General features: G+C 72.3%; 48 protein-coding genes and 2 pseudogenes. 35 read left to right on the top strand and 15 right to left on the bottom strand.

All coding sequences use genetic code 11. The features are described 5' to 3' along the window. The first annotated feature begins 54 nt into the window (after positions 1-54). Genes ACIP67_RS27155 through ACIP67_RS27145 form a run of 3 tightly spaced genes read left to right on the top strand, consistent with a single transcriptional unit; the run spans position 55 to position 2,638 of the window. Positions 55-1,260 carry a thiolase family protein gene (locus ACIP67_RS27155; RefSeq protein WP_401695434.1) on the top strand — a complete coding sequence of 402 codons (1,206 nt, stop codon included), beginning with the start codon at positions 55-57 and terminating at the stop codon, positions 1,258-1,260. Beyond that, the gene (locus ACIP67_RS27150) at positions 1,257-1,925 is read left to right on the top strand and encodes a 3-oxoacid CoA-transferase subunit A (RefSeq protein ID WP_401695433.1); all 669 of its coding nucleotides are present in this window, start codon (positions 1,257-1,259) and stop codon (positions 1,923-1,925) included. Before ACIP67_RS27155 ends, ACIP67_RS27150 begins: the two co-directional genes overlap by 4 nt. Further along, the gene (locus tag ACIP67_RS27145; protein WP_401695432.1) at positions 1,922-2,638 is read left to right on the top strand and encodes a 3-oxoacid CoA-transferase subunit B; all 717 of its coding nucleotides are present in this window, start codon (positions 1,922-1,924) and stop codon (positions 2,636-2,638) included. Before ACIP67_RS27150 ends, ACIP67_RS27145 begins: the two co-directional genes overlap by 4 nt. Positions 2,639-2,683: 45 nt before the next feature. On the opposite strand, the gene ACIP67_RS27140 is transcribed toward ACIP67_RS27145, so the two are convergent. The 3 genes from ACIP67_RS27140 to ACIP67_RS27130 all read right to left on the bottom strand — a co-directional run bounded on the left by ACIP67_RS27140 (position 2,684) and on the right by ACIP67_RS27130 (position 5,934). Next, positions 2,684-3,661 (bottom strand): phosphotransferase family protein, encoded by a 978-nt coding sequence (locus ACIP67_RS27140; RefSeq protein ID WP_401695431.1) that lies wholly within the window; start codon positions 3,659-3,661, stop codon positions 2,684-2,686. A 302-nt stretch (positions 3,662-3,963) separates the two neighbouring features. Next, complete coding sequence (locus tag ACIP67_RS27135; RefSeq protein WP_401695430.1) at positions 3,964-4,659, bottom strand: GntR family transcriptional regulator; 696 nt, start codon at positions 4,657-4,659, stop codon at positions 3,964-3,966. Between the two features lie 114 nt (positions 4,660-4,773). Beyond that, the gene (locus ACIP67_RS27130; protein ID WP_401695428.1) at positions 4,774-5,934 is read right to left on the bottom strand and encodes a lactonase family protein; all 1,161 of its coding nucleotides are present in this window, start codon (positions 5,932-5,934) and stop codon (positions 4,774-4,776) included. Positions 5,935-6,789: 855 nt separating this feature from the next. Here ACIP67_RS27130 and ACIP67_RS27125 point away from each other — a divergent pair. The 15 genes from ACIP67_RS27125 to ACIP67_RS27055 all read left to right on the top strand — a co-directional run bounded on the left by ACIP67_RS27125 (position 6,790) and on the right by ACIP67_RS27055 (position 23,358). After that, the gene (locus ACIP67_RS27125) at positions 6,790-7,584 is read left to right on the top strand and encodes an ABC transporter ATP-binding protein (RefSeq protein WP_401695426.1); all 795 of its coding nucleotides are present in this window, start codon (positions 6,790-6,792) and stop codon (positions 7,582-7,584) included. A 199-nt stretch (positions 7,585-7,783) separates the two neighbouring features. Next, a complete protein-coding gene (locus tag ACIP67_RS27120) occupies positions 7,784-8,494 on the top strand; it encodes an SRPBCC domain-containing protein (protein ID WP_401695425.1) in 711 nt (236 codons plus the stop codon). Further along, entirely contained in the window at positions 8,491-9,351 is an 861-nt protein-coding gene (locus ACIP67_RS27115) for an HpcH/HpaI aldolase/citrate lyase family protein (RefSeq protein ID WP_401695424.1), read from the top strand. The genes ACIP67_RS27120 and ACIP67_RS27115 overlap by 4 nt, the downstream gene beginning before the upstream one ends. 63 nt (positions 9,352-9,414) lie before the next feature. Then, positions 9,415-10,485, top strand: coding sequence for an amidohydrolase family protein (locus ACIP67_RS27110; protein WP_401695423.1), 1,071 nt, complete (start codon positions 9,415-9,417; stop codon positions 10,483-10,485). Beyond that, complete coding sequence (locus tag ACIP67_RS27105; protein ID WP_401695421.1) at positions 10,482-12,137, top strand: thiamine pyrophosphate-binding protein; 1,656 nt, start codon at positions 10,482-10,484, stop codon at positions 12,135-12,137. The genes ACIP67_RS27110 and ACIP67_RS27105 overlap by 4 nt, the downstream gene beginning before the upstream one ends. Positions 12,138-12,142: 5 nt before the next feature. Next, positions 12,143-13,054 carry a hypothetical protein gene (locus tag ACIP67_RS27100; RefSeq protein ID WP_401695420.1) on the top strand — a complete coding sequence of 304 codons (912 nt, stop codon included), beginning with the start codon at positions 12,143-12,145 and terminating at the stop codon, positions 13,052-13,054. Positions 13,055-13,122: 68 nt separating this feature from the next. Further along, positions 13,123-14,301 carry a DUF3500 domain-containing protein gene (locus ACIP67_RS27095; protein ID WP_401695419.1) on the top strand — a complete coding sequence of 393 codons (1,179 nt, stop codon included), beginning with the start codon at positions 13,123-13,125 and terminating at the stop codon, positions 14,299-14,301. Between the two features lie 56 nt (positions 14,302-14,357). Continuing rightward, entirely contained in the window at positions 14,358-15,236 is an 879-nt protein-coding gene (locus ACIP67_RS27090) for a hypothetical protein (protein ID WP_401695418.1), read from the top strand. A 53-nt stretch (positions 15,237-15,289) separates the two neighbouring features. Next, complete coding sequence (locus tag ACIP67_RS27085; protein WP_401695417.1) at positions 15,290-16,270, top strand: 4,5-dihydroxyphthalate decarboxylase; 981 nt, start codon at positions 15,290-15,292, stop codon at positions 16,268-16,270. A 44-nt stretch (positions 16,271-16,314) separates the two neighbouring features. Continuing rightward, the gene (locus ACIP67_RS27080; protein ID WP_401695416.1) at positions 16,315-17,169 is read left to right on the top strand and encodes an amidohydrolase family protein; all 855 of its coding nucleotides are present in this window, start codon (positions 16,315-16,317) and stop codon (positions 17,167-17,169) included. A 102-nt stretch (positions 17,170-17,271) separates the two neighbouring features. Further along, positions 17,272-17,973 carry a GntR family transcriptional regulator gene (locus tag ACIP67_RS27075; protein WP_401695415.1) on the top strand — a complete coding sequence of 234 codons (702 nt, stop codon included), beginning with the start codon at positions 17,272-17,274 and terminating at the stop codon, positions 17,971-17,973. Between the two features lie 125 nt (positions 17,974-18,098). Next, a complete protein-coding gene (locus ACIP67_RS27070; protein WP_401695414.1) occupies positions 18,099-19,691 on the top strand; it encodes a carboxylesterase/lipase family protein in 1,593 nt (530 codons plus the stop codon). Positions 19,692-19,704: 13 nt separating this feature from the next. After that, entirely contained in the window at positions 19,705-20,799 is a 1,095-nt protein-coding gene (locus ACIP67_RS27065; RefSeq protein WP_401695413.1) for an ABC transporter substrate-binding protein, read from the top strand. A 43-nt stretch (positions 20,800-20,842) separates the two neighbouring features. Continuing rightward, the gene (locus tag ACIP67_RS27060; RefSeq protein ID WP_401695412.1) at positions 20,843-21,706 is read left to right on the top strand and encodes an ABC transporter permease; all 864 of its coding nucleotides are present in this window, start codon (positions 20,843-20,845) and stop codon (positions 21,704-21,706) included. Positions 21,707-21,927: 221 nt separating this feature from the next. Then, positions 21,928-23,358, top strand: a complete 1,431-nt coding sequence (locus tag ACIP67_RS27055; protein ID WP_401695411.1) for an MFS transporter — start codon at positions 21,928-21,930, stop codon at positions 23,356-23,358. A gap of 209 nt (positions 23,359-23,567) precedes the next feature. On the opposite strand, the gene ACIP67_RS27050 is transcribed toward ACIP67_RS27055, so the two are convergent. The 3 genes from ACIP67_RS27050 to ACIP67_RS27040 all read right to left on the bottom strand — a co-directional run bounded on the left by ACIP67_RS27050 (position 23,568) and on the right by ACIP67_RS27040 (position 27,839). After that, positions 23,568-24,956, bottom strand: coding sequence for a HupE/UreJ family protein (locus ACIP67_RS27050; protein WP_401695410.1), 1,389 nt, complete (start codon positions 24,954-24,956; stop codon positions 23,568-23,570). After that, positions 24,956-26,014, bottom strand: coding sequence for a DUF3500 domain-containing protein (locus ACIP67_RS27045; RefSeq protein ID WP_401695409.1), 1,059 nt, complete (start codon positions 26,012-26,014; stop codon positions 24,956-24,958). Before ACIP67_RS27045 ends, ACIP67_RS27050 begins: the two co-directional genes overlap by 1 nt. 409 nt (positions 26,015-26,423) lie before the next feature. Further along, on the bottom strand, positions 26,424-27,839 hold the full coding sequence (locus tag ACIP67_RS27040) for a hypothetical protein (RefSeq protein WP_401695408.1): 1,416 nt from the start codon (positions 27,837-27,839) through the stop codon (positions 26,424-26,426). A gap of 395 nt (positions 27,840-28,234) precedes the next feature. On the opposite strand from ACIP67_RS27040, the gene ACIP67_RS27035 reads away from it, so the two are divergent. Continuing rightward, positions 28,235-29,632, top strand: coding sequence for a hypothetical protein (locus tag ACIP67_RS27035; protein ID WP_401695407.1), 1,398 nt, complete (start codon positions 28,235-28,237; stop codon positions 29,630-29,632). Between the two features lie 174 nt (positions 29,633-29,806). Here the strand turns inward: ACIP67_RS27035 and ACIP67_RS27030 are convergent, their stop codons facing one another. After that, positions 29,807-30,739, bottom strand: coding sequence for a LacI family DNA-binding transcriptional regulator (locus ACIP67_RS27030; RefSeq protein ID WP_401695406.1), 933 nt, complete (start codon positions 30,737-30,739; stop codon positions 29,807-29,809). A 303-nt stretch (positions 30,740-31,042) separates the two neighbouring features. On the opposite strand from ACIP67_RS27030, the gene ACIP67_RS27025 reads away from it, so the two are divergent. Then, positions 31,043-32,065, top strand: coding sequence for an Lrp/AsnC family transcriptional regulator (locus ACIP67_RS27025; RefSeq protein WP_401695405.1), 1,023 nt, complete (start codon positions 31,043-31,045; stop codon positions 32,063-32,065). A gap of 234 nt (positions 32,066-32,299) precedes the next feature. On the opposite strand, the gene ACIP67_RS27020 is transcribed toward ACIP67_RS27025, so the two are convergent. Next, positions 32,300-32,716 carry a Fur family transcriptional regulator gene (locus ACIP67_RS27020; protein WP_401695403.1) on the bottom strand — a complete coding sequence of 139 codons (417 nt, stop codon included), beginning with the start codon at positions 32,714-32,716 and terminating at the stop codon, positions 32,300-32,302. Positions 32,717-32,892: 176 nt separating this feature from the next. On the opposite strand from ACIP67_RS27020, the gene ACIP67_RS27015 reads away from it, so the two are divergent. Beyond that, complete coding sequence (locus ACIP67_RS27015) at positions 32,893-34,344, top strand: catalase (RefSeq protein WP_401695402.1); 1,452 nt, start codon at positions 32,893-32,895, stop codon at positions 34,342-34,344. 103 nt (positions 34,345-34,447) lie between these two features. On the opposite strand, the gene ACIP67_RS27010 is transcribed toward ACIP67_RS27015, so the two are convergent. Further along, positions 34,448-36,226 carry a glycoside hydrolase family 3 protein gene (locus ACIP67_RS27010; protein ID WP_401695401.1) on the bottom strand — a complete coding sequence of 593 codons (1,779 nt, stop codon included), beginning with the start codon at positions 36,224-36,226 and terminating at the stop codon, positions 34,448-34,450. Between the two features lie 12 nt (positions 36,227-36,238). Beyond that, positions 36,239-37,528 (bottom strand): MFS transporter, encoded by a 1,290-nt coding sequence (locus ACIP67_RS27005; RefSeq protein WP_401695400.1) that lies wholly within the window; start codon positions 37,526-37,528, stop codon positions 36,239-36,241. Positions 37,529-37,677: 149 nt separating this feature from the next. On the opposite strand from ACIP67_RS27005, the gene ACIP67_RS27000 reads away from it, so the two are divergent. The 3 genes and pseudogenes from ACIP67_RS27000 to ACIP67_RS26990 all read left to right on the top strand — a co-directional run. Continuing rightward, positions 37,678-38,337: a TetR/AcrR family transcriptional regulator gene (locus ACIP67_RS27000; RefSeq protein WP_401695399.1), complete on the top strand. Its 660-nt coding sequence runs from the start codon at positions 37,678-37,680 to the stop codon at positions 38,335-38,337. Positions 38,338-38,454: 117 nt separating this feature from the next. Then, the gene (locus tag ACIP67_RS26995) at positions 38,455-39,273 is read left to right on the top strand and encodes an SAM-dependent methyltransferase (RefSeq protein ID WP_401695398.1); all 819 of its coding nucleotides are present in this window, start codon (positions 38,455-38,457) and stop codon (positions 39,271-39,273) included. Positions 39,274-39,462: 189 nt separating this feature from the next. Beyond that, a pseudogene (locus ACIP67_RS26990) lies at positions 39,463-39,669 on the top strand (FAD-dependent monooxygenase); the annotation flags it as partial. Between the two features lie 53 nt (positions 39,670-39,722). On the opposite strand, the gene ACIP67_RS26985 reads toward ACIP67_RS26990, so the two are convergent. From ACIP67_RS26985 to ACIP67_RS26975, 3 genes are all read right to left on the bottom strand, one after another. Further along, positions 39,723-41,321 carry a polyamine aminopropyltransferase gene (locus ACIP67_RS26985; RefSeq protein ID WP_401695397.1) on the bottom strand — a complete coding sequence of 533 codons (1,599 nt, stop codon included), beginning with the start codon at positions 41,319-41,321 and terminating at the stop codon, positions 39,723-39,725. Between the two features lie 8 nt (positions 41,322-41,329). Beyond that, positions 41,330-41,767, bottom strand: a complete 438-nt coding sequence (locus tag ACIP67_RS26980; RefSeq protein ID WP_401695396.1) for a DUF350 domain-containing protein — start codon at positions 41,765-41,767, stop codon at positions 41,330-41,332. A gap of 79 nt (positions 41,768-41,846) precedes the next feature. Further along, positions 41,847-42,251: a DUF4247 domain-containing protein gene (locus ACIP67_RS26975; RefSeq protein WP_401695395.1), complete on the bottom strand. Its 405-nt coding sequence runs from the start codon at positions 42,249-42,251 to the stop codon at positions 41,847-41,849. Between the two features lie 511 nt (positions 42,252-42,762). Between ACIP67_RS26975 and ACIP67_RS26970 the strand changes: the two genes are divergently transcribed. Further along, positions 42,763-43,206 (top strand): flavin reductase family protein, encoded by a 444-nt coding sequence (locus ACIP67_RS26970; protein WP_401695466.1) that lies wholly within the window; start codon positions 42,763-42,765, stop codon positions 43,204-43,206. Here the strand turns inward: ACIP67_RS26970 and ACIP67_RS26965 are convergent. Together ACIP67_RS26965 and ACIP67_RS26960 are read right to left on the bottom strand one after the other, a co-directional pair. Beyond that, complete coding sequence (locus tag ACIP67_RS26965) at positions 43,191-43,847, bottom strand: DUF6629 family protein (protein WP_401695394.1); 657 nt, start codon at positions 43,845-43,847, stop codon at positions 43,191-43,193. The genes ACIP67_RS26970 and ACIP67_RS26965 overlap by 16 nt on opposite strands. A gap of 155 nt (positions 43,848-44,002) precedes the next feature. Next, positions 44,003-45,562, bottom strand: coding sequence for a hypothetical protein (locus tag ACIP67_RS26960; RefSeq protein WP_401695392.1), 1,560 nt, complete (start codon positions 45,560-45,562; stop codon positions 44,003-44,005). Between the two features lie 266 nt (positions 45,563-45,828). On the opposite strand from ACIP67_RS26960, the gene ACIP67_RS26955 reads away from it, so the two are divergent. The 10 genes and pseudogenes from ACIP67_RS26955 to ACIP67_RS26910 all read left to right on the top strand — a co-directional run bounded on the left by ACIP67_RS26955 (position 45,829) and on the right by ACIP67_RS26910 (position 57,496). After that, positions 45,829-47,085: an ATP-grasp domain-containing protein gene (locus ACIP67_RS26955; RefSeq protein ID WP_401695390.1), complete on the top strand. Its 1,257-nt coding sequence runs from the start codon at positions 45,829-45,831 to the stop codon at positions 47,083-47,085. Next, positions 47,082-48,086, top strand: coding sequence for a Rossmann-like domain-containing protein (locus ACIP67_RS26950; protein ID WP_401695389.1), 1,005 nt, complete (start codon positions 47,082-47,084; stop codon positions 48,084-48,086). The genes ACIP67_RS26955 and ACIP67_RS26950 overlap by 4 nt, the downstream gene beginning before the upstream one ends. Next, on the top strand, positions 48,083-49,171 hold the full coding sequence (locus ACIP67_RS26945) for a PLP-dependent cysteine synthase family protein (RefSeq protein WP_401695386.1): 1,089 nt from the start codon (positions 48,083-48,085) through the stop codon (positions 49,169-49,171). The genes ACIP67_RS26950 and ACIP67_RS26945 overlap by 4 nt, the downstream gene beginning before the upstream one ends. Then, positions 49,168-50,220 (top strand): dipeptide epimerase, encoded by a 1,053-nt coding sequence (locus tag ACIP67_RS26940; RefSeq protein WP_401695384.1) that lies wholly within the window; start codon positions 49,168-49,170, stop codon positions 50,218-50,220. Before ACIP67_RS26945 ends, ACIP67_RS26940 begins: the two co-directional genes overlap by 4 nt. Next, positions 50,204-51,469: an MFS transporter gene (locus ACIP67_RS26935; RefSeq protein ID WP_401695381.1), complete on the top strand. Its 1,266-nt coding sequence runs from the start codon at positions 50,204-50,206 to the stop codon at positions 51,467-51,469. Before ACIP67_RS26940 ends, ACIP67_RS26935 begins: the two co-directional genes overlap by 17 nt. Before the next feature lie 320 nt (positions 51,470-51,789). Next, positions 51,790-52,548, top strand: a complete 759-nt coding sequence (locus tag ACIP67_RS26930) for a class I SAM-dependent DNA methyltransferase (protein WP_401695465.1) — start codon at positions 51,790-51,792, stop codon at positions 52,546-52,548. A gap of 58 nt (positions 52,549-52,606) precedes the next feature. Next, positions 52,607-54,175, top strand: a complete 1,569-nt coding sequence (locus ACIP67_RS26925; RefSeq protein ID WP_401695378.1) for an ABC transporter substrate-binding protein — start codon at positions 52,607-52,609, stop codon at positions 54,173-54,175. A gap of 2 nt (positions 54,176-54,177) precedes the next feature. Then, a complete protein-coding gene (locus tag ACIP67_RS26920) occupies positions 54,178-55,131 on the top strand; it encodes an ABC transporter permease (RefSeq protein ID WP_401695464.1) in 954 nt (317 codons plus the stop codon). Positions 55,132-55,424: 293 nt separating this feature from the next. Beyond that, positions 55,425-55,841: pseudogene (locus ACIP67_RS26915) on the top strand (ABC transporter permease subunit); the annotation flags it as partial. Further along, complete coding sequence (locus tag ACIP67_RS26910) at positions 55,772-57,496, top strand: ABC transporter ATP-binding protein (protein ID WP_401695463.1); 1,725 nt, start codon at positions 55,772-55,774, stop codon at positions 57,494-57,496. The pseudogene ACIP67_RS26915 and the gene ACIP67_RS26910, both read left to right, overlap by 70 nt. Positions 57,497-57,671 lie beyond the last annotated feature (175 nt).

Below are 57,671 nucleotides of genomic sequence, written 5' to 3'. Positions count from 1 at the left end.
TGGAGTCACATTAGGTCTTGGACATGATGAAGGGGGCGACCCTACCGTGACGACGTGACCGACAGTTACGTATACGCAGCGGCAAGAACGCCCTTCGGACGGTTCTCCGGCGCCCTCGCCGGAACACGCCCCGACGACCTCGCGGCACGCGCGGTCAACGGGGTCCTGGCCAAGGTGCCGGCGCTCGACCCGGGCGAGATCGACGACGTCGTGTGGGGCAACGCCAACGGCGCGGGCGAGGACAACCGCAACGTCGGCAGGATGGCCGTGCTGCTGGCCGGCCTGCCCACCTCCGTTCCCGCCACGACCGTCAACCGGCTGTGCGGCTCCTCCCTGGACGCGGCGATCATCGCCTCGCGCGCCGTCGAGAGCGGTGACGCCGACATCGTGCTGACCGGCGGTGTGGAGTCGATGACCCGGGCGCCCTGGGTGCTGCCCAAGCCGAACCGCGCCTTCCCCGCCGGCGATGTGACCGCCGTGTCCACCACGCTGGGATGGCGGCTGGTCAACGAGCGCATGCCGGAGGCGTGGACGGTCTCCCTGGGTGAGGCCAACGAGCAGCTGGCCGACCGGTTCGCCATCCCCCGCCGACGGCAGGACGAGTTCGCCGCCCGGTCCCACCAGCTCGCCGACGCCGCCTGGACCGCCGGCTTCTACGACGATCTCGTGGTGCCGGTCGCGGTGGACGACAAGGGCGCGACCCTCACCCGGGACGAGGGAGTCCGGCCCGGCTCCACCCCCGACAAGCTCGCCGTGCTCAAGCCGGTGTTCCGCACCGACGGGGTGATCACCGCGGGCAACGCCTCACCGCTCAGCGACGGCGCGTCGGCCGTACTGCTCGGCTCGCGGGCCGCCGCGGCGCGCATCGGCGCCGATCCGCTGGCCCGCGTCGCGGGGCGCGGAGTGTTCGCACTGGACCCGCAGATGTTCGGATTCGCGCCGGTGGAGGCGGCGAACCGGGCCCTGAAGAGCGCGGGCGTCACCTGGTCCGACGTCGGTGCGGTCGAGCTCAACGAGGCGTTCGCCGTGCAGGCACTGGCCTGCGCGGACGCCTGGGACATCGACCCCGGGATCGTCAACACCAAGGGCGGTGCCATCGCGCTCGGTCACCCGCTGGGCGCCTCCGGCGGCAGGCTCCTCGGCACGCTGGCCCACCGGCTCACGGAGTCCGGCGGGCGGTGGGGCGTCGCGGCCATCTGCATCGGAGTGGGCCAGGCGCTCGCCGTGGTCCTGGAGAACGTCACGGGGACGAGCCGATGACCACACAGCTGTGCGCCCACGCCGACGAGGCGGTGGCCGGGATCGAGGACGGCTCGACGGTGCTCGTCGGCGGCTTCGGCATGGCCGGCATGCCGGTCGACCTGATCGACGCGCTCATCCGCCAGGGCGCCGGGGACCTGACCGTGGTGTCCAACAACGCCGGCAACGGCGACACCGGGCTCGCCGCGCTGCTGGCCGAGGGACGGGTCCGCAAAGTGATCTGCTCCTTCCCCCGCCAGGCCGACTCCCACGTCTTCGACGGCCTGTACCGGGCCGGCCGGATCGAGCTGGAGGTCGTGCCCCAGGGCAACCTCGCCGAACGGATCCGGGCGGCCGGGGCCGGCATCGGCGCCTTCTACTGCCCCACCGGGGTCGGAACCCTGCTGGCCGAGGGCAAGGAGACCCGGGTCATCGACGGCCGCACCTACGTCCTGGAGTACCCGATCAGGGGCGACGTGGCGCTGATCGGCGCCCACCGGGCCGACCGCATGGGCAACCTCGTCTACCGCAAGACCGCCCGCAACTTCGGGCCGGTCATGGCCACCGCCGCGGCCACCGTGATCGCACAGGTCCGCGAGATCGTCGAGACCGGCACGATCGATCCCGAAACCGTGGTGACGCCGAGCATCTACGTCGACCGTGTCGTGCAGGAGGCAACCGCATGAACCCCGACCGACCCTCCGCGAGTACCGCGCACACCCCGCTGGACAACCACGGCATCGCCGCCCTCATAGCCCGGGACATCCCGCCCGGCGCCTTCGTCAACCTCGGCATCGGCCGGCCCACACTCGTCGCCGACCATCTGCCGGCCGACTCCGGCGTGGTGCTCCACACCGAGAACGGCATGCTCAACATGGGACCCGCGGCCCAGGGCGACGAGATCGACCCCGATCTCACCAACGCCGGCAAGATCCCCGTGACCGAGCCGCCCGGGGCGGCGTACTTCCACCACGCCGACTCCTTCGCCATGATGCGCGGCGGCCACCTGGACATCTGCGTGCTGGGAGCCTTCCAGGTCTCCGCGGCCGGCGACCTCGCCAACTGGCACACCGGCGCACCCGACGCCATCCCCGCCGTCGGCGGAGCCATGGACCTGGCGATCGGCGCCAAGAACGTCTTCGTCATGATGACGCTGTTCACCAAGACCGGCGCGCCCAAGCTGGTGCCCCGGTGCACCTACCCGCTGACCGGGCCGGGCTGCGTCGACCGCGTCTACACCGATCTCGCCGTCTTCGACATCACCCCGCGGGGCGTCACGGTGCGGGAGACCTTCGGCACCACCGTCGACGACCTGGCAGGCCGCCTGGACCTGCCCCTCCTGCCTGCTACGACCGACGCGGACACTCCGCTGACCGGCAGCGCTCCGGCAGGCCGCTGACCGGGTACGAGACAGCGACCGCCGACCGCCGACTGCTCGCCCCGCTCAGGCGGACTTCTGGCGCAGGAGCCGCAGTTGCCCGGTGAGCTGGTCCGTGGCCCAGCGGTACATCGGTGCGTACTCGACGGGGTCGTACGCGCGCACCGCCTCCTCGGTGACGAGGATGAGTCCGAGGTACACGTTGTACAGGGTCAGCCGTGTGCGTTCCCGGTCGGTGAGCGCTCGCCCGAGGAACCCGTCGAGCACGCCGGGTACCGCGTCGGGTTCGCGGAACATCAGAAGGGACACCAGCTCCGCGAGGGGGTCGGCGTACAGTGCCCGCTCCCCGTCGATGATCCCTTCGATGGCCAGGTCGTCGTCGACGAAGACGTTGCCGTCCCAGAGGTCGAAGTGCACGAGCGCCGGGCGAGTGACGTCGTCCAGCAACGGTGCGTGGCGGCGGACCAGCGCGGCGATGTCGTCCGCGGCCATGGGCAGCGGCCGGTCGTGTTCGACCGCGTCGGCCAGGATGTCCTCGACGAGGGTGAGGAACGAGGTGCGCCAGCTGGGGGAACGGGTGTGGCCGTCGCGGCGCGGGTAGCCGAACAGTTCACCGGTGACGGTGGTGATCCTGGCGCCGATCCGGCCGAGGTCACGGCGGATCCGGTACAGCTGCTCCGGGGTGAGCCGCGGAGCCAGGGCATGGAGGCTGGTGCCGTTCAGCCGGTCGAGCAGGAGGTAGCCGGCGTCGAGGTCGGCGTAGCGGAGGGCGGGCAGCGGTACGCCCGCCGCCGCGGCCCGCCGGAAGAACTCGTGCTCGGTGCGCATGAGGTCGGCCTCGCACCGCAGCAGCTTCAGATCCGGGGCCGGCGCGGCTTTGAGGACGAGCCGGGTGCCGTCGGCGAGATCGACGCCGTGGACGGCGTTGAAGAACCCGTCGGTGAACTCGTGCAGCGACGTGATCCGCGCCGTGGGACCGAGGGCGGCGGTGATCACCCGTTGGATCTCGGACCGGTCCAGGTCCCGCTTGGTCGCACTGTCCACCCGCAGATCATGGCAAGCGTTTTCCGGCAGGACAAGGCATGCTGCACCGGAGTCCACGGAGCATTTCTCGGCGCAGGCCCTGTCCTTCACGTCGACGCGGGGATGGGTGACGCCGCATCGCCCGGCCGTGGTGGCGCGGCTCGGCGATGCGGTGGGGTGGTCAGCGCGAGGCCTCCGCGACGACCGAGGTCACGAGGCGCTGACTCATCGCGGCAAGGAGGCTGCGGCGGCCGCCTGTCGGGCGTTCGACGAGCATGCCGCCGTCCGCCTTCACTCTCCTCCCGCGGGCTGCGGTCCCCCGCTCACTCGGCGACACCCTGCGTCGATCGCAGCAGCAGAGCTCTGCGGGCTGAGCCGACGTGGTGGCGCATCGCGGCGACGGCCGCGTCGGGGTTGCGGGTGAGCACCGCCAGGAAGATGGCCTGGTGTTCCTCGAGCGATCCGGTCCGCGGATGCGGCGCGGTGAGGTCGCGATACTGCCTCATGACGAGGGGGTAGAGCAGCGTGTCGTAGGCACGGGCCAGAGTCTGCTGGTGAGCGGCGCGCTTGACCTGCTGGTGGAAGGTCCGGTTGCCCTGGGAGTATCCCGCTTGGTCGCCGCTCGCCTGGCAGTCCGCCATGAACTGCACCGTACGGCGCAGCGCCTCGACCTCCTCCTCGGTCGCGCGTTCGGCGGCTTTGCCGGCCAGGGCGGATTCGAGCGTTTCCCGCGCCTCCAGGATGTCCAGAGCCTCCTCGACCGTGAAGTTCCGCGTACGGACACCCCGGTTGACCTCGCTGGTGACGTACCCCTCCTGCGTCAACTGCACCAGTACGGCCCGCATGGTGCTGCGTGAGACGCCGAACCTCTGGGTCAAGTCCGCTTCGGTGAGGCGGGTGCCCGGTGCGAAGGTTCCCGACTGCAGCAGTGAGCGCAGGCCGTCATAGGCCTGACTGTGCCGCGTCGTCGACGGGCTCTTGTCAGAGACGCCCGTGTCGTCGTGGTGCTTCGGGTTCACGTGATCACCTGTGGCTCGGGAGGGATGTCTTCCGCCTACCGAGCAGTATGGCTGGCAACCGCAGGGGAGTCTCCTCGCGGCTGCCGTCGCCCCGTCCCGGCGGTCGTCCGTCCGTCACGAAGGACCGGTGCCGGGCCCGTCCTCCCGTGTGCGGAAAGCGATGCTGTCGGGGTAGGGCACGGCGACGGAAGCACCCGTGTCCGTGAGGTGCCCGGACGCCCGGTCGACCGCGAAGAGGTTCACGCTCCCGCTCGCCTCGTTCGCGACGAAAAGCCACCGTCCGCCGGGGTGCAGGGCGAAACTCCATGGCGTGACGCCGGCGCAGGGGACGCGCTGGACTTCGGTGAGCAGACCGGTCGCGGGGTCCGTGGCGAAGACGACCAGGGCGTTCTCGCCGCGGTTGGACGTGTACACGTGCCGGCCGTCGCGGCTGACGGCCAGCTCGGCGGCGCTCGTGGCTCCTGTGTGGTCGGGGGAGTTGGTCGGCAGGACCTGCCGGGCTGTCAACGTGCCCCGGGTCGCGTCCCACCGCAGCACCTGGATGTCCGCGGTGAGTTCGTTCAGCAGGTAGAGGGTCCGGCCGTCCGGATGGAAGGCCAGCCGCCGCGGGCCCGAGCCCGCTGCGGTCGCGTAGGAACCCGGCCCGTCGGGTGCGCCGGCCGACATGCGGTGCGTGGCCCGGTCGTAGGCGTAGACGAACACGCGGTCCGCGCCGAAGTCCGCGACCAACGCGTACCTGCCGCTCGGGTCGACGACCACGTGGTGGGGGTGCGGACCCAGCTGGCGTGGAGAAGGGCCGGACCCGACGTCCTGGACGACCGAGGCCACCCCCCGCAGGCGGCCGTCCGGGTCCACCGGGACGGTCACCGCGGAGCCGGCCGCGAAGTCGGCGACCAGCAAGGTGTCCGCTTCCCCGGTCAATCCGATGTACGACAGGCCGCCGCTGCCCGTCGGGACGGTCTCGGTCACGACGTCGTCGAGTTGCCGCAGCGCTCCGGAGGCATCGTCGATCCGGAAGACGCGTACATGTCCGCCCTGCTCACCGCCGGCGACGTAGAGGACCGGGCGTGTGGGATGTGCGGCGACCCAGTTCGAGCTGACCTGGGCCACGGACCCCAGGGGGGTCAGGGTCCCGTGCTCGGGGTCGAACCTCACCGCGTACACCTGGCCCTGTCCCCAGGTGCCGATGTAGAGCAGGTCTCCCCGCCGGCCGGATGCGGCCGAGGCCGGAGTACCGGAGAGCAGGGGCGCGGCCGCCCCGAGCGACACCGTCATGGCTGCCAGCACGGTTCTCCGGGAGGGCTGTGGGGACGGGCTGCCGACCGGGGCCGTATGCGGGTGGGGCTGGGGGAGATCGTTCATCGAAGGACGCCCTTCTCATGAGCGGGGTGTCGGCGTTCCAGCCCTCGGCCGTGCCGGCGACGGTCCGCCGGGCCGGGGCGCCCGGGGGCGTACGAGTCGAGGGCGGTGAACACGCCGTTGAGGGTGCGCGTCATGGCCACGCGCACAAGGAGACCGTGGGTTGTCCGACAAGATGTGCCGGGAACATAACCCGCGAGATGCGCCTCGGCAAGGAGTTAGGCAGAAAAGCTCGCAGAAGCAGGGTGGAGTCCGGTGTCTCCGTGGGCACATTGTCCAGCAATCTGCTGTACGGGCGTCCCGTACGTCGACACTGCCGTCGCCCTCCGACGCCGCGGCCCGGACGCCGCGGCCACCTCACCCCGCGGGATCGACGAGTCGTGGGGCGCATCGGCCGGCTGAGGGTGGGGATGCGGCTTCGGGCCATCCGCGGCGCGGGCCGCGCGGCGAGGCGTGAACCCATGTTGTCCAACAATGACGAGGTGGGGAGAGGGGGCGTCCGCGAGGACAGGATGTTTTTCCGCAGCATTCTTGTCCGTCGGAGTCGGCGGTGTTACGTTCCCATTACCGCTTGTCGGACAATCTCGGAGTCGCACGGTGTCGCCGAGGCTGTCTCACCGGAAGGTTCCAGCCGACCCCGGCTGCTCTTCGCAGGGCATCAGTCACCCCGCCGTCAGCAGTTCACGCACCGTCACACACCAACGCCACCACCGGCACGAGCGCACGGCTCCCACCTCGTCTCTTCGCGGTGAGGGAGCCGAGGAGACAGCTATGTCGACCAGTCAGCGCACCTTTCACTCGGAGGCACTCCGTCTCGACGACGTCACCCTGCGGTTCCCCGGCACTCATCAGCCGGCGATCGAAGGCGTGTCGTTCAAGGTCGATCGCGGCAAGGTCGTCGCCGTGATCGGGCCCAGCGGGTGCGGGAAGAGCACCATCCTCAACCTGGCCGCCGGACTGCTCACTCCCACCCGGGGCGAGGTCCACTACGCCGGCGAGCGCGTCACCGGCGTCAACTCCGATGCCGCGTACGTGACGCAGCATTCGCACCTGCTGCCCTGGCTGAGCGTCAAGGCCAACATCGGCCTGGCGCTGAAGTTCCGCAAGGTCGCCAAGGACGAACGAGAAGAACGCGTCGCGCACTGGGTCGACCTCGTCGGGCTGGCCGGCTTCGAGAACCACTTCCCCCGGGAGCTGTCCGGCGGCATGCAGAAGCGCTGTGCGATCGCGCGTGCGCTGATCTACAACCCGTCCATCGTGTTGATGGACGAGCCGTTCGGGCCGTTGGACGCCATCACCCGGCTCGAACTCCAGCAGGAACTGCTCAACATCTGGCGGGAACAGAACGGGACCCTCATCTTCGTCACGCACGATCTCAACGAGGCCATCTACCTGGCCGACGAGGTCATCGTGATGTCGAAGGGCCCCGGTACGGTCCGCCGTATCATTCCCGTCCCCTTCGAACGCCCACGTCAGATCGGTTCGCTCGTCGAATCGCCCGAGTTCTCCGAGCTGTACAACGACCTCTGGGGTCTCTTCGCCGCCGAGCGGAAGTCCGCCGCGTAACGCGGCCGGGCCGCGCTCCGCCGCGTGACGCGGCCGAGCCGCCCGCCACGGAGGCGCCCGCCCGTCGTTCACGTCGGCCCACCGGTCCGGCACCCGCGGTCATCCGCCCACACCCCGAAGCCGCCATGCCGCCATGCCGTCATGCCTTCCTTCAGGTTTCCCGTGACGTCATGCCCCCCGCCGAGTAAGGTTCACGATTTTGATATCGATCAAGGAAGAGATCGCCGTACCGAGCCCTCCCGCACGCGTCTGGGAGGTCATCTCGGACCCCTCAGCCGTCGTTTCCTGCATCGGCGGCGCAGAGCTCGGAGCGTCGCACGACGACGGGTCCTTCGACGGAACCCTGGCTGTCAGATTCGGCGGTCTCCGGGTCAGGTTCGCCGCCCGGGTCGCCCTGGACCTGGACGAAACCACACGTGAGGGCCGTCTGACCGCCCGGGGCGCGGACGGGCAGGGCGCCACCCGCTTCAGCGCCGGCGCCACCTTCCGGGTCGCCGAGGGGCAGACCCCCGGCAGCTCACGGGTCTTCTGCGACGGCGAGATCAAACTCAACGGCAAGCTCGCCAAGTTGATCGAGTCGGGTGCGGGGATGGTGGTCTCCCGGATGACGAGGGAGTTCACCGACGAACTGGTCGCGCTGTGCGCGGCACCCGCCGAGCCCCTCACGGCAGCCGCCACCGGACCGCTCCCCTCGGCGACCACCGAGGCGCTCCCCTCGGCGTCCACCGGGCCGCGCACAGCGGCGCCCGCCGGTGCGCGCCCGGCCGCGTCCCGCCCGACCGGCCTGCTCGCCCGCCTGCGCGCCTGGTGGACCGGGCGGCGCGCCAGGCGCCGAGGAGGGGCGCCGCAGACGGCGGCCCGCCCGGTGAACACGTCCGGTGACGCTCTCGGCCAAGGAGGTCGGCGATGACAACGACCAGGTTCAACAAGGTGATCGGCGCCCTGGCCGCGGGACAGCACGTCTTCGCGACCTTCTCGGCGGCCGATCCGGCGTCCGCGACCGAGCTGAGCACCTCGGACTACGACGCGGTGGTGTTCGAGATGGAGCACAAGCCCTGGGACATCAACGCCCTGAAGGACAGCTTCCAGTATCTGCTGAGCCGACGTCAGATCTTCGAGGCGGACAGCCTCGCGCCGGCCGTCACCCCGCTGGTGCGCATCCCCGCCAACGGAGCGGAGAAGGCCCAGTGGCACGCCAAGCAGGCCTTGGACCTGGGCGCGTTCGGCATCATCTGGCCGCACATCGCCACGGTGGAGGAGGCCCGCAACGCCGTCGCCGCCTGCCGCTACCCCCGGCTGCCCGACGCTCCGCTCCACGAGCCCGCCGGCCTGCGCGGGGACGGCCCGCACGCGGCGACGCGCTACTGGGGCATCTCCAACATCGAGTACTACTCCAGGGCCGACGTGTGGCCGCTCGCCCCGGACGGGGAGATCCTCGTCGGCCTCATGATCGAGGACCAGCTCGGCATCAAGAACCTGCCGGACATCCTCGACCAGGTGCCGGGGATCGGGCTGATCCTCGTCGGCGAGGGCGACATGAGCCAGGAACTGGGAGTCCCCCGCCAGTACGAGCACCCGCGGGTCCTGGAGTCCAAGCGCCGCATCCTCGACATCTGCGGTGAGCGCGGGGTCGCCGTGGGCCACCCCCACGTCACGGCCGGCAACGTCAAGCAGGTGATCGACGACGGATACCGGTTCCTGATGTCGGCCCCGGTGCGCACCTATCCCGGCCTGGACAGGGCCCGCGAACTGACCGGCCGCGACTGACGGCGCACAGCCGACCCGGGCGCACCCCACGCCACCATCGCTACGCAAGTCTCGGAGCAATTCATGATCATCGACTGCCATGGTCACTTCACCACGGCGCCTCCCGCGCTGGGCAAGTGGCGAGAGAGGCAGATCCAGGCGTTCGAGGAGTCGGGCGCCCGCGTCTCGCCCGACGAACTGCACATCACCGACGACGAGATCCGCGCCGCCATCGAGAACGGGCAGCTGAAGCTGCAGATCGAGCGTGGCACCGACCTGACGGTCTTCTCGCCGGGCGCGGGCAAGATGGCCCACCACTACGGTGACGAGCGCACCAGCCTCGACTGGTCGCGCGTCAGCAACGACCTGATCTCCCGGGTGTGCGGTCTCTTCCCCGAGCGGTTCGTGGGCGTGTGCCAGCTCCCGCAGTCGCCGGGCGACGCCCTCGCCGCCTCCGTGCGCAACTCCGTGGCCGAACTGGAGCGCTGCGTGGAGGAGTTGGGCTTCGTCGGCTGTCTGCTGAACCCGGACCCGTCGGACGGGTACTACCAGGCCCCGCCGCTGACCGACCGGGTGTACTACCCGCTGTACGAGAAGATGGTCGAGCTCGACGTCCCCGCGATGGTCCATGTCGCGATGTCGCGGAACCCCGCGTTGCAGGGGACCTGCGCCCACTACCTCGCCGGTGACACCGCGGCGTTCATGCAGCTGTGCGAGGCGGACCTGTTCAAGGACTTCCCGACGCTGAGGCTGATCCTGCCGCACGGCGGCGGCGCCGTCCCGTACCACTGGGGCCGCTACCGCGGCATGATGCAGGACCGCGGCCGGCCGCCGCTGGAGGAGTCGATCCTGCGCAACGTGTACTTCGACACCTGCGTGTACCACAAGCGCGGCATGGAACTGCTGCTGGACGTCATTCCGGCCCGCAACGTGCTGTTCGCCTCGGAGATGATCGGCGCCGTCCGCAGCGTGGACCCGGAGACCGGGCGTCGGTTCGACGACACCAAACACACCCTCGACTCCATCGACAGCCTGAGCGACACCGACCGGCAGGCGGTCTACGGAGGCAACGCGCTGCGGGTCTTCGCACGGCTCGACGGTGTCCTGAAGGCCCGGACGACGGCGGCCGCGAACGTGAAGGAGTCCACGAAGTGAAGGTCTACGAAGCACTCGCCGAGGCGTTCGTCAAGGAAGGCACCACCGATGTCTTCGGCATGATGGGCGACGCCAACATGCACTGGATGGCCGCGCTCGCCGACCGCGGTGTGCGGCTGTACGAGGTGCGGCACGAGGGCTCCGGCCTCGGCATGGCGGACGGCTGGGCCCGCGGCGCGGGGCAGCCCGGTGTGGTCACCACGACCAGCGGCCCCGGCGTCTCCCAGCTGGCCACCTCGATGATCGTGGCGAGCCGGGCGGGCACCCCCCTGGTCGCCTTCTGCGGTGAGACGCCGCTGGGTGACGAGGGCGCCACCCAGTACCTCGACCAGCGGCGCTTCGCCGCCGCGATCGAGTGCGAGTTCCTCCACGTGACCCGTCCCGAGAACGCCCAGGAGACCGTGCGCCAGGCGTTCTACCTGGCCCGCACCGAGTCCAAGCCGGTCATGATCAGCGCCCCCTTCGACGTGCAGGTCGCCGAACTCGACGACTACGACGAGGACTACGTGCCGTCCACGGCCCTGATCCGGACGCCGCGGCTGCTGCCGGACCCGGCCGGCATCGAGGCCGCCTGCGCCCTCCTCCAGAACGCCAAGCGCGTGGTCGTCATCGCGGGGCGGGGCGCGCGCAAGGCGGACTCGGGCGAGCAGATCCTCGCCTTGCAGGAACAGACCGGCGCCCTGCTGGCCACCACCCTCCAGGCGAAGAACTGGCTGTGCGACCGCACCGACTTCCACGTCGGCCTGTCGGGTCTGTTCGGCGACAAGGCGTCGATGGAACTGCTCCAGGAGGCCGACTGCGTCATCGCGGTGGGCGCCAGCCTGAACCACTACACCATCGAAAGCGGCTACCTCTACCCCGAGGCCAAGTACATCCAGATCGACACCGCCCCGCACCTGGTGATGGGGAACGGCAGGACCGCGGACTGCTACCTCCAGGCCGACGCGGTCACCGCCCTCACCGAGCTGACCCGGGCCCTGCGGGAGCGGAACGTCCGGCTGGAGGGCTTCCACACCGACGCCGTCCGACAGCACCTGACCGCCCGGCTCCAGCCGCCGGCGGAGTACGTGCGCGAGCCCGGACGCCTCGACCCGCGCGAGGCGATCTGGATCCTCGACCACGAACTGCCGGGCGAGATGGGGCTGGTGCTGGGCAGCGGGCACCAGACCGACTTCGGCACCATGCTCTTCCAGCGCTCCCGTGACGTGCTCTCCAACTACGGCATGTTCGGCGCCATCGGCCAGGCCCCGCTGATCGCCCTCGGCCAGATGATCGCGCAGGGCAACAAGCCCGGCTTCGTGGTGGAGGGCGACGCCAGCTTCATCATGCACCTGCCCGAGTTCGAGACGGCGTGCCGGTACGACGTCCCGCTGCTGGTCGTGGTGATGAACGACCAGGGCCTGGGCGCCGAGTACCACAAGGCGAAGGCGAAGGGCCTGGACCCGGAACTGGCGACCATCTCCACCCCCGAACTGGGCGCGGTCGCCCAGGCGCTCGGCGGCGGCGGGGCCACGGTCCGCACCGCGCAGGAACTGCGCGACGCGCTGGCGGAGTACGTGCGCGCCCCCCGGCCGACCGTCATCGACGTCCGCATCACCCGTGAGGTGCTGAGCACCCCGTACCGGCGCATCCAGTACGGCGAGGACGTGTGAGCGGCATGAGCGACAGGCACCCGACCGCACCGCTGTCCGTCCTGCTGGGCGACTACCCGCACACCCGGCCGCTGAAGGACGGGACCGTTCCCGTGGACGGAGTGGACTGCCGCCACCTGGACTCCTCCCCCCTGCCCCCCGCCTTCGCCCGCATGGTCCGTGACCTGGCCTACGACATCTGCGAGATGCCGATGGCCACCTACCTCCAGGCCCGCGACGCCGGCATCCCGCTGACGCTGCTGCCGGTGGTGCTGGTGGGAAGCACCCACCACCGGTCCCTGACCCGGCTCCCGGAGGATCCGCCGATCAGCCCCGGGGACCTCGTCGGCCGGCGTGTGGGTGTCCGCGCGTACGGCCAGACCACCGGTCTGTGGGTGCGCGGCTGGCTGCGCGAGGAGTACGGGGTCGAGTCCTCCGACATCACCTGGGTGACCACCGAGGACGTCCACGTCGCCCAGTACGTCAACCCCCCGTACGTGGAGCGGTCGGCGGCCGGGCGGGTCGGGGACCTGCTGCGCTCCCACGACGTCTGCGCGGCGGTGCTCGGTCCGAAGGCGATCGGCGGACAGGGCGCGGGACTGGTCCCGCTCGTGGCGGACGCGCTGGACGCCGGGGAGGCGTGGATCGAGCGGCACGGGACGATCCCGGCCAACCACCTGCTGGTGGTGCGCGACGACGTCCTGCGCGACCGCCCCCATGCCGTGCTCGCCGTCCACCGGGCCCTGAAGCAGGCGATCGCGGACACCGCACACCTGCGGGACGACTCGCCGGCCGGGCGCGCGGTCGCGGCCGGATGGAGCGCGTCGCTGACCGCCTGCCTGGAGATCGCCGGACGGTACGCCCTGGAACAGGACCTCATCAGCGAGCCGGTGGACGTCGCGGCGATCGAGCGGGAGACGGCCTTCCTCGACAGCTGAGGAGGCGATCGGCGAAGGTGCGCCGCCCGGCGGCGCACCCGTGAAGGAACATCGAGAGAGGAGCAGCGGTGGGAGAGCCGGTAGGGCTGCGCAAGCGGGGCAACCCGCCCACCCGCAAGCCGGAGACATGGACACCCGACCTGCTCGACAAGGTCGCCTGGCGGGTGAAGGCGGCGAACGAGCCCTTCCGGGGAGTGGCCACGCCGGACGGCGTCCGGCCGGGACTGTTCCCGCTGCGCGGCACCGGCGCGGACGTCCGCCCGGTGTACCGGGCGGCGGAGGACTACCTGGCGGGCCTGACGGAGAAGCAGCTCGCCGAGGGCCGGTTCCCGATGGACGACGTGAGCTGGCGCCACTGGAACAACGGTGCCCGGTACTTCCTGCGGCACGGCATGCTGCTGGAGGAGTTCGACGACGCGCAGCGCGAGCGGGCCCTGACCGTCATCCGCGAGAGCCTCAGCGCGGACGGGTACCGCCAGATGGTCGACCTGATGCGCCTCAACCTCACCATCGGTGAACTGAGCGGCAACACGGACGGCCTCAACGAGTGGCTGTACTGGTTCTCCCTGTACGGCGAGCCGGAGAACGGCGGCCCGTGGGGCTGGCAGCTCGACGGGCACCACGTCAACATCAACTGCGTGTTCGTCGGGGACCAGATGGTCCTCACCCCCTCCTTCCTCGGCGCCGAGCCGGTGATCGCCGGATCCGGGAAATACGCCGGCACCGTGGCCTTCCGCGGCGAGGAGGCACTGGGACACGAGCTGTTCACCCAACTCGACCGCCGGCAGCGGGAGCAGGCCGTCATCGCGGACACGATGCCGGCGGAACTGTTCGTCGGGGCCTTCCGGGACAACTTCGAGCTCGACCACCAGGGACTGCGGCTGAGCGGGATGGCGCCCGGTCAGCGGGAGACGGCACTGCGCCTTCTCGGGCTCTACGTGAACCGGGCCGGCGACCACCACGCCCGGGTGCGCATGGAGGAGGTACGGGCCCACGAGGGTGACACCCGCTTCGCCTGGGTCGGTGACCCCGACGGCACCTTCTACTACCGCTTCCACAGCCCGGTGATCCTCGTCGAGTTCGAGCACATGCCCGGCGTGCTCTTCGACAACGACTACCACTCGCGCCGGCACATCCACACCGTCGTCCGTACCCCCAACGGCAACGACTTCGGCGTCGACCTGCTGCGTCAGCACCACGAACGCCACCACGGGACGCGCCCGGCGCACCCCGGCCGGCAGGCCTGAGACGCCCCGCGGTCTCCGTGCAGGAGACGCCGGTACCTACGCAAGAGGAGAGAGACATGAAGTTGGTGCTCGGCCGTGACGATCTCGCGGCCGCGGCCCTGGCGGCGGCCCGCGAAGCGGGCGCGGAGCCGGAGCGGGTCGACATCAAGCCGGTGCACAAGGCCTCCCGCGGTTTCGTGAACGCCTCGGACGTGGATCTGTGCGAACTGGCCATCGTGACCGTCCTCCAGGCCGTCGCCCACGGCAAGCCGGTGCTGCTGCTGCCCGTCACCACCCTCGGACGCCACCAGCACCAGACCCTGGTGACCCTCGGCGGGCTGTCGGTCGCCGAGGTGGAGGGACACAGCGTCGGAGTCCGCGCCTGGAGCCAGACCACCGGCGTGTGGGTGCGCGGCTTCCTCACCGAGCAGTACGGCATCGACCTGCGCAAGGCGCACTGGACGACCTACGAGGGGCACCACGTGGAAGGTGCCGAGGACCCGTCCTGGGTGCGGCGGGCGCCGGAGGGCACCAAGCTGCCGGCGGACTTCCTGGCGGGCAACGTCGACTTCGGCATCATGGGCAACGAACTGCCCGCCGACGACCGCATCCGCACCGCCGTCGACGACGCGCGGGCGGTCGCCGAACAGTGGTCGCAGGACCAGGGGTTCGTCCCGGTCAACCACGTCGTCGGTGTCTCCGAGGCGGCCGCCGCGGAGCACGGTCCCGCGATCCTCGCCGCGTACGACGCGATGCGGTCGGTGCTCACCGCCCAGGAGGAGGGCGGCCCGGTCGCCCTGCACCCCGTGGGCTTCGCAGGACTGCGCGGCGCGTTCACCAAGGCCGCCGCCTACGCGCTGGAGCAGGACGTGATCCCGCGGGCGGTGGACTACGACGAACTCGTCGAGCGGACCTGCACGGCACTCGGCGTGGCGCCGTCCCGGCTCGGCGGCTGACGACCGCGGCACGGACGGCCGGACCCCACGACACACACGTAAGAGGACAAGGCATGGACAAGCTCACAGTGGTTCTCGGAGACTACCCGCACGCGCAGCCGCTGCTGGACGGCGACGTCGCGATCGACGGGTACCTGGTGGAGCCGGTGGAGGTCACACCGGTCATCGGCGCCTACCGGAGGATGATCCGGGACCTGGAGTTCGACGTCTGCGAACTGGCACCGGTCTCCTATCTGATGGCACGTCAGGCGGGCGTGGCGCTGACAGCGGTTCCGGTGTCCCTCAACCGGCGCTTCCACCACGGCGACGTGCAGTGCGCCGCCGGCTCCCGCATCCGCGTGCCGCGGGACCTGGAGGGACGCCGGGTCGGCGTGCGCGCCTACTCGGTCAGCACCGGCGTATGGGTGCGCGGCGTGCTGCGCGAGGAGTACGGCGTCGACATCGACAAGATCACCTGGGTGGTCGACGACGACGACCACGTCGAGGGCCGTATCCCCGCCAACGTCGAACGGGTCACCGACGGGCGCTCGTTGGGCGAGCTGCTGCGCGCCGGGGAGATCGACGCCGCGCTGACCGGCAACGCCGGGACCGGACGGGCGGGCGCACCCCGGGCCGGCTGGACGGCGGCGGCCGAACCGGAGGCCGGCGGCGACGGCCCGTACCCGCTCTTCCCCGAGGCCGGCACGCTCGCCGTGGACCACTACCTGCGCACCGGGGTCTACCCGCTGCACTCGCTGATCGCGCTCCGCTCCGAGCTCGTGGAACGCGACCCCGGTCTGGCGACCGCGCTGTACGCGGCGTTCGCGGAGAGCAAGCGCCGCCACCTCTCCGCGCAGCCCGCATGGTCCGCGGCCCCCCGACTGGCCCGCCAGGGGCAGCAGATCGGCGGTGACCCCGTCCCCTACGGCATCGCGGCCAACGAGCCCAGCCTCACGGCGATGGTGCGCTTCGCCGAGGACCAGGGGCTGCTCGACCCGGAGTTCCCCGCCGACCTGCCCTCGCTGTTCGCCCCCGGCGACTACCCGGACGCCTGAGCCGGCCCGCACCGCACACACCGAAGACAAGGGAGCACCCCGACGTGGACATCGTCGACGCACACTGCCACATCATCTCCGAGGACCTGACCCGCTACCCCAAGGCGCCGATCGGGGGGAAGCAGTCGGAGTGGGCCGCGACCCGGCCCGTCACCGCCGAGGGCATGGTCGGCCGCATGGACGACGCCGGCATCACCCAGGCCGTCCTGGTGCAGGCCACCACCCACTACGGCTACGACAACGCGTACGTGCTCGACAGCAGCCGGCACCGGCCGGAGCGGTTCGTCGCCGTCGGCACCGTCGACCCGCTGCGTCCGGACGCCGCCGCCTCGCTCAAGGCCGCGGTCGGCGAGGGCGGCCTGGCCGGGGTACGGCTGTTCACCAGCGGCAGCACCGTACCCACCCAGGGCGAATGGTTCGTCGCACCGGAGACGTTCCCCTTCTGGGAGCAGGCCGGGGAACTGGACCTGCCGGTCTGCCTCCAGATGCGCCTCGGCCCGGCCACCCGGCAACTGGTGGAGCTCCTGGAGCGGTTCCCGGGCGTGAAGGTGCTGCTGGACCACATCGGCTACCCCGACATCGCCGCCTCGCCCGCCCGCGCCGGCGCCGAGGTCGCGGAACTCGGTGTGCACCCGGGCCTGCACCTCAAGCTCACCCACCGCAACCTGGAGCGGCTGCGGGACGCCGGGAACCAGGCGGGTGACTTCCTCGGGCCGGTCGTCGAGGCGTTCGGCGCGGGGCGCATCGCCTGGGGGTCGAACCTGCCGGCGGCCGAGCAGTCCCTGCCCGAACTCCGCGCCCTCGCCGAGGACGTCCTCGCCGCGCTGCCGGAACAGGACCGTCAGGAGATCTTCGCGGGTACGGCCCGGCGACTGTATCCGGGGCTCACCCGCGCCTGACCCTCCGACCGCAGCTGTCCTGCCGCCGCCTGGGCCCGGCCCGCACCGGACGCCTTCCCGCCGGCAGCCGTCCTCTCCGCACAGACCTACAGGGTGATCACGGTGGATTCCAACGGTTTCGACGACAACGCGGGCCGGACGCTGCTGACCCGGCAGAGCCAGGCCTATGAAGGGCTGCGCTCACTGCTGCTCTCGGGCAGCGTCGAACCGGGCACCCGGCTCACCGAGGCCGATCTGACCCGGATGTTCGGCGTCTCGCGCAGCACCATGCGGGCGGTCCTGGTCCGGCTGACCCAGGAGGGCTACGTCACCAGCGAGGTCAACCGGGGGGTGCGCACCCGCAGCTTCTCGGTCGAGGAGGCCGCGGACATCCTGGAGGCGCGCGAGACGCTGGAGTCCGCTCTGGCGGGCAAGGCCGCCGAGCGGGCCACCGAGGACGAGATCCGGGCACTGCGCGACACGCTGGAGGTGATGGAGGACTGCAAGTCCCGGGGGGACGCGACGGGTTACTCCCGGGGCAACCGGCGCTTCCACCAGCAGGTGAAGGAGGCCGCGCACCAGCAGACCCTGGCACGGGCGTACGACACCCTGCTGTACCCCCTGGTGATGCGCCAGTACCGCAACCTGTCCGCCCCGCACCCGCGCACCGGATCGCTGGAGGAGCACCAGGCCATCCTCCTGGCCGTCATCACCCGCAACCCCCCGGCGGCCGTCGCCGCCATGCTCCACCACGTCGCCTCCGCCCGCCGGGCGCTGCTGCTGCTGGCGCATCAGGAGCGCACCGCCTCGGCAGTGGACGGCTGAGAAAACCCTCCGGCCCTCCGCGCCCCTGCCGCTGCCCGCCGCGCCTTCGGCCACCTCGGACACCCTCCGAGCCCACCAGCCGGGCCGACCGACGAGTCGTCCCGCACCCACCAGGAAGAGAGACCATGCACCAACCGGTGAAGACCGAAGCGGGACTGGTCGGTGGCCTACCGGGGCGGGACCGCTCGATCACCGTCTTCCGCGGCATCCCCTATGCGGCCCCTCCGGTCGGCGACCTCCGCTGGAGGCCGCCCCAGCCCCCGGTGCCCTGGACCGGGGTGCACGAGGCCGTCAGGTTCGGCCCCATGTGCCCACAGGTGCCGGGGGCCGAGCCCGCCGGCGACGGCCTGCCGATGAGCGAGGACTGCCTGCGCCTCAACGTCTGGACCGGGGCGAACCCCTCGGACGGACAGCTGCGCCCGGTGCTCGTGTGGATCCACGGCGGCGGCTTCCGGGTCGGTACGGGGGCCGACGCCCGGTACGACGGTGAGACCCTGGCCCGCAAGGGCGTCGTGGTGGTCACCTTCAACTACCGTCTGGGCGCCTTCGGCTTCCTGGCGACACCCGAGCTCAGTGAGGAGTCCGGGCACCGTGCCTCCGGCAACTACGGAGTGCTCGACCAGATCGCGGTGCTGAAGTGGGTCCGGCGCAACATCGCGCACTTCGGCGGCGACCCCGAACGGGTCACGATCGCCGGGCAGTCGGCCGGCGCCGGATCGGTGAACTTCCTGAGCATGTCACCGCTGGCGAAGGGCCTCTTCCACCGGGCCGTCGCGCAGAGCCACGCCCGCCACTCACGCGACCCCGATCTGCGGTATCTCGGCACCTCCTACCGGACCCTGGCCGACGCCGAGGCCGCCGGCGCCCGCTATGCGGCGGGGCGTGGGGCGCGGACCCTCGACCAGCTGAGGTCGCTGCCCTGGCAGAGGCTGGTGGAGGGGGACGCCTCCGCGGTCGACAGCGCCGTCGAGACGGGCGGCCCGGCCCGGCCGCCGCTGTTCCGTCCGGTCGTCGACGGCTGGGTGCTGCCGGGCGGCTACGAGGAGACGTACGCCGAGGGATCGCAGAACGACGTCTGGTACCTGGCCGGGAACAACCTCGACGAGGGCGGGGCGGTGCCCGCGAGCGCCTTCGCGGAGTACCGGTCGCTCGGCAGGAAGGCATGGAGACCGGGCGCGCCGCCGGTGCACCTGACGTGGCAGGACTATGTCGACGCCTCCCGGGTCAAGTTCGGGGCGATGGCCGACGAGTTCCTCCGGCTCTACCCCGCGGCCACGGACGACGAAGCGGCGCACGCCCATTGCGCCGCGGTGCGCGACAATGCCAGGATCTCCACCTGGCTGTGGGCGAAGGACTGGACCGCGCACGCGGGCCGGCCGGTGTACACGTACTTCTGGACCTACGCCGCCCCGGTGGGACAGGGCGCCCGCCGCGCCTCGCACGGCTCCGAGATCGACTTCGTGTGGGGCAATCTCCAGCCCCACCACGCCGAGTGGACCCACGAGGACCGCGACATCGCCGAGACGATGAGCGGCTACTGGGCCAACTTCGCGGCCACCGGTGACCCCAACGGCCCGGGCCTGCCGCACTGGCCCGCGTGGTCACCCGACACCCCGGCCGTCATGGAGGTCGGTGCGGGCTTCGGCCCGATCCCTCTGGCGGATCCGCCCCGGTTCGACTTCTGGAAACGCTTCTTCCTTGCTCAGCATGCTTGGTGACAGGAGACCGCTCATGACGCACGACGACCTGACCATCCCCGCGGCCCGCAGAGGAACCCGGCTGCGGCCCGGTGGGAGCCACCGGCTCCTCGCCCTCGCCTCGGCCGCGCTGCTCGCCCCGGCGCTGCTCACCGCCTGCGGCGGCGACTCCGGCACCACCACGACCTCCGACGGACTCGTCCAGGTCACGGTCGGTGGCGGAGGCAGCATCTTCGACACCCCGCTGCAAGTGGCCGACGCCAACGGTTACTTCCGCAAGCAGGGCCTGGCGGTGAAGTTCGTGACGCTGACCGCGGCCACCGGCCCCTCGGCGCTCCAGTCGGGTTCGGTGCAGTTCTTCGACAGCAGCCCCACCGGGTTCGTGTCCGCCCTCGCCAAGGGGCTCCCGCAGATCGCGGTCTCCGCCGACGGTCTGGGCAACCCGCTCGGTCTCGTGGTCAGCAAGAAGTTCGCCGAAGCCCACAAGCTGACCGCGGAGTCTCCTGCCGAGCAGGTGGCCAAGGCGCTGGCGGGCTCCACCGGCGGCGCCAGCTCGGCCAACACCAAGGCCGAAGCCGGCATCTTCCTCGACAAGTACGGCGTCGATCCCGACAAGAAGGTGACATGGGTGTCGCTGCCGAGCCCGGCCGCGGACAAGGCCGCCATCAACAGCGGCCAGATCGACTGGTTCGTCACCTCGGAGCCGATCCCGCTGCAGATCGAGAACGACGGGGACGGTGTCGTGGTCGCCGACCCGTTCAAGGTTCCGGAGTGGGCCGCCGAACAGGCCGGCTACGGACAGGTCGTGGTCACGCAGAAGAGCTACGCCACCGCCCACCCCGACATCGTCAAGAAGTTCGTCACGGCGGTGCAGCAGGCAACGGCCTACATGGACACGCACCTCGAGGACAGCGACGACCAGACGGTGCTGAAGGCGGCGCAGAAGTCGCTCAAGGGCGTGCCGGACAGCGTCGTGCAGGCCAGCCTCCAGCAGGTCGACTGGCCCGCGAGCGGCGCGATGGACGCCGCCGGCTGGAAGAAGACCATGGCGTTCCTCGACAGCCTGGGGACACTGCCCGCGAACGCCGAGGTCACTAGTGACAACTGGACGAACAAGTACCTGCCGTGAGACGACCGGGCCCGCCACACCCGTGAACCGGAAGGAGCAGACAATGGCGACTGCTACCAGCAGTGCAGAAAGCAAGACCGAGGTGAAGGCGCCCCGGACGGGAAGCGTCGAGAACAACGAGTGGCGGGGTACCGCACTGGTGGTGGTCCTGCGCCTCGCGGTGATCGCCCTGACGCTCGTCCTCTGGCAGGTGATGAGCGGACCGGTCCTGCCGGAGTACGCCGTCAGCAAGCCGACCGACGTGTCGCACGCCTTGTGGACGCTGCTCGGCTCGTCGGCCGGATGGACCGACATCAAGACGACGGCGTTCGAGATCGTGGCCGGTTTCGGGATCGGTGTGGCGATCGGCACCGTGATGGGCCTGGTACTGGGCTCGGTGCCGCTCGCCGGCCGCGTGTTCGAGCCGCTGATCGCGGCCGTCAACGGCATCCCCAAGATCGCTCTCGCGCCGCTCTTCCTGCTGTTCTTCGGCATCGGCCCCATGTCGAAGATCACGATCGCGGCCGCGGGCGTGGCCTTCGTGGTCTTCTACAACGTCTACCTGGGCCTGCGGCTGCGGGAACGCGAACTCGTGGAGATCGTTCAGGTGATGGGCGGACGCCGGCACCATGTGCTCAGCTACGTGACGCTGCCCACGCTGGCCGCACCGTTCTTCGCGGCGCTCAAGACGGGCGGGCCGCTGGCGATCCTCGGCGTCATCGGCGGTGAGTTCATCGCCTCCACCGAGGGCATCGGCCACGAGCTCTTCACCGCGGCCACGAACCTCGACGCTCCGACCGAGTTCGCGGGCCTGATCATCCTGGTGGCGATGACGCTCATCCTCAACGGGATCCTCACCGGCCTGGACACGCTGGCCCTGAGGCGTCTCGGCCTGGGGGACCGGCGGTCGAGGGGCAAGAGCGGCTGAACCGGGTGACGGTGTCCCGCGGCCGTGCCGGACTCGGGGGTCCAGCGGATTCCCGGTCCCGCGGTCGCCGGACCCGCCGTCGAAGCCCCACCCCCGCCCATCTCACCTCCCGGGCCGGATCACTCCGGCCGGCCCCCGCCCGGTTCGAGACGAAGCCTCATGACGCACTCGCGGCTGACCACCGCCCCTCCTCCCGTGCTCGCGGCAGCCGGCGGAACGACGTGCCCCCGCCGGACGCACCGCCTCCCGCGCCGCACACCGCCACCGCCCTGGCCGGGACCGCCACCGCCCTGGCCGGGACCGCCACCGCCCTGGCCGGGACCGGCGATCCCGGCACCGGTGACCGGCCCCGCTCCCGCAGTGGGGCGGGTGCGCCGATGACCGACCGCCGTCGCGTGCCGTTCCGCACGGGACGCCACGCGCCCCCGCACGAAGGCACCGCCCGCCTCAGCAGCTTCGCGTCGCTCCGGATGAGGAACTACCGGCTGTACGCGCTCGGACAGACCACGTCCGTGGTCGGCAACTGGATGCAGAACATCGCCGTCGGCTGGCTGACCCTGCGACTGACGCACAGCGGGACGATGCTCGGCATCGTGACCGGTGCCCGGTACCTGCCCGTCCTGCTGCTCGGCGTCTGGGGCGGACTGGTGGTGGACCGTCATGACACCCGTACGCTGCTCACGGCCACCCAGGTCTGCTTCGCCGCCCAGGCCGCGGTGCTCACCGTCCTGAGCTGGGCCCACCTGATGACCCTGCCCCTGCTCATCCTGCTCATGCTGACGGCCGGCCTCACCAACGTCTTCGACAACCCCGCCCGGCAGAGCCTGATCAGCGAACTCGTCGACCGCGAACACCTGGCCAACGCGATCGCCGTCAACTCCACCTTCATCAACACCGCCAAACTCGTCGGACCGGGCGTCGCCGGCATCGTCATCGCCGCACTCGGGGTGACCCCCTGCTTCGCCCTGGACACCGTCTCGTTCCTGGCTGTCATCGTCAGCCTGCTCATGCTGCGGAGGGCGGACATGTATCCGGCGGAGCGCGAGGTACGCGCCAAAGGCCAGATCCGCGCCGCCGTCGCCTACGTCCGGCACACACCCGAGCTCCTCTATCCCATGGCCATGGTGTACGTGACCGGCATCCTCACCTGGGAGTTCCCCGTCAGCCTGCCGCTGCTGACCACATCGGCCTTCCACGTCGGCCCCACCGGCTACGGTGCCGCGATGGCCGTGATGAGCGCCGGCGCGGTCCTGGGAGGCTTCGCCGCGGTACGCCGCCGCCGACTCAGCGCCCGCTCCCTGTCCGTGTCGGCGGTCATCTGGGGAGCACTGATCTGCGCCGCGGCCCTGGCACCGACACTGGCGGTGTCGCTGGTCGCCCTGGTGTTCGTCGGCGCGGCCTCCATCACGTTCAACTCCTCGGCCAAGACACTGATGCAACTGGGGGCCGCACCGCAGATGCGGGGGCGGGTGCTGTCGCTCTGGTCGATCGGCTGGCTCGGCGGCACAGTCGTCGGCGCACCGGCCGTGGGAGCCGTCGGCGCGTCATGGGGAGCACGCGGCGCACTCCTCGTCGGCGGCCTCGCCGCCACAGGCGTCGGCCTCATCGTCCTGACGCTGTCGACGTCCGGCCGATCCGCCCGAGGCCGTTGAGCCGCACCCTCGCTCCTCCCGGTTCGGACCGGCCGCCCTTCCGGGGTCGCCGGCGTGCTGACATGAGCCGTCCCCGGCAGATCAGGGCGCATCCGACGCCGAGGAGGGCTGCGGGGATTTCGTCCGACAGGTGACAGGTGACAGGTGACAGGTGGCAGGTGGCAGGTGACAGGTGACAGGGGGACAGGGGCTCGGCTGGTCCCACACCGTCACCGTCCCGTGGTGACGGGGTTCCGTCCGGTGCCCTGTCCGCGACGGTGGACGGTGATCATCTGGAGGACGGCGAGCAGGGCGGTGCTGGTGAGGACGACGAGCAGGTGGGACGTGTGCGTTCCGGCGCTGTCCGCGGCGCGGGCGACGGGGTTGGGCAGTCCGAGGCGGTCGAGCAGCCAGCCGAGGGCCAGGCCGGCGGTGAGCAGCGCGCAGGCGCCGCGCAGGGCGGCGTGGCTCCGCGACCGGGTGAGGCAGATCAGGCCCGGCAGGGCGAGGAGGACGAGGAGGAGTTGCATGCACTCGATGCCGAGATTGAATCCCGCGAGGCTGAGGGCCAGTTGCGTGGTGGAAAGGTTCATCTCGGCGAGGGTGAGCGAGAAGGCCAGGCCGTGCCCGAGGCCGAAGACGCCGGCGATGACGGCCTCGTGCCCCGGGAAGAGCGGACGAACGGCGTGGACGGCGCCGACGAGAATGCTGAAGGCGATGAACGCCTCCACCGGCTGGGCCGGGATGTCGAGGCGGCCGAAAGCGCTCACGGCCAGCGCGAGGGAATGACCGCAGGTGAAGGCGAGGGTGGTGCGGGCGATGCGGATGACGGCGGTCCGGGTGTCCACCAGCCCGCGCCAGCGGTTCCGGGCCGCCAGCAGTGGTGCGGGGAGCAGGAGGATGAGCAGGAACAGCAGGTGATCGGTGCCTTCGAGGATGTGGTGGGCGCCGAGCCGGAACATGGCGTAGGTCCCGCTCCAGGCGCTGCCGCGGTCCAGGTCGACGGTGAGGGGGGCGACGGTCATGGTGCGGGTGTCGGTGCTGATGACACCGACCTGGGTCGTGGTGTCCTGGCCCTCCTCGCTGACCCGGCCGGCGGCCCAGTCCTGGCGGACGGAGACCAGGACGGTGTGGGTGACGACCTGGTGGACGACGGCGTCGTAGTCGAGGACGAAGCGGCGCGGGTTCCCGCCGGGCGGCGGTGTGAGAGTGGCCCGGACGGTCAGTTCGCGGTAGACACCGGTGGAGGTCTGCTCCGCCCGGCCGAGAGCCATGGCCCCGACGGTGACGTCCCATGCCGTGCCCTGGCCGGTGGCGGGGTGCAGATGTGCGGTCAGATAGCGGCGGACCGAGGCGGCGCGGGCCGAGAGCTGTCGCGCCGTGGTCGTGTCGTCCAGGGCGATGCCGCTGGCCCGGGAGAAGTCGGCGACCGGGAGGGCGAGTTCGGCGGTCACCGAGGCCTCGTGCACGTCGAGGACCACGACCGAGTGCGGCATGGGATGCGCGGCGGCCGGCGGCGCCGCGAAGAGCAGCGCCGCCAGGACCGCCACCACCATCCCGACCGCCCTGCGCAGCGCTGACCGCGGCGCCGGTGACATCGAGATCGGCGGACGGTTCATCAGAAGGAGAACTCCCCGCCGTAGTCGCGGGTGTGGTCGCGGTAGACGGTGTGGTAGTGCACCTGGTTGCGGTAGATGACGCCGTTCTGGCAGACGAACTCGATCCAGACGCCCGGCCCGTCGATGCGCACGTAGTCGCCCTGGCTGCTCAGGCCGGCGTTGCCGGAGTACGCGATGTAGGTCTGGTCGAGTTCCGACTCGTAGGTGGCCAGCAGCTCGGACGAGGTCGAGTCGTCGACGACCTTGACCCACGGGGTGATGGCCGCGAGGACCAGCTGCTTCTGGGCGCTGGAGAGCCCGCTGACCGGGAGGCCCACCTTGGTCGTCGGGAACTGTCCGTCCTTGCCCGGGCCGAGCAGCACGTCACCGAAGGACTGCGAGAGTTTGGCCTGGGTGAGCTGGCTGCTGCTCAGGCTGTTCAGCATGTTGAGCATGCCGTTGCGCTGTCCGCTCAGCGGTGCGTACGTGGTGCCGTTCGAGGTCCAGCTGCTCGGCTCCACCCCGACGAAGTACGGGCTGGCACCGGTGACCTCGCCGCCCTCGTAGGTGAGGTTCACCGCGAGGTGGTGTCCGCCGAAGTGCAGCTGCCAGGTGCCGGTCTCGCTCGGGGTGCCGAGGAAGGCCAGGTAGTAGTTGCCGCTGCCGTAGCCGCCGGCGCTCTGGCCCAGGACGTCGTCGGCCGCCAGGACCTGCGAGATCTGGTCGTACCCGGTGCCGCCGGCGGTGCCCGCGGCCGCCTGCAGCACCGCCTTGGCGGCGGTCAGCTGTGCGGTGCTGAGCGAGCCGAGCTGGATGCCGACCCGGCAGGAGGAGCCGCACGGCAGGTTCGACCAGGCCGTGGCGTTCGCCTCCGTGAAGCCGAGGAGCACCTGCCCTTGCTGACTCGTGGACAGGGTGTCCAGGAACGCGTCGGCCGCGTCGACCACGTCCGAGACCGCCGCGGACGACACGGCCGCGGCCGCCGACACGCTGGACGAGGAGTCGCTCTGGCCGGTCGCCGCGTTCGCGTGGACGTAGCCGCCTCCGAGGAGGAGGGCCGTTCCCGCGGCGAGAGCCACGCCCGCCCGCTTCCAATTGCTGTGTAACCCGCGATTGTTGCTGTCTTCTGGCATCTACCCGGTCCCTTCGGGATGAGGGCTCGCAGAACCCCCGGACACCACTCCCGCACTGCAATTGTCATGCTCCGGACAATTGGGAGGGCGTGGGAGTCCTGCTGTCGTTGCGTGGACGGGCTGAAGTCGACCGGTTGTTGCTGTGGATGGCATTGATGTGCGATCTGATTCTCCTGTGAATCCTTGATTCACCTGTGAGTCCCACAGCGTCGGCACGGGCGGGGGCGTAGGGGACGCGGGCGGCGTGTGCGGCGGCGCCGGACTGTTCGAGGACCCCGGCACCCCCGCCGGCGGCCGGGCGGACGGATGCTGCGCCGCCCCCGCCACCGCCCGTCCCCTGACGCCCGGCAGCGGCCTACAGGGACTGGCGGAAGACCCAGTCCCGTATCCCGGGGATGCTGTAGGCGTAACGCCACGTTCCCATGTGTTCGGAACCGGCGTTGCCGCTGCTCCCGGCGACGGTGCCCGTCAGGAACGTGGTGTACTGCACCGGCGCCTGCTGGGCCTCGACCGCCCGGACGGCCGCGGCGAACTCGGCCTGGGTGGACCGGGCGTCCCAGCCGGCCGCCGTGGCCACCTCGGTGCCTTCCGCCTCGATGACCTGCATGATGGCGTTCTCGCCGGGGAACGCCTTGGTGTCCCCCTCGGAGACGTGGACCCACATCTTCTTCGTGGCCAGCGGAACGGCCTGCTCGGCCGGCCACTGGCCGGCGACGACGTACAGGGCCGCGAACACGTCGGTGTGACGGATGCCGAAGCCCAGCGACATCATGGCGCCCATCGACTGACCGGTGGTGTAGCGGCGCTTCGGGTCGATGCTGTACGTCGAGGTCAGGTGTTCGACCAAGTGGACCGTGGCGTCGAACAGGGCGGTGGGCCGGTAGTCGTCCTCGACGACCACCGAGGGGTACTGCGGCGCCAGCACGAAGCACTCCCGCTTCTCCTGGTCCTCCTCGCTCGCCCAGCACACGGCGCCCAGCCCCTGGACGAGCGGGCCGAGCACGGGCGCCCCGACGACGCTCGCGTCATGCATGAACAGCACCAGCGGGTACCGCTTGCGCGGGTCGTAGTCGCGCGGGACGAAGAGGTTGTAGTCGAGGCTCTCGCCGGTCTTCGGGTCCTCGAAGGCGAGCTGGCGGAAGTCGTCCACGATCGGGTTGACGACCCGGTCGGTGCTCAGGACGGTGCCGTCGGGCTCGTAGCGGTGCCCGTCGGTGGTGGAGACGGTTCCGGTCTGGGTCAGGGTGGCCGACGGGGTGCGGATGGTCGGGCCGCTCTGCGCGGCGGCGCTCGCGGAAGCAGAAGCCGAAGCTGAGACAGAAGCCGAAGCTGAGACAGAAGCAGAGGCAGAAGTAGAAGTAGGGGCAGGGGCAGAGGCAGAGGCAGAAGCGGTGGGGCTGGGCGAGGTGGAGGGCGCCCCGCCGCCCCCTCCGGTCGCCCACAGCGCCGCGTCGGCGTCGTCGGGGGACAGTTCGACGATGACGAAGCGGCCGTTCCGGCCGTGGTCGGCGCGCTCCGCGGCACGGTTGGCGTACACGCCGGTGACCGTCCGGCCGTCGACCGCGAACGTGGACGTCGTCAGGTGACGGTCGGCGATGTCGCGGTCGTACTCGACCGCCACGGCCACGAACTTCTGGCCGTCTCCGTGGACCCGCGTGATCGCGGTGACACCGCGGACACGTCCGTGTCGTGCGGCGGCACCGCCGTTCTCCTCGGCGGCCGCCGAGGCCTGGAAGGCGGCTCCGCCGGCGGCCGCGAGTCCCGTTGCCATGGTTCCCGCTATGAATGCACGCCTGCTCCTCAAGACTTTACTCCTCGCATATCGATGTTCCGTGGTCGGCGACGGAAGCAATGAAAAGGCTGTGAAAATCCGCCGCCGAGTTTCCTGTGTGTTTTGTATTTCCTTTGCCTCCTCGCTCGGGAGGAGGTCCGGCCCACTTTGGATCGCTCCTCTCTCCTGCCGTGGTCAGAAGGGTCTGCGTGAGATCGTCGCACGTCAACACACGGCAGATGAAAGCTCAGCTTGCAGCCCGCGAATTGCTGCCGGGTGGAAACGCTGTGATGCTTCCTCGGTGTTACGGCGCTCCGCCGGCCGTAAGGGAATGACGGGCCGGTGGAATCGGAAATCCGCGCGGGCCGATCCGCTTTTTCGATGGAGGGTTTGACATGTCCGAGCGACACGGGAACGAGTCCGACAAGTCCGCGGAATCCGACTCCTCGGGGGAGGTGAGCCGGCGGGTGTTCGTCGCGGCGACGGCCCTCGCCGCGGCGGCCGGCACGGTGGTGGGCGGGGCGTCCGCGGCCGGCGCCGCCCCCCGGCCGACGACCGGCCTGCGGGTGGGCGCGGGCAAGGCCGCCTTCACCCCGGCCGCCTCGATCCTGCCGCTGGACGACTTCACCTCCGTCCACGACGACCTGTACGTCCGTGTGCTGCTGGTGGAGTCCGGCTCCCGCAGTTTCGCTCTGGCCGTGCTGGACCTGACGTCGATCAGCGCCGAGGCCGTCGCGCTCATGCGTACGGCCGTCACCGCGGCCACCGGCATCCCGTCGGCGGACATCATGGTCACGGTGACCCACTGCTTCTCCGCCCCGCACGTCGCGGCCGCCAGTTCCTCGGCCGGCGCCGCCGCCTATGTGCGGAGCATCGCCGACGCGACCGGGGCCGCGGTGGCCGACGCCGTCGCGAACCTTCAGGACGCGCAGGTCGGCTACGGCACCGGTGCCGCCGACGTCAACGTCAACCGCAACGTCGCCACCAAGGACGGTTACTGGCTGGGCGTCGACGAACACGGCGTCTCCGACGACGGTGTGTACGTGGTCCGCTTCAACGACCTCGACGGCGACCCGATCGCCGTCCTGACCAACTACAACGTCCAGTCCTGTGTCATGCAGGACTCCACCATGGCCGACGGCAACCTGCCGATCACCGCCGACCTCGCCGGAGCCGCCGTGGCCCACGTGGAGGGCCAGTACCCCGGCGCCATCGGGTTCTGGCTGGTGGGCGCCTGCGGCGACCAGTTCCCGGCGTACCGTTCGAAGCGCTACACGATCGACAAGGACAAGGGGTGGACCTACGGCGTCGACCTGCGGGACGCCGGTTTCGCCCTGCTGACCGCGCAGGGCGAACGCCTCGGCAACGAGATCGTGCGGGTGGCGCAGGCCATCACCCGTTACGAGAGCGGCACGAACGTCCCCGTGCGGCTGCTCACCGACACCGTCACCACCACCCAGATGACGACCGATCACCCCACCGGACCGGTCACGACCGCCACCTACACGCCGACCACCGGCGTCGACGTCCCGATCTGGGTCTTCCAGGTCGGCAAGGGAGTCTTCGCCGGGGTGGAGCCGGAACTGTCGACCAGCACCGCGAACGCCATCCGTGAGGCGTCGTCCTTCTCCAGCACCTTCGTCATGTCGATGTTCGAGGGCGGAGCCAAGAACATGCCCGACCGCTGGAACTACGACCATCACACCTACGAGGCCCGCGACGGCTTCTATGTCGAGGGCACCGCCGAGAAGGTCGCCGCCCGCATCGAACGCCTGATCAAGTCCCTGGGCTGACCCGCGCACCGGTCGTGGGAGCGCAGCGTCCGCAGGATGAGGTGCCCCTCGGGCGCCCGCAGCGCGGTGATGTCGGCGCGGGTGAAGACGGCCTTGCCGCCGGGCGTGCGGAACGCCCTGCCGTCGACCGGGTCGGGCAGGCGGAAGCCGCCCGGCGTCCTCGGTGCGCGGCGGTCAGACCGACTGCCGGACGACCACGCGCGCGGGCGGCGGGCGCAGACCGCTGGTGTCCAGGCCCAGGGCGAGGCGGGCGCTGAGCCGTCCGTGGGCTTCCGCGTCGACGTTGACGGTGGTCAGCGAGGGGGTGACGTACGCACCGTAGCCGTTGTCGTCGAAGCCGATGACGGCCACCTCGTCCGGCACCCGGCGGTTCAGGTCGCGCAGGGCCAGGAGCACGCGCAGGGCGACGTCGTCGTTGAAGCCGGCGATCGCCGTCACCTCGGGTGCGCCGGTGAGGAACGCCGCGACGGCTTCGGCGCAGGCGGCCCGGTCCAGGGGGGTGACGAACGAGCCCGGGGTGGCGACGTCCAGGTTCCTCGCGGCCTGCCCGGTGAACTGCGAACGGGCCGCGGCGAGCGGCGATTCGGTGTCGGGCAGGGCCACGGCGATGTGGGTGTGGCCGTGCTCCACCAGATGCCGCAGCTGGAGCGCGGAGTGGGCGGCGAGGCCGTCGCGCCAGCCGCCGCCGAGGTCGTCGAGTTCGCGGCCGGTGAGGTAGGTCTCGCCGAAGCGGATGACGGCGCGGGGGGCGATGGCGTCGAGGACCTGCCGGGTGGACTGCGGCGTGTGGTGTCCGTGCCGGACGAGCAGGACGTGGTCGTGTGCGGCCAGTTCCGCGTCGAGCCCCCGGACGTAACTGCGGGAGTACGCGCCTTCCAGGCCCGCGTCGATGTTCAGGACGACGACGCGGGAGGTGCCCTCGCGCAGCGCCCGGGCGACCCCGTGCGGTACGTAGCCGAGTTCGCGCGCGGCCTGCTTGACCCGGTCCCGGGTGGCGGCGGAGATCGTCTGGCGGGGGTCGTCGTTGAGGACGAAGCTGACGGTGGCGCGGGAGACCCCGCTGGCCGCCGCCACGTCGTTCAGCGTGACTCTTCCGGAAGTGCCCATCACCCCTGCTTCGACGCGGTCCGTGCACCGTACGCCCCCTGGGACGGCGCACCGCCATTCCAGGGATCCGGCCGGAGGCGGAACTTGCGGCCCCGGAGAGCATCGCTCATGTCGGATTCGGGCCGTGCGGGCCCTCCGGCTCGCTCCGTCCGCCGAGCGGACCGCATGGTTCCCAGGTTGTTCGAACGACGGCGGTCCGCGTGCGCCTGCGCCGCGGCAGGTGCGCACCCGAGAATGACTCCCAGCAAGGACAAGGGAGTGCCCCGGAAGGACGACCGACGACCGCGTACCCGAGAAGAGGCGATGAAGGCAGCATCCGTGTACCAGCCCGACGCACTCGATCTGCGCCTGCTCCAGGCACTGCAACTGGACGGCCGGGCGCCCTTCAGCCGGATCGCCGAGGTCCTGGGCGTCTCCGACCAGACCGTCGCCCGCCGCTACCGGCGGCTGCGGAGCGAGGTACGGCTCAGGGTGCTAGGCATGGCCGACCACAGCAGGCTGGGACGCACCGACTGGATCGTGCGTCTGCGCTGCACCCCCGACGCCGCCACGCCCCTGGCCGACGCCCTGGCACGCCGGCCCGACACCTCCTACGTCGGGTTGATGTCCGGCGGCACCGAGGTGATGTGCGCGATGAAGCCGCGCAGCCGCCAGGACCGGGACGAGCTGCTCCTGGAGCGGCTCCCGCGCACCCGGAGGGTCACGTCGGTCGACGCCTACTGCGTCCTGCACCACTTCTACGGCGGTCCGCTCGGCTGGCTGAACAAGATCGACGCGTTGGAACCGGCGCAGGAGGCCGCGCTGCGCCCGGCCCCGCCCGAGACGGTGGCGCGGCCGGTCGTCCTGGACAGCCTCGACGAGGCCCTGCTGGGACTGTTGCGTCACGACGGGCGGACGACGGCCCTCGATCTCGCGACGGCGACCGGCCGGACGGAGTCGGTGATCAAGCGGCGCCTGCACAGGCTGCGCGGGACGGGCGTGCTCTATTTCGACGTCGAGCACGACCACGAGCCGTTCGGCCACGGCACCGGGGCGGTGCTGTGGCTGAGGGCCGAACCGGCGCGGCTGCGTTCCGTCGGGCAGGCCCTCGCCGGCCACCGCCAGGTGCGTTTCGCCGCGATGGTCAGCGGCCAGGCCAACGTGGTGGTCTCGGTGCTGTGCCGTACGACGGAGGAGCTGTTCGCCTACCTGGCCGACGAGGTCGGCTCCCTGGCGGGCGTCCGGGCCGTCGAAGCCGTTCCCACCCTCCGCGAGGTCAAGGCCCTCACCTACGATCCCCGCCGCTCACCCGGACCGACCACGGCTTCGGCCGTGCAGAAGACGTGACACGCATGAGCAGGACGTCGTCCGCGTCACCCACGCCGACACCGCCGCCGACCTCACCCGGCGCGGCGCCGACGTCGAACGCGCCGTCCTCTCCCGCGCGGTGCTGTGGCACGCCGAGGACCGGGTCATCCGCAACGGCAACCACACCATCGTCTTCGCCTGAAGCGCCGTTCCTCCACGGACCCGACAGGCAAACCGCCCGGACCGGTTCGGCTCTCCCGGAACCGGCCGGGACTATGACGGCGCGCAGGCCGGGCACAGTCCGCGGTACGTGACCTCGACATCGGAGAGCGTGAAGCCGAAACGCTCCGAGTCGGGCAGGCCGGCCATCGGGTCGCCGCCCGGCCGGACGTCGCGGATCACGCCGCACCCGGCGCAGACCAGGTGGTGGTGCGGGCGGTGGGCGTTCGGGTCGTACCGCGTGGCGCGCCCGCCGGTGGCGACCTCGGTCACCTCACCTTGGGAGACCAGCTCCCCGAGCGTGTTGTAGACCGTCGCCCGGGAGATCTCCGGCAGCTTGGCGGCGGCCCGCGCGTGGACCTCGTCGGCCGTCAGGTGGACGTGCTCGCCGTCCAGGACCTCGGCCACCACGCGCCGCTGCGCGGTCATCCGCCATCCGCCGTCGCGCAGCCGTTCCACAAGGTCGCTCATGGACTTGATCCTAACAACAAGAGTGACTAGTTCCTGAATGAGTACGGCTCTGGATCTCTGCTTGACTTAGACATAGTCCAATGTAGGATCGGAACCGGCTCTGGTCGGGGACCTCGTATGCGTGAGGGAGCCCCCGGCCAGGGGACAGGACGGCGAGAACGACGCAGGAGGCGCACGTGACTCAGGGACCTCTCACCACGGAGGCCGGTGCTCCGGTCGCCGACAACCAGAACAGCGAGACCGCGGGCGCCGGGGGCCCGGTCCTCGTCCAGGACCAGCTCCTGCTGGAGAAGCTGGCCCACTTCAACCGTGAGCGCATCCCGGAGCGTGTCGTGCACGCCCGTGGCGCCGGCGCCTACGGCACCTTCACGGTGACCGACGACGTGACGCCGTACACCCGTGCCGCGTTCCTCTCCGAGGTCGGCAAGGAGACCGAGGTCTTCCTGCGCTTCTCGACCGTGGCCGGCAACCTGGGCGCGGCGGACGCCGTCCGCGACCCGCGGGGCTTCGCGGTGAAGTTCTACACCGAGGAGGGCAACTACGACCTCGTCGGCAACAACACCCCGGTGTTCTTCATCCGGGACGCCATCAAGTTCCCCGACTTCATCCACACCCAGAAGCGCGACCCGTACACGGGCTCGCAGGAAGCGGACAACGTCTGGGACTTCTGGGGTCTGTCGCCCGAGTCCACCCACCAGGTGACCTGGCTCTTCGGCGACCGCGGCATCCCCGCCTCGTACCGCCACATGGACGGCTTCGGCTCGCACACCTTCCAGTGGAACAACGAGGCCGGCGAGGTCTTCTGGGTCAAGTACCACTTCAAGACCGACCAGGGGATCAAGAACCTCACGCCGGACGAGGCCAACCGGATCGCCGGTGAGGACCCCGACTCCCACCAGCGTGACCTGCGCGAGTCCATCGAGCGGGGCGAGTTCCCTTCGTGGACCGTGGGCGTGCAGATCATGCCGGCGGCCGACGCGGCGCACTACCGCTTCAACCCGTTCGACCTGACCAAGGTGTGGCCGCACGCCGACTACCCGGTCGTCCGGATCGGCCGGCTGGAGCTCAACCGCAACCCCCGGAACATCTTCGCCGAGGTCGAGCAGTCGATCTTCAGCCCCGCGCACTTCGTGCCGGGCATCGGCCCGTCCCCGGACAAGATGCTCCAGGGCCGCCTCTTCGCGTACGGCGACGCCCACCGCTACCGCGTCGGCATCAACGCCGACCACCTGCCGGTGAACCGTCCGCACGCCACCGAGGCGCGCACCCACTCCCGTGACGGCTTCCTGTACGACGGCCGCCACGGCGGCGCGAAGAACTACGAGCCGAACAGCTTCGGAGGCCCGTTCCAGACGGACCGTCCGCTGTGGGGCGCCACCCCGGTCACCGGGGCGACGGGCCACCACGTGACCCCGGTCCACGCCGAGGACGACGACTTCGTGCAGGCGGGCAACCTCTACCGCCTGATGACCGAGGACGAGAAGGAGCGCCTGATCGGCAACCTGGCGGGCTTCATCGCCAAGGTCTCCCGCGACGACATCGCCGAGCGGGCGATCGACAACTTCCGCCGGGCCGACGGAGACTACGGCAAGCGGCTGGAGGCCGCGGTCCGGGCCCTGCGCGGCTGACACACCGGCACGGGACCGCTCGACGTGGGCGACGGGCCCGGTCCCCCTCGGGGGGCCGGGCCCGACGGCGTGCGTCCGGCGACGCCTCGGCCGGCGGCACCGGTCACAGGGACAGGCCGGCCCCGTGCGGGAAGACGGGGTCCGCCGTGTCGTCGGGGACGTCGGGCCGGGAGGCGGCGACCGCCTCCATGGAGCGGGGGAGTTCGAACGGCAGCCGGCCCTCGGGCCTGGCCCGGCCGAAGACCACGTCGAGGAGCGCGTCGTCGCTCGCGCCGTAGTCGGCGATCAGGGCGGCGGCCCGCTCCGCGATCTCCGGGATCACGGCCGCGCGCTCCAGGTTGATGCAGACGACGGTCGGGACGGCGTCGAGCAGGTCGAGGATCTGCTTCAGCTCCTCGTCGGGGAAGGCGAGCGAACCGGAGTGGAAGAAGGACTCGAACCTGTTGGCGCGCGGCTCGTAAGGCGTGCGCAGCCGCAGGATCGCCAGGTCCGCGTCGGCGGGGTCGGCGACCACCTGCCCGTACGTGCCGGCCGTCTCCTCCTGGACGTTCTTCACGTACAGCTTCGGCCGTCCGGTCACCGGCAGGGTCGTGCGGCCGTTGGTCAGCAGGGTGAGCGAGCGGCGCTGGGCCCGCGCGCCGGCGTCCTTGAAGTCGGCGCGGCCGACGGTCTCGGCGGCCCGGTCCACGTCGACGTAGGGGTCGTCGAACAGGCCGAGGACGAACTTCTCGCGCAGGACGCGCCGCACGGACGCGTCGAGGCGGTACACGGGCACGCGGCCCGACTCGACGACCTCCACCACGAGTTCGGGACAGGCCTCGCCGCCGAACTGGTCGCAGCCCGCGTCCAGGACCCGCGCCACCCTCTCGGCCTCCGACAGCGACTCCAGGCCCCAGGCGCGGGCCTGGTGCAGCTCGCCGAAGATCTCCGCGTCGGTGATCAGGCCCCAGTCGGTGCAGACGATGCCGTCGAAGCCGAGCCGGTCCCTGAGCAGCCCCTGGACGACGTCCTTGTTGAAGCCGAAGCCGACCTCCGCCCAGTCGGTGCCGATGGGCTGGCCGTAGTACGGCATCATCTGCGCGCAGCCGGCGTCGATCGCCGCCTTGAACGGCTCCAGGTGCAGGTCGCGCATGCCGCCCGGGTAGACCTGCTCCTTGCCGTGCGGGAAGTGCGGGTCCTCGCCGTCCTTCTGGGGGCCGCCGCCGGGGAAGTGCTTGACCATGGCCGAGACGGAGTGCCGGCCCAGCCGGTCGCCCTGGAGGCCGCGGACGTAGGCGCGCACGAGCCGGGAGGTGAGGGCGGCGTCCGAGCCGAACGTGCCGTTCTGCCGTGACCAGCGGGGCTCGGTCGCCAGGTCGATCTGGGGGTGCAGGGCGACGCGGAAACCGACGGCGAGGTACTCGCGGCGCACCGTGTCCGCGAAGTCCTGCACGAGCTGCGGGTCGCGCAGGGCGGCCAGGCCCAGCGGCTCGGGCCAGGCCGAGAACGCGCCGGCGTTGAAGGAGGCGCCGACGTTGTCGGTGAAGGCGTGGCGGGGGTCGGTGGAGAGGGTGACCGGGATGCCGAGGCGGGTGTCGGCGGCCATCGCCTGGAGCGTGTTCTGCCAGCGGGCGATGGCGGCCGGCTCATGGCTGCCCAGCAGGTTGAAGTGGGTCAGGTACTGGCCGTGCACCATGTGGGTGGTGTCCAGGGCCACCATGCCCGGGTCGCCCTTCTCCACCGTGGAGCCGTCGGGCTTCATGGCCAGCATGCTGTGGAAGAGCTGGCCCGCCTTCTCGGCGACCGTCATACGGGCGAGGAGGTCCTCCACCCGCTGCTCGACCGGGAGTTCGGCGTTCTGGTACGGGTGGCCCTCGTTGCGGACCTGGGACGCGGATGTCATGACCGGGCTGCCTTACTTGACGCTGCGGATGAACTGGACGGCGAGCGCGCCGAGCACGGACGCGACACCGCCGAAGAGGAAGAGCGCCCCGTAGTTCTGTCCGCCGCCGCCGATCGCGAGGAACGCGGGGGCGACGATGGGGACGAGGGACTGCGGGAGCGAGTTGCCGATGTTGAGCACGCCCATGTCCTTGGCGGACTCCTCCGGGTTCGGCAGGACGGCCGCCGCGAGGGCGACGTCGACCGACAGGTACAGGCCCTCGCCGAAGCCGAAGACGACCATGGCCGCGAGGAAGAACGGGAAGGAGTACGCCGTCGCGATCAGGAGCAGGCCGACGGCCAGCAGGAGCGAGGAGCCGAGCACGTACGGCTTGCGGCGGCCCGACCGGTCGGAGAGGACACCGCCGAGGAGCGAGCCGGCGACGACCGCCGCGACCATGACGACCGTGCTGACGAGGATCTTGCCGGAGACCTCGGACGCGCCGTAGCCGAGCCGGTCCATGAGGAAGTAGACCTGGTAGCTGGTCACGCAGGAGATGCCGACGAAGACCAGGAAGCGGCCGGCGAAGTTCCAGGCGAAGTCCGGGTGCCGCCGGGGGTCGACCCAGAACGACCGGAGGAACTCGCGCACGCCGTACGGCGCGAAGGCGCCCGCGGCGGCCGGGCGGTCCTTCATGACCACAGCCAGGTAGACCACGCCGGCCACGCCGATGACGGCCGGCACGACGAAGGCCAGGGCGAGGCTGTCGCTGAACACGTTCGCCAGGACGGTGCCCGCCACCATCGCCACCGACGTCATCATGCCGACGATGCCGGAGACCTTGCCGCGCTGCTGCTCGGGCACCAGGTCGGGGACGCAGGCGACGACCGCCGACAGGGCCGCGTTGCCGCCGAGCTGGGCGAGCGCCCAGCCGGCCATGAGCACCGGCACGCTGCCGCCGAGCGCGACCACGAGCAGGCCCAGGAAGCCGGCCGCCATGCCGCCGACCAGCCAGGGCCGGCGACGGCCGAAGCGGCCGCGGGTGCGGTCGGACAGGGAGCCGAAGACCGGGTTGCCGATCATCGCCAGGATCGCCCCGAGGGAGAGGACCTGCCCGAGGGCGGTTCCCCGGTCGGCCTCCGGGACGATCTGCGCGACGCGCAGCGCGAGCGTGACCATCACCGGTGTCAGCAGCGAGACCATCACGCCGAACTGGGCGAAGGCGAGGCCGAGAACCAGCGTTTTGGGGGCTGGGGGCGGTGGGGCGGGCGAGGCCTGAGCGGGGGACTCGGCGCTCTGCACGACGTCGGGGACGACGGCCATGGCGGCTCTCCAGTGGCAGGGGGGACGGCCTCCTCGCCGTCCCGGCGCCCTCACCGTAAGCAAAAAACCGAGTGGGTAGTAGGTTTTTGTTCGTGGCTTGAATCACATCCCCCCTGAGCGTCGTGTGTGCACGGATTAGGGTGACCGGCATGGACCGCAAGCAGGACACCAAGCCCCGTCGATCCGTCGCCCGCGGTGGCTACGCCGTGGGAGACGAGCGCCGCGCCCGGATCCTGGACGTCGCCGTCGGGCACTTCGCCCAGTGGGGCTTCCACGCCTCGTCGCTCGCGCGCATCGCCAAGGACGTCGGCATCACCCAGGGCGGTCTCCTGCACCACTTCCGCAGCAAGGAGGACCTGCTCGTCTCGGTCCTGCGGCACAGCGACGAGCAGGACGCCGTGCGGTGCTTCTCGCCCGGACCGCGCACCGTCGTCGAGGCCTTCGAGCAGCTGATCGAACTCGCCCGGTACAACGCGGCGCGGCCCGGACGCACCAAGATGTTCAACGTCCTCGCCGCCGAGGCCGGGGAGACGGGCCACCCCGCCCACGACTACTTCGTCCGCCGCTACCGTCTGGTCGTCGGGCAGGTCGCCGAGACGCTGCGTGCCGCGGTCGCCCGGGGCGAACTCGCGGCGGACACCGACTGCGAGGGCACGTCCTCGGAGATCGCCGCCGTGATGGACGGGCTCCAGCTCCAGTGGGCGCTCGCGCCGGGCACGTACGACATGGCGGGCCGGCTGCGCACCTACCTCGACCGCCTGCTGCGCGCCCTCACCGTCGACGGCTCCGGACTGCCCGCTCGCGCCTGAACCGCCGTCCGCGAGTACGTGCCGGCCCACGAGACGTGCCAGGATAGCGTCCTGACAGTCAGTCACCGCGGTGTTCTGCCGGTGGCCGGGTGCGAGTCCAGGACGGAGCAAGGCATCATGACCTCCCCCAGCAGCGGCGGCGGCCGCCCGCAGTCGATCGAGATCGACACGAGCAAGCCCCACCCCGCCCGGATGTACGACTACTTCCTCGGCGGCAAGGACAACTACGAGGTGGACCGGGAGGCCGCCGAGGAGTTCATGAAGTCCGCGCCCGAGGTACGCGTCGGCGTCCGTGCGAACCGGCAGTTCATGCACCGCGCCGTCCGGCACGTCGTCGCGGAGGGCGGCGTCCGGCAGATCCTCGACGTGGGCACGGGCCTGCCCACCGAGCCCAACGTCCACCAGATAGCCCACGCCATCGCGCCCGACACCCGGGTCGCCTACGTCGACAACGACCCGATCGTGAGCGCCCACTCGATGGCCCTCATGGCGGGTACCGACACCTCCGTCGTCCTGGCCGACGTGCGCGACCCCCGCGGCATCCTGGACCACCCCGACGTGCGCAAGGTCATCGACTTCGACCGGCCGGTGGCGGTGATGCTGGTGGCCCTCCTGCACTTCGTGTCCGACGCGGAGGACCCGGACGGCATCGTCGCCACCCTGCGCGACGCCCTGCCCACCGGCTCCTACCTCGTGCTGTCGCACGCGACGGGCGACGTCCACGCGGACCGTCGGGAGAACGCCGCGGCGGTCTACAACAGCGCCAGCGCCACCATGAACCTCCGGACGCACTCCCGCATCCTGGACTTCTTCGGCGACTTCACCCTGGTCGAGCCCGGCCTCGTCCCGGTCCCGGACTGGCGTCCCGACGCCCCTGACCCGCGCCAGGCCCCGCCGATCGGCATCTACGGCGCAGTGGCCCGCAAGAACGGCTGACCGAGCCCGGCCGAGTCCCCGGCAGTGCGACGGCACCCGGGGACGACGGCCCGGCCGGCCGCTCACGACGGACGGCGTTCCCGCACCGCCGGGGCCGCCCCTTCCCCGGCGTGGCCGAAGGGGCTACGGTGCGCCCCGTGCGGGGAGCCACGGCACGCCGTGCGAGTCCGGCGAGGTGGGGGGCGTGGCATGAGGGCGATCGTCGTGGGGGCGGGCATCGGGGGACCGGCCGCCGCGGTGAGCCTGCGCCGCGCCGGGTGCGAGGTCACCCTCGTCGAACGGGCGCCGCGGTTCACCGAGGCCGGCGCCGGGATCCAGCTCGAGCCCCACGCGACGCGCGTGCTGCGCCGGCTGGGCCTGCTCGACGCGGTCGCGGCACGGGCCGACCGGCCCTCCCACCAGGGCGGGGCGCCGGTTCGGGCCCGCGGGTCCGGGCACGGGGGCCGGGCTCAGTAGTTCCGCCACTCGTTCTGCACGTACTCCAGTACCGCCGGATCCATCAGCGTGCTCGGCCGTACGTCCACCCGGCGGCGGTCGACGGGGAACACCGTGGCCGCCTCCAGCACCGCGTCGTCGAGGTAGCGCAGCGGCGGGGCGTCGGACGCCAGCCGCAGCGGCGGGGGCGTGCCGTCGCCGGGGGTGGCCAGGACGAAGCCCCAGTTGCCGAAGCTCGGCACGTCGATCTGGAACTCCGTCGTCGCGTACCCCGCCGTCCCGATCGTCGTCGCGATCGACCAGAACGTCTTCGGGGCGAAGAACGGCGACCCGCTCTGCACCATCACCTTGCTCTGCGGGGTCAGCACCTGGCCGAGCAGGCTGTAGAACTCCACCGAGTACAGCTTGGCGAGCGCCGCCGTGTCCGGGTCCGGGAAGTCGACGATCACGGCGTCGTACCGTTGCCGGGCATCCCGCAGCCAGTTGAACGCGTCGGCGTTGACCACCTCGACCCTCGGGTCGTCCAGCGCCCCGTCGTTCAGCTCGCGCAGCGGTGCGAAGCCGCGTGCCAGCCGGGTCATCGCCGGGTCCAGCTCGACGAGCGTCACGTGCCGCACGTCGTCGTACCGCAGCACCTCGCGCAGCGCGAGCCCGTCGCCGCCGCCCATGATCAGCACGTTGCCCCGGCCGCCCGACAGCGCGGGGTGGACCAGCGACTCGTGGTAGCGGTACTCGTCGACGGAGCTGAACTGGAGGTCGCCGTTGAGGAAGAGCCGCATGTCCGGCTCGCCGGTGAAGGCGGTGGAGCGGGTGACGACGATCTCCTGGTACGCGGTGGTCTCGGCGTGCACGATCGGGTCCTTGTACAACTGCTGCCGTGCGGTGACCTCCAGGTCGTCGGCGAGCACGTACGCGGTGCCGAGCACGGCCAGCACCGCCGCGACGCCGCAGAGCAGGCCGACGCGGACGATCCGCCGGGTCTGCCGGCGGAAGATGAACACCACCACGACGACGCCGGCCACCGCGTTGACCGCGCCGACCACCAGCGCGCCCTTCAACTGGCCGAACGTCGGCAGGAGCACCAGCGGGAAGCACAGGCCGCCGACGAGCGCCCCGATGTAGTCGACGGCGAACATGTCGGCGACGGCGCTGCCCGCCTCCTGCCGCCGGATGCGTTGCAGCAGCGTCATGAGCAGCGGGATCTCGGCCCCGATCAGCAGCCCGACCGCGAGGGCGACGACGACCATCGCCGGGGTGTAGAGCCGCAGCCAGGCGAACGCCGCGTACAGCACCAGTACGGAGAGTCCGCCGACCAGTGCCAGCGCCCCCTCCACCAGCGCGAACGCCCCCACGGGGCGGCGGCGCAGGGGTTTCGCGGCGAGCGAGCCCACGCCCATCGCGAAGACCATCACCGAGATGACGACGGAGGTCTGCAGGACGGAGTTGCCGATGAGGTAGCTGCCCAGCGCGGTGAGCGCCAGTTCGTACACCAGGCCGCAGGCGGCGCAGAGGAAGACGGCGAGCAGGAGGAGGAAGCGGGCCCCCCGGGAGTGCCGGGCGGCCGGGGGGCGGGCGGGTGCCGCGGTGTCGCGGTCGTGCAGGGCGGTGGTCACGGGTGCGCTTACGAGAGTGCGGCGCCGACCATGAAGGCGGTCCCCAGGTACATGCCGCCCTGGACCCAGGCGGCGGGGTGCGGACGGCCGTCGTTGTCGTCGAGGACGACCGCGCCCATCTGGCCCGGGGTGAACAGCCCGATCACGATGCCGACCAGCGTCATCACCAGCACTCCGGCCAGCCCGTAGAGAAGCGTGCTGACCAGGCCGTAGCCCAGGCCCAACTCGGACTCGCTGGCGCTGATGGCCTCCATGACGACGTAGCCCACGGCGACGGACTGGCTGCCCAGCAGCACGGCCGCGCCGCGGTTGCGGTCCGTCCAGACCACGTGGAAGAGCTTTCCGGGCGTGACGAGGTCGAGGGCGAGGAAGCCGACGGCCATCACGACGAGGCCCACGACTCCGTAGAGCAGGGCCTGGCCCGTCGACTCGAAGATCTCGGTCACTGCGTTGCCTTTCTCCAGGTCTTCACGTCTTCAGGTCTCCACGTCTTGGGGGCCGCGGCGGGGCGTCGGGAGCGGGGTGTCACTTGCCCTCACCGGGGCCGCCGCCGCGGAAGCTCGAGCTGTCCGGGTCGGGCCAGCCGGTGAGGTACTGGCTGTGCCGGTGGTAGCCGTTGCGGTAGTCCTCGATCTCGATCCGGCTGCCGTTCTGCTGCGGCGAGAGGGTGACCATGTCGTCGCCGTAGCGCAGGAACACCATGCTGTCGCCGTACGCCCGGCCGAGCGCCTCGCGATGGCCGTGGATCGCGTCGGCGACCTGCGTCGGGGTGCTGCGGGCGTCGAGCCAGCCCGTTCCGCTCGCGGTGTACGTCTTCTCGATCCACTCGCGCGGGACCCCGTCGTCCGCGCCGTCGGAGGAGCAGGCGGTGAGCAGTACCGCGGACAGCAGGACCGCCACCGCTGCGCGGACGGGTCGGGAGCTCTTCATCGGGCCTCCAGCCGGGTGTACGTCGTACGTTCTGGCCGTGGTGCGGACGCGGGTGCCGGGTGCCGCGGGCGTCGTGGATCCGGCGTGCCGGCCGGTGGCGCGCCTGCCGTGGGGGCGCCTGCTGAGGGACGGCCCGCTGTCGAGAGGCTCATGACAGACCCCGGCCGCCCGGCCGCAGGAGGCGGGAAGCCGAGCCGACCCGCGTCCGGGCAGGGGGCGCCCAGGGAACAGGCGTACACACGGACCCCCCCGGTCGGATTGTGTTACAAGCGCGCTGAGTATGGCACATGAGGCGCAGGTGGTTTAAGAGACCAGTAAATGAATGATCGATTTCTGATCGCCCCACCCCGGCCCCCGACCGCGCGCGGCGGTGCGAGCCCGGGAAGACGGGGCACTCGGACGGGTGAAGGCGGTGACCCGGCGTCAGGGGACGGCGGGCGACCGCGAGGACCGGAGCGAGGGGGAGGAAGCGGTGGACGTCGACGCGTTCACGGACCGGCTGGACCCGCAGATGTGCGTGGTCACGGCCGCGGCGGACGGGCAGCGGGCGGGGTGCCTGGTCGGGTTCTCCTCGCAGTGCTCCATGCGGCCGGTGCGGTACGTGGTGTGGCTGTCCAAGGCCAACCACACCTACGGGGTGGCCCGTGCCGCGGACTTCCTCGCCGTCCACCTGCTGACCCGTCAGCAGCACGGACTGGCGGCCCTGTTCGGCGGGGAGACCGGCGACCGGGTCGACAAGTTCACGCGGGTCCGCTGGACGCCGGGGCACGGCGGGGCGGTCGTGCTGGAGGACGCCGCGGCCCATTTCGTGGGCGCGGTCGTGCGGTGCGTGGACGGAGGCGACCACGTCGGCTTCGTCCTCGAACCCGTGCGGTGGGGCGCACGGACCGGCGACGGCCCCCTGCTACGGCTCGGTGACGCCCTCGGCATCAGGCCCGGTCACCCGGTGGACTGACCCGGCGCACCCGACGACGGAACCCGGCGCCCGGCCGGACGGGCGCGGACCCAGCCGAGCAGCACCACCGAGCACACCGCCGCGAACGCGCACCACGTCGACACGAACTCCAGGCGCCACAGCGCCCAGCAGAGCGCCGCGCCCACCGCCACCAGGACACCCAGCCCCAGCAGCCGTCGGTCGCCGGACAGCAGCAGGGAGCCCACGGCGGCCAGGAGGTAGCCGGCGACGAGGACGGGCGGATGGGGGAGGCCGAGCGCGTAGCCGACCGTACGGCCGCGGATCTCGGCCGTCACCGGGCCGGTGGCCACACCGTGGGCGAGCACCGCGGCGGTGGCGACTCCCGCCGCGAGCAGAGCGGTCAGCCGGCGCCGGGCGTGCACGGGGGCGGCGCAGAGCACGCCCGCGGGCACCCACACCGCCGGCACCGGCAGCGCGATGACGGCCCAGACGACGGTGGCGGGCCCCCGGCCCCCGCCCGCGTGCCGGACCACCGCCTCGACGACCTGGTGCGCCCCGAGCAGCAGCGGCAGCGCGGCGAGCGGCAGGTCCCGGCGGTCGCGCACCCGCGCCACACAGGCCACCCCGACGGCGGCCACCCCGGCGCCCGCCACGAGATCGGCCGTCGCACTCCAGCACATCACGCCACGCTACGTCCCCCGCCGCGACCGCACCGGCTGACACGAGGACCACCCGCGGCCCGGACGGCCGGCGTCACGGCCGGCCGCGACGCCGACCGCCCCCGGTACGCGGCGGGCGGTGGCGGAGGCGTGCGGAGGGACGCGGGGACCGGAGGTCAGAAGTCCGTGCCCAGCGTCTGCGTCGCGTAGGCGCACTCCGTGTAGATGTATCCCGAGGAGAGCTTGGCGGTGTCCGAGGCAGGCGAGGAGAGACTGTCGCCCTGCGGCTTGTGCACGAAGTACGTGGTGCCGGGCGGCAGGCTGATGGTGCGCTCCGGGTAGTTCTTGCCGCTGCTGCACGGCTCGAAGCCGGGGGAGAGGGTGCTGCTGAGGGAGTAGGTCGTGCAGCTGCCGCAGGCCTTGAGGGTGAAGCTGCCGGTGACCGGGCCCGTGTAGAGCACGGTGATGTCGTCGGGGCTGTCGTTCTGCACCGTGACCGAGATGCTGCCGCCGCTGCGGGTCGTGGGCAGGCGCTTCCCGGCGGCCGGCACCGTCTGGGCGATCTCCGCCGCGATCGCGATCTTCTGGGCGAGGGCGCGGTTCTTGCTGTTCTTGTTCGCCTTGACGAACTCGTTCATGGTCGTCTGCGCCGCTTCGAAGTCGCCGTCCTCGTACTGGTCCACGCCGCACAGGTAGGTGCCCGAGTCGGCGTTGGCGGTGGCCCGTCCGGCGTCCTGGGCGAGGGTGTCGTCGACGCCCGCCTCCTCGCCGGGCAGGCCGTCGATGTCGGAGCTCAGGCTCCGCAGCCGTTCGACCGCCGTGCATGGTTCGCCGCCGCGCAGCTCCTTCGACGCCCGGGTGACGGCGGCGCCCACCGCCGGCTCGACCTTCGCGGCCTGCTCGGAGTCGGGGAACGTGGTCAGCAGCTCACCGAAGTGCGTCGCCCAGCCGGTCTCACCGGCCGTGAGGGCCTCGGAGGCGCAGGTGTACAGCGAGGTGGCGAGGCGGTCGTCGGGCCACTCCTCCAGCTCCCCCAGGTCCGTGCGGGGCATGCTGTCGGGGACCTTGCGCAGGAAGGTCAGCGGCTCGATCGCCGTGCAGTGGTCGCCCGTCGCGTAGGAGGCGCCGACCGTCGAGTAGAAGGTCTTCATCCGGTTCGGCACCCGGCCGGCGGCGCGGGAGTCCGGATGGTCGGCGCTCAGGTCCTCGTACATCTCCAGCGCCTCGCGGTAGCCGTCCTCGCCGATGCCGAACGCCTGCCTGCCGGACCGCTCGACCAGCCGGTCGGCCTCCTCCAGCCGGTCGAGCAGCATCTGCTGCACCGCCTCGTCGCGCGCGTCGTCGTAGAGCACGACGCCCCCGGCCGGCACGGCGAGCAGGACGAGCCCCAGCACGAGCGCCAGCGGCGCCGGCCCCGCCGTACGGGCGCGCAGGCCCACCCGCGCGCCGTGCGCCGCCACCAGGGCGAGGAACACGGCGTACAGGACGAGGGCGAAGCCCGGCACGCCGTCCGGGTCGGCCGGCAGCGCCACGAGGAGCAGGGCGGCGGTGGCGATCCAGCACAGCAGCATCAGGCCCCAGCGGCGTGCCCAGGCGTACCCGAGTCCCAGGCCGCTGAGGTTGAGCACCGCCACCGCGACGGCCCGCGCGCCGTCCGCCGGGGGCGGCGGCGGGGCCGACGGCATCGGTGGGACGACGAAACCGTGGTCGTATCTGCCGTACCCGTCACCGGACATGTCTGGCCCCCCGTCAACTGCGCCCTTGCGCCTGTGATTTGTCAGTGTACGGGCGGGCGCCGACAGCCGAACAGGGCCCGGTCCGGCCGCGGTCGGGGGCTCCTCCCAGCGGCGTTCCGTGTCGCCGCGCCGCGGATCAGGGCCTCGGAGGACTGGTAAATGAAAATGATTATCGCTAGCGTGTCGGTGCGCAGGGCCGGTCCCCCTCCCCTCCGAGGGTGCACGGGGCCGCCCGCGTCTCAACTCATGTACGGCGAAGGGGAGTCGTGGCTCATCTGCTGATGGTCGAGAGCTGGGTCGGGTCGATGAGCAGACTGCTGCCACGGGCCGTCCGGGAAAGCGGGCACGAGTTCACCTTCCTCACCCGCGACCTGCACCACTACCTGCGCGCGGCACCCGAGGGAGCGGCGCACCCGCTGCTCGGCGCCCGCAACGTGGTCACGGCCGACACCAACGATCCCGACACCCTGCTCGCCCAGGCCGAACGGCTGCACGCGGCGTTCGGCTTCGACGGCGTGCTCACCTCCTGCGACTACTACCTGCCCGCGGTCGCGCGCATCGCCGGACACCTCGGCCTGCCCGGCCCGGGACCCGAGGCGGTCCACAACGCCTGCCGCAAGGACGCCACCCGCCGGGTCCTCGCCGACGCCGGCCTGCCCGGCCCGCGCTTCGCCCTGCACGAGGAGTGGGCGCGACTCGCCCGCGCCGCACGGGAGATCGGCTATCCGCTCGTGGTCAAACCCGTCGACCTGTGCGCCGGCATGTACGTGCGCCGCGTGGACGACGAGGAGCAGCTCGCCGACGCGGTCCGCGCCCTGGCCGACTTCCCGGTCAACGCCCGCGGGCAGCGCCGGGAACCCGCCGTGCTGCTCGAGGAACTGCTCGACGGCCCCGAGGTGAGCGTCGAGACCGTGTCGCACGCCGGCGCGGTCCACGTGGTCGGCGTGACCGACAAGAGCGTCGGCGGAGCGCCCGCCTTCGTCGAGACCGGCCACATGTTCCCCGCCGCCCTGACCCCGGCCGACACCGAGGCCGCCGTGGACACCGCCCTCGACGCGTTGAAGGCACTCGGCCTCACCGACGGCGTCGTGGCGCACACCGAGGTCAAACTCACCTCCGCCGGTCCGCGCGTCGTCGAGGTCAACCCCCGTCCCGCCGGGAACCGCATCACCGAACTCGTCCGCCACGTCACCGGCGTCGACCTCGCCGCCGCCTTCGTCGACGTCGCCCTCGGCCGCGCACCCGACCTGCGGCGCACGGACACCGGGCTGCGCAGCGCCGCCATCGGCTTCCTCGTCCCCGACCGCGCCGGCACCCTCGACCGGCTCGACGGCACCCACCTCGCCCGGGAGGAGGACGTGCTGGAGGCCGAGCTCGCCGAACCCGGCCGTGCCGTGCGGGCCGCGGGCAGCAACAACGAGTACCTCGGCCACGTCATGGCCGGCGACCCCGACGGCCTCGGCGCCCGCGCCCGCGTCGAGCACCTGCTGTCCACACTGCGTACGGAGCTGGTGATCCGATGACCGCCGTCCGCACCCCCGCCCACCCGTCGCACGACGATCCCGCGCACGACGGCCAGGCCCACCCGTCGCACGACGATCCCGCGCACGACGGCCAGGCCCACCCGTCGCACGACGATCCCGCGCACCTGTCGCACGACGGCCCCGCGCACCCGTCGCACGACGGCCCCGCGCACCTGTCGCACCTGTCGCACCTGTCGTACGACGACCTCGTCGACCGCGTCCGGTCGGGGGCCCTCGGCCCCGACCCGGCCACCCGGCGGATCGCCGTCGCTTTCACCACCCGCCAGGCCGTACGGCACGACGGGCGCGGCACCGGCTACCGCAACGAGGTCCTCAGCCTGCGCCTGGCCGAGGCCGTCGGCTCCTGCGCGGTGGAGCCCGGCGAACTGCCCGACAGCGTCCTCGACGACTGCGTCGGCACCGACGTGCGCCGCCTCCTGGACCACCCCCAGCCGGCGGTGCGGGTCGCCGCGCTCGACGCCTACCTCATGCACGTCACCCCGCACGGCCCCGGCAGCGGGGCCCGCCCCCTCGCGCTGCCCGCCGGGACGTCGCTGGAGAAGTCCCGGGCCCGCGCCGAGGCCGTCGTCGCCCTGCTCGACCTGCCGGCCGGGTCCACCGTGCTCGTCGTCGGCGTCGTCAACTCCCTCCTGGCCGGCCTGCGCGCCCGCGGCCTGCGCTACGTCCCCTGCGACCTCAAGGGCGGGGTCACCGAGTGGGACGAGCCGGTCGTCACCGACGCGCTCACCGCGGCCGCCCGCTGCGACGCGCTGCTCGTCTCCGGCATGACCCTGGGCAACGGCACCTTCGAACCCCTGCGCCGGCACGCCCTCGCGCACGGCAAGCAACTGGTGACGTTCGCCCAGACCGGCAGCGCCGTCCTGCCCCGCTTCCTCGGACACGGGGTGAGCGCGGTGTGCGCGGAACCGTACCCCTTCTTCTGGCTCGACGGCGGCCCCGGAACCGTCCACCGCTACCGCAGCACCGGAGGCGGACGATGACCGTCACCGCCGTACGCCCCACCGCCCGCCCCGAGCTGCTCGCGCTGCTCGGCCGGACCCCCCTCGTCCGGGTCACCGCCGACCTGCCCGCCCCCCACCCCGGCTTCTGGGCCAAGCTGGAAGGGCTCGCCGCCGGCGGCATGAAGGCACGGGCCGCCGTGTCGATGCTGCTGGGCGCCCGCGAACGCGGCGAACTGCGGCCCGGCGCACCGGTGGTGGAGTCCACCTCCGGCACGCTCGGCCTCGGCCTGGCCTTCGCCGGGCAGGCGCTCGGCCATCCGGTCGTGCTGGTCGGCGACCGCGAACTCGAACCGTCCATGCGGCAGTTGCTGCGCTCCCACGGGGTGCGGCTGGAGATCGTCGACCGTCCCGCGCTCCAGGGCGGCTGGCAGGCCGCCCGCCTCGCCCGGCTGCGGGACCTGCTCGCCGACCTGCCCGGCGCCTACTGGCCCGACCAGTACAACAACCCCGACAACACCGCCGGTTACGCCTCCCTGGCCGCCGAACTCACCGACCGGCTCGACCACCTGGACATCCTGGTGTGCAGCGTCGGCACCGGAGGCCACAGCGCCGGCCTCATCGGCCCCCTGCGCCGCCACTGGCCCGCCCTGCGCCTCATCGGCGTCGACGCCACCGGCTCCACCATCTTCGGGCAGCCCGCCCGCCCCCGTCTGATGCGCGGCCTCGGCTCCAGCATCCACCCCCGCAACGTCGCCCACGACGCCTTCGACGAGGTCCACTGGGTCGGCCCCGCCGAAGCCGTGGACACCTGCCGCACCCTGGCCCGCACCAGCTTCGTCACGGGCGGCTGGAGCACCGGGGCGGCCGCCCGCGTCGCCGCCTGGGCCGCCCGCGTCCACCCCGGGGCGGTCGTCGCCACCGTCTTCCCCGACGGACCGCACCGCTACCTCGGCACCGTCTACGACGACGACTTCACCACCGGCCACGGCCTCGACCCGGCCGCCGCGGCCACCCGGCCCGTCGAGATCCCCCACCCCCGCGCGGCGGAGGCGACCGGCTGGGCGCGCTGCACGAGGGTGACCGATCCGCTCACCGGCCTCCCGTCCTGGAAGGGCGCCCCATGAAGGCCCGACTGCGCACCGTGCGGCTCGCGCTCGCCGAGCCGCTGCGCATCTCCCGCTCCACCATGACGGCCCGCGACGCCGTCTGGCTGACCGTCGAACACGACGGACTGAGCGGCCACGGCGAGGCCGTCACCAGCGTGTACTACGGCCTCGACACCGACACGCTGGTACGGCACCTCACCGCCGTCGACCTCGGCCGCCACGCCGACCCGGAGAGCGCCCTGGACGCCCTGCGGCACGGGGAGGCCACCACCCCCGGCACCCCGCCCGCGGTGACCGCCGCCGTCGAGTCCGCGCTCCTCGACCTGGCCGGCCGGCGCGCGGACACCCCCGTCCACCGGCTCCTCGGCAGCCCCGCGCCCCCCGCGGCCGCCACCGCCCGCACCCTCGGCATCACCGCGCCCGCGCACGCCGCGGCCGAGGCCCGCCGCCTCGCCGCCCGCGGCTTCCGGACCGTCAAGGTCAAGGCGGGCTCCCCCGACCCCGAGGACGACGTGCGGCGCGTACGGGCCGTGCGGGACGCGGCGCCCGGCGTACGGCTGCTCCTCGACCCCAACGGCGCCTGGACCGCACGGCAGGCCGAGGCCCTGCTGCCCCGGTTCGCCGAACTCGGCGTGGAGGCCGTCGAACAGCCCCTCGCGCCCGGCGACCCCGAGGCCCTCGCGGCCCTCGCCGCGCGCTCCCCGCTCCCCGTGATCGCCGACGAGGACGCCGTCGGCCTCGACGACGTCCGCCGGCTGGCCGGACGCGTCCACGGCGTCAACGTCAAGCTCGCCAAGTGCGGCGGGGTCCACGCCGCGCTGCGCATCGCGGAGGCGATCGAGGGCAGCGGCACCGAGCTGATGCTGGGCTGCCTCACCGCCAGCACCCTCGGGCTGGCCCCCGCCGTCCACCTCGCCGACCGGGCCCGCTGGGCCGACCTCGACGGCCATCTGCTGCTCGCCCACGACCCGTGGACCGGCATCGGCGGCGCCGACGGCACCGTCCGGGCGAGCGGCCGCCCCGGACTCGGCATCGAGGAGGTGGGGACACGTGCGGACCTGGCATGAGATGCGCCGCTTCCCGCTCGCGGTCCGGCTGCTGCTGGTCAACCAGTTCGGCGTCAACACCGGCTTCTACCTCCTCGTCCCCTACCTCGCCACCCACCTCGGCGAGAACCTGGGCCTGTCCGCCGCCGTCGTCGGCCTCGTCCTCGGCGTGCGCAACCTCAGCCAGCAGGGCCTGTTCCTGATCGGCGGTTCGGCCGCCGACCGGCTCGGCGCCCGCGGCGTGATCATCACCGGGTGCGCCCTGCGCACCCTCGGCTTCGCGCTGTTCGCCCTCGGCGACGGGCTGCCGGTGCTGCTCGCCGCGTCCGTCCTCAGCGGCCTCGCCGGGGCCCTGTTCAACCCGGCCGTGCGGGCGTACCTCACGCAGGAGGCGGGGGAGCGGAAGGCGGAGGCGTTCGCCCTGTTCAACGTGTTCGCCACCGCCGGCGCGCTGATCGGCCCGCTCCTCGGCGGAGCCCTGCTGCTGGCCGACTTCCGCACCTCCGCGCTCACCGCCGCCGGGATCTTCGCGGTGCTCACCGTCGCGCAGGCCCTCGTCCTGCCCGCGCGGAAGGCGGAGCCCAGCGCGGGCAGCGTCCTCACGGACTGGCGCGAGGTCGTCGGCAACCGGACCTTCCTGGCGTTCGCCCTCGCCATGGTCGGCCTGTTCACCCTGGAGAGCCAGCTCTACCTGCTGCTGCCCGACGGCGTCCGGCGGGCGACCGGCTGGGACGGCGCGGCCGGCCTGGTCTTCCTCGTCGGAACGCTCGCCAACCTGGCCCTCCAGCTGCGCATCACCCGCTCCCTCAAGGCGCGGGGCAGCCGGGCGCGCTGGATCGCCGCCGGCCTCGCCCTGACGGGCCTGGCGTTCCTGCCCCCGGCGGCGGTGGCGGACTCGCCGCCCGGCGGGTGGCTCGACGCCGTCCCCGTGCTGTTCGGCGCCCTCCTGCTGTACGTCGGTCTGATGGTCGCCACCCCCTTCGTCATGGAGCTGATCCCCGACTTCGGCCGCCCCGGACTCACCGGCACCTACTTCGGGATCTTCTACGTCGTCTCGGGCGTCGCCGCCGCCGTCGGCAACACGGCCGTCGGCTGGGCCATGGACACCGGCGAGCAGGGCGGCTCCGGGTGGCTGCCCTGGGTGTGCTGCGCGCTGTTCGGGCTGGCCTCGGCGGCCGGGGTGGCGGGGCTGCACCGGCGCGGCGCACTACCCGGCCCTCCGGTGCCGGCCGCCGCCGCGGCGCCGGCCGAGCAGAGGAGCACCGCGTGACGACCGGGCAGCCTTTCCCCGGCGGGGAGCAGTGTGTGCCGACCGGGGACCCTGCCATCGGTGGGGAGCAGTGTGTGTCGACCGGGGACCCTGCCATCGGTGGGGAGCAGTGTGTGACGACCGGGGACCCTGCCATCGGTGGGGAGCAGTGTGTGACGACCGGGGACCCTGCCATCGGTGGGGAGCAGTGTGTGCCGACCGGGCAGCCTTTCCCCGGCGGGGAGCAGTGTGTGACGACCGGGGACCCGGCCACCGGCGGGGAGCACCGCGAGTCGACCGGGCAGCCTCCCACCGGCAACCTCCTCACCGACCACCCCGCCCTGTACGAGGTCCGCTTCCCCGACCCCGGCCGGCTCGCCGGCCGCTGGGCCGAGGACTGCCTGCGCCGGCACGGCGCCGGACCGCGGGTCCTGGACATGGGCTGCGGCACCGGCCGCGACGCCGCCCACCTGCACACCGCCGGCCGCACGGTCACCGGCGCCGACCTCTCCGACGCGATGCTGGCGCACGCCCGCACCCACCACCCGGGCCCCGCCTACGTCCACGCCGACCTGCACGGGTTCGACCTCGGCCGGGCCGCGTTCGACGCCGTGGTCTGCCTGGACAGCTCCCTGCTGTACTGCCACGCCAACGCCCAGCTCGACGGTTTCCTCTCCTCCTGCCGCCACGCCCTCGCCCCCGGCGGGCTGCTCGTCGCCGAGATGCGCAACGGCGCCTACCTCCTGGGCCGTACGGACCTCCTCGGCCCCCCGACGGTCCACACCTTTCACTGGCAGGGCGTCCACCACCGCTCCACCACGAACCTGTCCCTGGACCGCACCGCCCAACTCCTGCGCCGGATCCGCGTCTGGACGACCGACGACGGCTCCCCGCCCGTCGCCCAGCACTCCGCGTGGCGGCTGCTGTTCCCGCAGGAACTGCGGCACTTCCTCACCACACACGGCTTCGACGTCCTCGACCTCCACGACGGCCCCGGCCCGCGCACCGAACCGGCGTGGCAGGAGGGCGACCCGCCCGGCGCGACGGCCGACGGCGACCGGCTGCACGTCGTGGCCCGCCTGCGCGGCACCACCCGCTGACCCACCCCGCACTCATCCCACTCATCCCACCTCATCCCACTCGTTCCAAGGGGCACGCATGGACGACGCACGCTTCCCCGGCCCGCACCGCCGAGGCTTCCTCGCCGCCACCACCGGCGCCGCCGCCCTCGCCCTCACCGGCTGCGGGAGCGGCACGGGCGACGACCCGAAGACCGGTGGCGACGGCAGACCCAAGAAGGGCGGACGGCTGCGCGCCGCCTTCGCCGGCGGCGGCGCGAGCGAGACCCTCGACCCGCACCTGGCCAACCTCTTCGCCGACGCGGCCCGCGCCAAGGCCCAGTACGACAAACTCGCCGACTACGGCCCCGACCTGTCCGCCCGGCCCCGCCTCGCCACGGGCTGGGAGCCCAACAACACCCTGGACCGCTGGCAGGTCACCCTGCGCGAGGCCACCTTCCACGACGGCAGCCCCGTCACCGCCGACGACGTCCTCCACAGCTACCGCCGTATCGTCGACCCCGCCAAGGCGTTCCGCGCCAAGGCGTCCCTGGAGCCCATCGACCTCGACGCCAGCCGCGCCACCGGCGAGCGGAGTATCGAGTTCGTCCTCAAACGGCCGACCGCCGAATTCCCCAACGTGCTGGCGGCGTTCGGCGCGTACATCGTCCCCGAGGACGCCGACGACTTCGACCGGAAGCCGATCGGCTCCGGCCCCTTCCGCTTCGTCTCCTTCACCCCCGGCCGCTCCGCCGTCTTCCGCCGCCACGACGCCTACTGGGACGGCGCCCCCCACCTCGACGAGATCGAGTTCGTCGTCGCCAACGAGGAGTCCGCGCGCGTCAACGCCCTCCTCGGCGGCCAGGTCGAATACGCCCACGAACTCAACCCCACCACCGCCCGCGCCCACGAGAACCAGGGCCGGATCGAGATCGTGCGGCTGCGCAACAGCGCCATGCAGGCCTTCTGCATGAAGACCGACCGGCCCCCCTTCGACGACGCGCGGGTGCGGCAGGCGTTCTTCCTCATCGCCGACCGGCAGGAACTCGTCGACAGCGCCCTCTCCGGCGCGGGCGTCGTCGGCAACGACCTGTTCGGCAAGGGCTACGAGTACTACGCCGACGGCCTTCCCCAGCGCGAGCAGGACCTCGACCGCGCCCGGGCCCTGCTGAAGCAGGCAGGCGCCGAGAAGCTGAAGGTCACCCTCGACACCTCGGCCGTCGCCGCCGGGTTCACCGAGGCCGCCACCGTCTTCCGCGACCAGGCCGCGAAGGCGGGCGTCACCGTCGAGGTGAGGACGGGCAGCAAGGACTCCTACTGGGCCGACATCCTCGACAACGGCACCCTGTGCTGCTACCGCTCCGGCGCCATGCCCATCGAGGCCCACCTCTCCCAGCGGCTGCTCACCGACTCCACCACCAACGCCACCCAGTGGCGGCACAAGGACTTCGACGCCCTCTACCAGCAGGCCCAGTCCACCCGCGACACGACCGGGCGGGCCGCCGTCTACGAGCGGATGCAGCGCCGCCTGTACACCGAGGGCGGATTCCTGGTCTGGGGCTTCGCCGACTGGATCATCGGAACGGCGACGAACGTGAAGGGCGTCGAGACCACGGCGCCCGCCAACACCCTCGACTGGGCCCGCTTCGACCGGGTGTGGCTCGCGTGAGCATGAGCGGCCCGCGCTCCTTCGCCGCCCGGCGGCTCCTCCTCGGCGCCGTCCAGACCGGGGCCGTGGTGCTGCTGGTCTTCGCGCTCACCGAGGCCCTGCCGGGCGACGCCGCCGTCGCCCTCGCCGGCGACCAGCCCGACCCCGCGCGCGTCGCGGCGATCCGCGAGGCGATGCACCTGGACCGCCCGGCCCACGAGCGGCTCGCCGACTGGGCGGCGGGCCTGGCCCACGGCGACCTCGGCACCTCCCTGACGTCCGGCCGCCCGGTGAGCGGGTACCTCGCCGACGGCTTCGGCCCCACCCTGCTGCTGGCCGCGCTCACCCTCGCCCTGCTGATCCCGGCCGGCTTCGGGCTGGGCGTCCTCGCCGCCCGCCACGAGGGCTGGCTCGTGGACCGCCTGATCAGCTCCGTGACGCTCGCCGTGTACGCCGTCCCCGAGTTCGCCCTCGGCGTGCTGCTGGTGACGGTCCTCGCGCTGAAGCTGGCCTGGCTGCCGCCGACCGCCGTCGGCTACGGCACCGACCTGCTCGGCCACCCCGCCGCGCTCGTCCTGCCCGTCCTCGTCCTGCTGGCCCGGCCGGTCTGCTCACTGAGCCGCCTGGTCCGCGCCGGCATGGTCGACGCCCTGGCCTCGCCGTACGCGGCGCACGCCCACCGCTACGGCGTCCCCGGCGCCCGCGTCCGCTACGCCCACGCCCTGCCCAACGCCCTCGCCCCGGCCGTCCAGCAGCTCGCCCGCACCGTGGACTGGCTGCTGTGCGGTGTCATCGTCGTGGAGGCCCTCTTCGTGATCCCGGGACTGGGCACCGTCCTGCTCGACGCCGTCGCCGAACGCGACGTCCCCGTCGTGCAGGGCCTCGCGGTGGTGTTCGGCGTGCTGACCGTCGTCCTGAACCTCGGGGCGGACCTGGTCGCGCACCGGCTGACGCCCCGAGCGGCGGTGGCCGCGTGATCCGGCGCCGCTTCCTGCCGGGCCTGGCCCTCGTCTGCGTGCCCCTCGGCCTGGCCCTCCTCGGGCCGCTGCTCGCCGGCGACCCCGGGCCGCGCGCCGCGTCCTTCGTCCTCGCCGACGGGCACCGGCTGGGCACCGACTTCGTGGGCCGTGACGTCCTGCACCAGGTGCTGCTCGGCGGACGGACCGTCGTCGTCACCGCGCTCGCCGCGACCGCCCTCGCCTACCTGGTCGCCGCTCCGGTCGGCCTCGCCGGCGCCCTCACCCGCGCACCCCGGCTGGAGGAGCTGCTGATGCGGCCGCTGGACGTGCTGCTCGCCGTACCGTCGCTGCTGCTGATCCTCCTCGTGGCGTCCGTGTTCGAGCCCGGAGCGGCCGGGCTCGCGCTGCTCGTCGCGCTGGTCAACGTGCCCGACGCGGCCCGCATCGTACGGGCGGCGGCCGGTGAGGCGGCCGCGCGCCCGGCGGTCGAGGCACTGCGCATGCAGGGCGAGAGCGTCTGGCGGATCGGCGTCGGCTACGTCGCCCGCGCCGCCCTGCGCACCCTCGCCGCCGACGCCGGCATCCGGCTGACCGGCGTGCTGTACCTGGTGTCCACGGCGGCGTTCCTCGGGGTCGGCGTCGCACCGGACGCCGCCGACTGGGCGGTCATGGTCGACCGCAACCGCACCGGCCTGTGGGTGCAGCCCTGGGCCGTGGTGGTGCCCGCCCTGTTGATCGTCGCGCTGACGACCGGCACCAACCTGCTCTTCGACGCCGCGTCGCAGAGGCCGCCGAAGAAGTCGCAGAGGACACCGAAGAAGGGAGGACCCCGCCCGTGAGCCCCGGCAACGACCTGCTCGCCGAACTCCGCGACCTGCGGGTGGAGGTCGACGGCCGCGCGCTCGTCGACGGCGTGCGCCTGCGGGTGCTGCCCGGCACGGTCACCGCCCTGGTCGGCGCCTCCGGCAGCGGCAAGACCACGACGGGCCTGGCGCTGCTGGGGGAGTTCCCGCCCGGCGCGCACGTCACCGGGGAGGTACGCCTGACCTGCGACGGCCCGGTCGGGCACGTGCCCCAGCACCCCGCCGCCGTCCTCAACCCCGCCCGCCGCGCCGGCGCGCTGCTGAACGACCTGGCCCGCCTCCGGGTACGCCACCTGCCGCGCGGGCAACGCCGCCCGGCGGCCCGCGAGCTCGTCCTGCGCGCCCTCGCCGACGCCCAGCTCCCCGACGGCGAGGCGCTGGTGCGGCGGCACCCGCACCAGCTCTCCGGCGGCCAGCAGCAACGCCTCGTCCTGGCCCAGGCCCTCCTGCTGGGGGCGCGCGTCATCGTCGCCGACGAACCCACCACCGGCCAGGACGCGCTGACCAAGAGCCGGGTCGTCGACCAGCTGGCGGCTCTCGCCGCCCGCGGCATCGCGGTCGTCCTGCTCAGCCACGACCTCGACGTGGTCCGCGCCCTCGCCGACGACGTCCTCGTCCTGCGGGCGGGCCGGGTCGTGGAGTCGGGCCCGCCCGAGCGGCTGTGGCTCGCCCCCCGGCACGCCTGGACCCGGGAACTCCTCGACGCCCGGCGCCCGCCCACCGGCGCCCGGCCCGCCCCCGACACCGGCCGGCCGCCCGCCCTGCGGGTGCGCGACCTCACCGCCCGCCACCACGGCGCCGTGGCACTGCGCGCGCCGGAACTCACCCTCCACCCCGGCACCTCGCTGGCCGTCGTCGGCCGCTCGGGCAGCGGCAAGACCACCCTGGCCCGCTGCCTGGCCGGCCTCCACCGCGACCACGACGGCGAGATCCTCCTCGACGGCACCCCGCTGCCGCGCAGCCTGCGCCACCGCACCCGCGCCCAGCTCGCCGCCGTGCAGTACGTGTTCCAGGACGTGCGCGCCGCCTTCGACGAACACCGGCCCGTCCTGGACCAGGTCGCCCGCACCGCGGTACGCCTGCGCGGCACGGACCCGGCGGACGCCCGCGCGGAGGCCCTGACCACCCTGACCCGTCTCGGCCTCCCGCCCGACCTGTCCCGCCGCCCGCCGGCCCGGCTCTCCGGCGGCGAACTCCAGCGCGCCGCCCTCGCCCGGGCCCTGCTCGCCCGGCCCCGCGTCCTGATCTGCGACGAGATCACCTCCGGCCTCGACACCGTCACCCGGCGCGGCCTCCTCGACGTCCTCGCCTCTCTGCTGCGCGAGCGCGAGGACCTGTCCCTCGTCCTGATCACCCACGACCTGGACATTGCCCGCCTGGCCGACCACGTCGCCGTCCTCGACGCGGGCGAACTGGTCGAACAGGGCCCCGCCCACCGCGTCCTGACCGACCCGCGCCACCCGTTCACCGCCTCCCTGACCCGGACGACGGCACGCCTGGAGACGGGCACACGGCCCTGACCGGCGGAACGTCCCCGGGGCGGGCGGACCACGGGCGGGTGCGCGGGTGATCGCGGGCCCCCGGGCCTCCGCCCCCGGGCCTCCGCCCCCGGGCCTCCGGCCTCCGACGCCAGGCCTCGGACCCCGGCCCCGGACCCCGGACCCCCGACCCGGGCCCCCGCGCCAGGGGGCCAAG

Origin of the sequence: Streptomyces sp. NPDC088812 (genome assembly GCF_044750285.1) — a bacterium.
Taxonomy (GTDB): domain Bacteria; phylum Actinomycetota; class Actinomycetes; order Streptomycetales; family Streptomycetaceae; genus Streptomyces.
Note: the sequence above shows the minus strand (reverse complement) of the source record. Positions and strands in the feature narration are given on the sequence as shown.

Excerpts from the sequence above, each read along its gene's own strand:
- ACIP67_RS27150 (WP_401695433.1), top strand. The coding sequence starts at position 1,257 with ATGACCACACAGCTGTGCGCCCACGCCGACGAGGCGGTGGCCGGGATC.
- ACIP67_RS27145 (WP_401695432.1), top strand. The coding sequence starts at position 1,922 with ATGAACCCCGACCGACCCTCCGCGAGTACCGCGCACACCCCGCTGGAC.
- ACIP67_RS27130 (WP_401695428.1), bottom strand. The coding sequence starts at position 5,934 with ATGACGGTGTCGCTCGGGGCGGCCGCGCCCCTGCTCTCCGGTACTCCG.
- ACIP67_RS27125 (WP_401695426.1), top strand. The coding sequence starts at position 6,790 with ATGTCGACCAGTCAGCGCACCTTTCACTCGGAGGCACTCCGTCTCGAC.
- ACIP67_RS27115 (WP_401695424.1), top strand. The coding sequence starts at position 8,491 with ATGACAACGACCAGGTTCAACAAGGTGATCGGCGCCCTGGCCGCGGGA.
- ACIP67_RS27110 (WP_401695423.1), top strand. The coding sequence starts at position 9,415 with ATGATCATCGACTGCCATGGTCACTTCACCACGGCGCCTCCCGCGCTG.
- ACIP67_RS27100 (WP_401695420.1), top strand. The coding sequence starts at position 12,143 with ATGAGCGACAGGCACCCGACCGCACCGCTGTCCGTCCTGCTGGGCGAC.
- ACIP67_RS27090 (WP_401695418.1), top strand. The coding sequence starts at position 14,358 with ATGAAGTTGGTGCTCGGCCGTGACGATCTCGCGGCCGCGGCCCTGGCG.
- ACIP67_RS27085 (WP_401695417.1), top strand. The coding sequence starts at position 15,290 with ATGGACAAGCTCACAGTGGTTCTCGGAGACTACCCGCACGCGCAGCCG.
- ACIP67_RS27070 (WP_401695414.1), top strand. The coding sequence starts at position 18,099 with ATGCACCAACCGGTGAAGACCGAAGCGGGACTGGTCGGTGGCCTACCG.
- ACIP67_RS27065 (WP_401695413.1), top strand. The coding sequence starts at position 19,705 with ATGACGCACGACGACCTGACCATCCCCGCGGCCCGCAGAGGAACCCGG.
- ACIP67_RS27060 (WP_401695412.1), top strand. The coding sequence starts at position 20,843 with ATGGCGACTGCTACCAGCAGTGCAGAAAGCAAGACCGAGGTGAAGGCG.
- ACIP67_RS27050 (WP_401695410.1), bottom strand. The coding sequence starts at position 24,956 with ATGAACCGTCCGCCGATCTCGATGTCACCGGCGCCGCGGTCAGCGCTG.
- ACIP67_RS27040 (WP_401695408.1), bottom strand. The coding sequence starts at position 27,839 with ATGGCAACGGGACTCGCGGCCGCCGGCGGAGCCGCCTTCCAGGCCTCG.
- ACIP67_RS27035 (WP_401695407.1), top strand. The coding sequence starts at position 28,235 with ATGTCCGAGCGACACGGGAACGAGTCCGACAAGTCCGCGGAATCCGAC.
- ACIP67_RS27030 (WP_401695406.1), bottom strand. The coding sequence starts at position 30,739 with ATGGGCACTTCCGGAAGAGTCACGCTGAACGACGTGGCGGCGGCCAGC.
- ACIP67_RS27025 (WP_401695405.1), top strand. The coding sequence starts at position 31,043 with ATGAAGGCAGCATCCGTGTACCAGCCCGACGCACTCGATCTGCGCCTG.
- ACIP67_RS27020 (WP_401695403.1), bottom strand. The coding sequence starts at position 32,716 with ATGAGCGACCTTGTGGAACGGCTGCGCGACGGCGGATGGCGGATGACC.
- ACIP67_RS27010 (WP_401695401.1), bottom strand. The coding sequence starts at position 36,226 with ATGACATCCGCGTCCCAGGTCCGCAACGAGGGCCACCCGTACCAGAAC.
- ACIP67_RS27005 (WP_401695400.1), bottom strand. The coding sequence starts at position 37,528 with ATGGCCGTCGTCCCCGACGTCGTGCAGAGCGCCGAGTCCCCCGCTCAG.
- ACIP67_RS27000 (WP_401695399.1), top strand. The coding sequence starts at position 37,678 with ATGGACCGCAAGCAGGACACCAAGCCCCGTCGATCCGTCGCCCGCGGT.
- ACIP67_RS26995 (WP_401695398.1), top strand. The coding sequence starts at position 38,455 with ATGACCTCCCCCAGCAGCGGCGGCGGCCGCCCGCAGTCGATCGAGATC.
- ACIP67_RS26975 (WP_401695395.1), bottom strand. The coding sequence starts at position 42,251 with ATGAAGAGCTCCCGACCCGTCCGCGCAGCGGTGGCGGTCCTGCTGTCC.
- ACIP67_RS26970 (WP_401695466.1), top strand. The coding sequence starts at position 42,763 with ATGTGCGTGGTCACGGCCGCGGCGGACGGGCAGCGGGCGGGGTGCCTG.
- ACIP67_RS26965 (WP_401695394.1), bottom strand. The coding sequence starts at position 43,847 with ATGTGCTGGAGTGCGACGGCCGATCTCGTGGCGGGCGCCGGGGTGGCC.
- ACIP67_RS26960 (WP_401695392.1), bottom strand. The coding sequence starts at position 45,562 with ATGTCCGGTGACGGGTACGGCAGATACGACCACGGTTTCGTCGTCCCA.
- ACIP67_RS26950 (WP_401695389.1), top strand. The coding sequence starts at position 47,082 with ATGACCGCCGTCCGCACCCCCGCCCACCCGTCGCACGACGATCCCGCG.
- ACIP67_RS26945 (WP_401695386.1), top strand. The coding sequence starts at position 48,083 with ATGACCGTCACCGCCGTACGCCCCACCGCCCGCCCCGAGCTGCTCGCG.
- ACIP67_RS26940 (WP_401695384.1), top strand. The coding sequence starts at position 49,168 with ATGAAGGCCCGACTGCGCACCGTGCGGCTCGCGCTCGCCGAGCCGCTG.
- ACIP67_RS26925 (WP_401695378.1), top strand. The coding sequence starts at position 52,607 with ATGGACGACGCACGCTTCCCCGGCCCGCACCGCCGAGGCTTCCTCGCC.
- ACIP67_RS26920 (WP_401695464.1), top strand. The coding sequence starts at position 54,178 with ATGAGCGGCCCGCGCTCCTTCGCCGCCCGGCGGCTCCTCCTCGGCGCC.